The organism is Meiothermus sp., assembly GCF_025056915.1.
Taxonomy (GTDB): domain Bacteria; phylum Deinococcota; class Deinococci; order Deinococcales; family Thermaceae; genus Meiothermus.
The window spans coordinates 1-41,230 of sequence record NZ_JANWVH010000016.1 but is presented as its reverse complement, the minus strand read 5'-3'; the positions used below and the strand labels follow the sequence as shown (position 1 = coordinate 41,230).

The 41,230-nt window shown below is 62.8% G+C and carries 50 protein-coding genes and 2 pseudogenes; 40 read left to right on the top strand and 12 right to left on the bottom strand.

What is annotated here, in order from left to right; genetic code table 11:
* The 7 genes and pseudogenes from NZN28_RS04545 to NZN28_RS04515 form a co-directional block, all read left to right on the top strand.
* Positions 1 to 648, top strand: a pseudogene (locus NZN28_RS04545) (magnesium chelatase); the annotation flags it as partial.
* A 22-nt stretch (positions 649 to 670) separates the two neighbouring features.
* Positions 671 to 1,888: a hypothetical protein gene (locus NZN28_RS04540; RefSeq protein WP_295395585.1), complete on the top strand. Its 1,218-nt coding sequence runs from the start codon at positions 671 to 673 to the stop codon at positions 1,886 to 1,888.
* Positions 1,889 to 2,300: 412 nt separating this feature from the next.
* Positions 2,301 to 2,459, top strand: coding sequence for a hypothetical protein (locus NZN28_RS04535; protein ID WP_295395583.1), 159 nt, complete (start codon positions 2,301 to 2,303; stop codon positions 2,457 to 2,459).
* A 458-nt stretch (positions 2,460 to 2,917) separates the two neighbouring features.
* Positions 2,918 to 3,178: a hypothetical protein gene (locus NZN28_RS04530; protein ID WP_295395581.1), complete on the top strand. Its 261-nt coding sequence runs from the start codon at positions 2,918 to 2,920 to the stop codon at positions 3,176 to 3,178.
* Positions 3,179 to 3,230: 52 nt separating this feature from the next.
* Positions 3,231 to 3,431 (top strand): hypothetical protein, encoded by a 201-nt coding sequence (locus tag NZN28_RS04525; protein ID WP_295395580.1) that lies wholly within the window; start codon positions 3,231 to 3,233, stop codon positions 3,429 to 3,431.
* Between the two features lie 155 nt (positions 3,432 to 3,586).
* Positions 3,587 to 3,832 carry a hypothetical protein gene (locus tag NZN28_RS04520; protein WP_295395579.1) on the top strand — a complete coding sequence of 82 codons (246 nt, stop codon included), beginning with the start codon at positions 3,587 to 3,589 and terminating at the stop codon, positions 3,830 to 3,832.
* 157 nt (positions 3,833 to 3,989) lie between these two features.
* Positions 3,990 to 5,477 (top strand): hypothetical protein, encoded by a 1,488-nt coding sequence (locus NZN28_RS04515; RefSeq protein WP_295395578.1) that lies wholly within the window; start codon positions 3,990 to 3,992, stop codon positions 5,475 to 5,477.
* Between the two features lie 39 nt (positions 5,478 to 5,516).
* Here the strand turns inward: NZN28_RS04515 and NZN28_RS04510 are convergent, their stop codons facing one another.
* From NZN28_RS04510 to paaA, 5 genes and pseudogenes are all read right to left on the bottom strand, one after another.
* Complete coding sequence (locus NZN28_RS04510; protein ID WP_295395577.1) at positions 5,517 to 6,101, bottom strand: hypothetical protein; 585 nt, start codon at positions 6,099 to 6,101, stop codon at positions 5,517 to 5,519.
* A gap of 97 nt (positions 6,102 to 6,198) precedes the next feature.
* Positions 6,199 to 6,693, bottom strand: a pseudogene (paaD, locus tag NZN28_RS04505) (1,2-phenylacetyl-CoA epoxidase subunit PaaD); the annotation flags it as partial.
* Between the two features lies 1 nt (position 6,694).
* Positions 6,695 to 7,453: a 1,2-phenylacetyl-CoA epoxidase subunit PaaC gene (gene paaC, locus NZN28_RS04500; RefSeq protein WP_295395576.1), complete on the bottom strand. Its 759-nt coding sequence runs from the start codon at positions 7,451 to 7,453 to the stop codon at positions 6,695 to 6,697.
* Positions 7,443 to 8,012, bottom strand: coding sequence for a phenylacetic acid degradation protein (locus tag NZN28_RS04495; protein WP_295395575.1), 570 nt, complete (start codon positions 8,010 to 8,012; stop codon positions 7,443 to 7,445). The genes paaC and NZN28_RS04495 overlap by 11 nt, the downstream gene beginning before the upstream one ends.
* Positions 8,013 to 8,045: 33 nt before the next feature.
* Positions 8,046 to 9,017, bottom strand: coding sequence for a 1,2-phenylacetyl-CoA epoxidase subunit PaaA (gene paaA / locus NZN28_RS04490; protein ID WP_295395574.1), 972 nt, complete (start codon positions 9,015 to 9,017; stop codon positions 8,046 to 8,048).
* 103 nt (positions 9,018 to 9,120) lie between these two features.
* On the opposite strand from paaA, the gene NZN28_RS04485 reads away from it, so the two are divergent.
* From NZN28_RS04485 to NZN28_RS04460, 6 genes are all read left to right on the top strand, one after another.
* The gene (locus NZN28_RS04485; RefSeq protein ID WP_295395573.1) at positions 9,121 to 9,288 is read left to right on the top strand and encodes a hypothetical protein; all 168 of its coding nucleotides are present in this window, start codon (positions 9,121 to 9,123) and stop codon (positions 9,286 to 9,288) included.
* A gap of 18 nt (positions 9,289 to 9,306) precedes the next feature.
* Positions 9,307 to 9,645, top strand: coding sequence for a Uma2 family endonuclease (locus tag NZN28_RS04480; RefSeq protein ID WP_295395572.1), 339 nt, complete (start codon positions 9,307 to 9,309; stop codon positions 9,643 to 9,645).
* A gap of 362 nt (positions 9,646 to 10,007) precedes the next feature.
* Entirely contained in the window at positions 10,008 to 10,532 is a 525-nt protein-coding gene (locus tag NZN28_RS04475; protein WP_295395571.1) for a DUF402 domain-containing protein, read from the top strand.
* Between the two features lie 51 nt (positions 10,533 to 10,583).
* On the top strand, positions 10,584 to 11,735 hold the full coding sequence (locus tag NZN28_RS04470) for a pyridoxal phosphate-dependent aminotransferase (protein WP_295395570.1): 1,152 nt from the start codon (positions 10,584 to 10,586) through the stop codon (positions 11,733 to 11,735).
* A gap of 629 nt (positions 11,736 to 12,364) precedes the next feature.
* Entirely contained in the window at positions 12,365 to 12,598 is a 234-nt protein-coding gene (locus NZN28_RS04465; RefSeq protein WP_295395569.1) for a hypothetical protein, read from the top strand.
* A gap of 112 nt (positions 12,599 to 12,710) precedes the next feature.
* Positions 12,711 to 13,757 (top strand): hypothetical protein, encoded by a 1,047-nt coding sequence (locus tag NZN28_RS04460; protein ID WP_295395568.1) that lies wholly within the window; start codon positions 12,711 to 12,713, stop codon positions 13,755 to 13,757.
* A gap of 272 nt (positions 13,758 to 14,029) precedes the next feature.
* On the opposite strand, the gene NZN28_RS04455 is transcribed toward NZN28_RS04460, so the two are convergent.
* The gene (locus tag NZN28_RS04455) at positions 14,030 to 15,031 is read right to left on the bottom strand and encodes an ATP-binding protein (RefSeq protein WP_295395567.1); all 1,002 of its coding nucleotides are present in this window, start codon (positions 15,029 to 15,031) and stop codon (positions 14,030 to 14,032) included.
* A gap of 101 nt (positions 15,032 to 15,132) precedes the next feature.
* Between NZN28_RS04455 and NZN28_RS04450 the strand changes: the two genes are divergently transcribed.
* Complete coding sequence (locus NZN28_RS04450) at positions 15,133 to 15,906, top strand: tRNA (adenine-N1)-methyltransferase (protein WP_295395566.1); 774 nt, start codon at positions 15,133 to 15,135, stop codon at positions 15,904 to 15,906.
* Between the two features lie 278 nt (positions 15,907 to 16,184).
* Here NZN28_RS04450 and NZN28_RS04445 read toward each other — a convergent pair whose 3' ends face one another.
* Positions 16,185 to 17,108 (bottom strand): LysR family transcriptional regulator, encoded by a 924-nt coding sequence (locus NZN28_RS04445; RefSeq protein ID WP_295395565.1) that lies wholly within the window; start codon positions 17,106 to 17,108, stop codon positions 16,185 to 16,187.
* A 121-nt stretch (positions 17,109 to 17,229) separates the two neighbouring features.
* Between NZN28_RS04445 and NZN28_RS04440 the strand changes: the two genes are divergently transcribed.
* The 8 genes from NZN28_RS04440 (at position 17,230) to NZN28_RS04405 (ending at position 23,140) form a co-directional block, all read left to right on the top strand.
* A complete protein-coding gene (locus tag NZN28_RS04440) occupies positions 17,230 to 18,507 on the top strand; it encodes an FAD/NAD(P)-binding oxidoreductase (RefSeq protein ID WP_295395564.1) in 1,278 nt (425 codons plus the stop codon).
* 65 nt (positions 18,508 to 18,572) lie between these two features.
* Entirely contained in the window at positions 18,573 to 20,015 is a 1,443-nt protein-coding gene (locus NZN28_RS04435) for an MBL fold metallo-hydrolase (protein ID WP_295395591.1), read from the top strand.
* Positions 20,016 to 20,078: 63 nt separating this feature from the next.
* Complete coding sequence (locus NZN28_RS04430; RefSeq protein WP_295395563.1) at positions 20,079 to 20,387, top strand: rhodanese-like domain-containing protein; 309 nt, start codon at positions 20,079 to 20,081, stop codon at positions 20,385 to 20,387.
* Positions 20,388 to 20,415: 28 nt separating this feature from the next.
* Positions 20,416 to 21,078 (top strand): rhodanese-like domain-containing protein, encoded by a 663-nt coding sequence (locus tag NZN28_RS04425; RefSeq protein ID WP_295395562.1) that lies wholly within the window; start codon positions 20,416 to 20,418, stop codon positions 21,076 to 21,078.
* Positions 21,075 to 21,416 carry a rhodanese-like domain-containing protein gene (locus NZN28_RS04420; RefSeq protein WP_295395561.1) on the top strand — a complete coding sequence of 114 codons (342 nt, stop codon included), beginning with the start codon at positions 21,075 to 21,077 and terminating at the stop codon, positions 21,414 to 21,416. Before NZN28_RS04425 ends, NZN28_RS04420 begins: the two co-directional genes overlap by 4 nt.
* A complete protein-coding gene (locus tag NZN28_RS04415) occupies positions 21,416 to 21,760 on the top strand; it encodes a rhodanese-like domain-containing protein (protein ID WP_295395560.1) in 345 nt (114 codons plus the stop codon). The genes NZN28_RS04420 and NZN28_RS04415 overlap by 1 nt, the downstream gene beginning before the upstream one ends.
* Complete coding sequence (locus tag NZN28_RS04410; RefSeq protein ID WP_295395559.1) at positions 21,751 to 22,515, top strand: sulfite exporter TauE/SafE family protein; 765 nt, start codon at positions 21,751 to 21,753, stop codon at positions 22,513 to 22,515. The genes NZN28_RS04415 and NZN28_RS04410 overlap by 10 nt, the downstream gene beginning before the upstream one ends.
* Positions 22,516 to 22,687: 172 nt before the next feature.
* Positions 22,688 to 23,140 (top strand): CZB domain-containing protein, encoded by a 453-nt coding sequence (locus tag NZN28_RS04405; protein ID WP_295395558.1) that lies wholly within the window; start codon positions 22,688 to 22,690, stop codon positions 23,138 to 23,140.
* Positions 23,141 to 23,647: 507 nt separating this feature from the next.
* Here NZN28_RS04405 and NZN28_RS04400 read toward each other — a convergent pair.
* Positions 23,648 to 24,127, bottom strand: coding sequence for a TlpA disulfide reductase family protein (locus tag NZN28_RS04400; protein WP_295395557.1), 480 nt, complete (start codon positions 24,125 to 24,127; stop codon positions 23,648 to 23,650).
* A gap of 426 nt (positions 24,128 to 24,553) precedes the next feature.
* Between NZN28_RS04400 and NZN28_RS04395 the strand changes: the two genes are divergently transcribed.
* The 16 genes from NZN28_RS04395 (at position 24,554) to NZN28_RS04320 (ending at position 36,657) form a co-directional block, all read left to right on the top strand.
* Positions 24,554 to 24,982 carry a thioredoxin fold domain-containing protein gene (locus NZN28_RS04395; RefSeq protein ID WP_295395589.1) on the top strand — a complete coding sequence of 143 codons (429 nt, stop codon included), beginning with the start codon at positions 24,554 to 24,556 and terminating at the stop codon, positions 24,980 to 24,982.
* Positions 24,975 to 25,436 carry a thiosulfate oxidation carrier protein SoxY gene (soxY, locus tag NZN28_RS04390; protein WP_295395556.1) on the top strand — a complete coding sequence of 154 codons (462 nt, stop codon included), beginning with the start codon at positions 24,975 to 24,977 and terminating at the stop codon, positions 25,434 to 25,436. The genes NZN28_RS04395 and soxY overlap by 8 nt, the downstream gene beginning before the upstream one ends.
* Positions 25,437 to 25,447: 11 nt before the next feature.
* Positions 25,448 to 25,774, top strand: a complete 327-nt coding sequence (soxZ, locus tag NZN28_RS04385) for a thiosulfate oxidation carrier complex protein SoxZ (RefSeq protein WP_295395555.1) — start codon at positions 25,448 to 25,450, stop codon at positions 25,772 to 25,774.
* Positions 25,775 to 25,783: 9 nt separating this feature from the next.
* Positions 25,784 to 26,575, top strand: a complete 792-nt coding sequence (gene soxA, locus NZN28_RS04380) for a sulfur oxidation c-type cytochrome SoxA (protein WP_295395554.1) — start codon at positions 25,784 to 25,786, stop codon at positions 26,573 to 26,575.
* 9 nt (positions 26,576 to 26,584) lie between these two features.
* Positions 26,585 to 27,163: a sulfur oxidation c-type cytochrome SoxX gene (gene soxX, locus NZN28_RS04375; RefSeq protein WP_295395553.1), complete on the top strand. Its 579-nt coding sequence runs from the start codon at positions 26,585 to 26,587 to the stop codon at positions 27,161 to 27,163.
* A gap of 57 nt (positions 27,164 to 27,220) precedes the next feature.
* The gene (soxB, locus tag NZN28_RS04370; protein WP_295395552.1) at positions 27,221 to 28,927 is read left to right on the top strand and encodes a thiosulfohydrolase SoxB; all 1,707 of its coding nucleotides are present in this window, start codon (positions 27,221 to 27,223) and stop codon (positions 28,925 to 28,927) included.
* A gap of 18 nt (positions 28,928 to 28,945) precedes the next feature.
* The gene (soxX, locus tag NZN28_RS04365; protein ID WP_295395551.1) at positions 28,946 to 29,509 is read left to right on the top strand and encodes a sulfur oxidation c-type cytochrome SoxX; all 564 of its coding nucleotides are present in this window, start codon (positions 28,946 to 28,948) and stop codon (positions 29,507 to 29,509) included.
* A gap of 4 nt (positions 29,510 to 29,513) precedes the next feature.
* A complete protein-coding gene (gene soxA, locus NZN28_RS04360; RefSeq protein WP_295395550.1) occupies positions 29,514 to 30,311 on the top strand; it encodes a sulfur oxidation c-type cytochrome SoxA in 798 nt (265 codons plus the stop codon).
* 11 nt (positions 30,312 to 30,322) lie between these two features.
* Positions 30,323 to 30,754 carry a rhodanese-like domain-containing protein gene (locus tag NZN28_RS04355; RefSeq protein WP_295395549.1) on the top strand — a complete coding sequence of 144 codons (432 nt, stop codon included), beginning with the start codon at positions 30,323 to 30,325 and terminating at the stop codon, positions 30,752 to 30,754.
* 9 nt (positions 30,755 to 30,763) lie between these two features.
* Positions 30,764 to 31,624, top strand: coding sequence for a translation initiation factor 2 (locus NZN28_RS04350; protein WP_295395548.1), 861 nt, complete (start codon positions 30,764 to 30,766; stop codon positions 31,622 to 31,624).
* A gap of 115 nt (positions 31,625 to 31,739) precedes the next feature.
* On the top strand, positions 31,740 to 33,020 hold the full coding sequence (locus NZN28_RS04345) for an FAD-dependent oxidoreductase (RefSeq protein ID WP_295395547.1): 1,281 nt from the start codon (positions 31,740 to 31,742) through the stop codon (positions 33,018 to 33,020).
* A 56-nt stretch (positions 33,021 to 33,076) separates the two neighbouring features.
* Positions 33,077 to 34,372: a sulfite dehydrogenase gene (gene soxC, locus NZN28_RS04340; protein WP_295395546.1), complete on the top strand. Its 1,296-nt coding sequence runs from the start codon at positions 33,077 to 33,079 to the stop codon at positions 34,370 to 34,372.
* A complete protein-coding gene (locus NZN28_RS04335) occupies positions 34,372 to 34,935 on the top strand; it encodes a c-type cytochrome (RefSeq protein WP_295395545.1) in 564 nt (187 codons plus the stop codon). The genes soxC and NZN28_RS04335 overlap by 1 nt, the downstream gene beginning before the upstream one ends.
* A 7-nt stretch (positions 34,936 to 34,942) precedes the next feature.
* Positions 34,943 to 35,668 carry a Rieske 2Fe-2S domain-containing protein gene (locus NZN28_RS04330; RefSeq protein ID WP_295395544.1) on the top strand — a complete coding sequence of 242 codons (726 nt, stop codon included), beginning with the start codon at positions 34,943 to 34,945 and terminating at the stop codon, positions 35,666 to 35,668.
* A 10-nt stretch (positions 35,669 to 35,678) separates the two neighbouring features.
* Entirely contained in the window at positions 35,679 to 36,347 is a 669-nt protein-coding gene (locus NZN28_RS04325) for a cytochrome c biogenesis CcdA family protein (RefSeq protein ID WP_295395543.1), read from the top strand.
* Positions 36,348 to 36,360: 13 nt separating this feature from the next.
* Complete coding sequence (locus tag NZN28_RS04320) at positions 36,361 to 36,657, top strand: metal-sensitive transcriptional regulator (RefSeq protein ID WP_295395542.1); 297 nt, start codon at positions 36,361 to 36,363, stop codon at positions 36,655 to 36,657.
* A gap of 262 nt (positions 36,658 to 36,919) precedes the next feature.
* Here the strand turns inward: NZN28_RS04320 and NZN28_RS04315 are convergent, their stop codons facing one another.
* The 4 genes from NZN28_RS04315 to rpe form a co-directional block, all read right to left on the bottom strand.
* Positions 36,920 to 37,354, bottom strand: a complete 435-nt coding sequence (locus NZN28_RS04315) for a cytochrome c (RefSeq protein ID WP_295395587.1) — start codon at positions 37,352 to 37,354, stop codon at positions 36,920 to 36,922.
* 105 nt (positions 37,355 to 37,459) lie between these two features.
* Positions 37,460 to 37,783, bottom strand: a complete 324-nt coding sequence (locus tag NZN28_RS04310; protein WP_295395541.1) for a YqhA family protein — start codon at positions 37,781 to 37,783, stop codon at positions 37,460 to 37,462.
* Positions 37,784 to 37,928: 145 nt separating this feature from the next.
* Entirely contained in the window at positions 37,929 to 38,852 is a 924-nt protein-coding gene (gene fba, locus NZN28_RS04305; protein ID WP_295395540.1) for a class II fructose-1,6-bisphosphate aldolase, read from the bottom strand.
* Positions 38,833 to 39,507: a ribulose-phosphate 3-epimerase gene (rpe, locus tag NZN28_RS04300; RefSeq protein ID WP_295395539.1), complete on the bottom strand. Its 675-nt coding sequence runs from the start codon at positions 39,505 to 39,507 to the stop codon at positions 38,833 to 38,835. Before rpe ends, fba begins: the two co-directional genes overlap by 20 nt.
* Positions 39,508 to 39,850: 343 nt before the next feature.
* On the opposite strand from rpe, the gene NZN28_RS04295 reads away from it, so the two are divergent.
* Together NZN28_RS04295 and NZN28_RS04290 are read left to right on the top strand one after the other, a co-directional pair.
* Positions 39,851 to 40,744: a LysR family transcriptional regulator gene (locus NZN28_RS04295; protein ID WP_295395538.1), complete on the top strand. Its 894-nt coding sequence runs from the start codon at positions 39,851 to 39,853 to the stop codon at positions 40,742 to 40,744.
* A 184-nt stretch (positions 40,745 to 40,928) separates the two neighbouring features.
* On the top strand, positions 40,929 to 41,230 hold a 302-nt coding region (locus NZN28_RS04290; RefSeq protein ID WP_295395537.1), incomplete at its 3' end, for a hypothetical protein.

Sequence of the window (41,230 nt, the reverse complement as noted above, 5' to 3'; positions counted from 1 at the left end):
GGATTGGCCATCACCCGGCAGGAAGCCTGGGTGGCCCGCGAGGAGGGCATGTACGTGCCGGCCTATGTGGCCGAAGCCTCGGAGGCGGTGGCCTTTGTGGCGCGTGAGGACAAGCGGGTGGACAAGACCTCGGGGGTCTCGCAGCGCCTTTCGATCAGCCTGCTGGAGCTGGTGGCCTCCAACGCCGAACGGCGGGCCTTGCGCCACGGCGAGCGCCCGGTCGCCCGGCCCCTCGACCTGTATGCGGCCCTGCCGGCCATCACCGGCAAGATTGAGCTGGAATACGAGGGCGAACTCCAGGGGGCCGAGCGGGTGGCCCGCGACCTCTTGCTCAAGGCCTTTGGTCTGGCCTATGGCGAACGGGCTCGAGGCCTGCCGGTGGACGAAATCGTGCAGTACTTCGCCGACGGCAACCTCCTGACCCTGCCCGAGGGCAGCGCCAAAACGGTACTGAAGGAGATGGAAAAAGTGCCGGGCCTGCTGGCGGCTGCCCGAAAACTGGAACCCCAGACCAGCCCCGAGGCCCTGGTGGCCGCCGGGGAGTTTATCTTGGAGGGCCTGGCGGGCCGCCGCAAGATTGCCCGTGGCGAGGAGAGCTACAGCGCCCCCGTTGAGCGGGAGCGCGAACGGTGGGGCAGCGGGAACTAAGGCCCACGACCAAGGAGTACCCATGCGTGTCCGATACTCCAAATACGAGCCCGGCTTCGACGACCTGAGCGGAGCCGACCTGATGGACATGATTCAGGATTTCCTGATGGACTCGGGCTTTTCCGACCCCTACAACCGCTACCAGCCCGACCCCAGCCGCGCCCCCACCGCCGAAGACCTCTACGATGCCCTCCTGCAAGCCCTCTTAGAGCAAGACCGCATCCCCGAGGAGTGGTTGCGCGAGGCCCGCTTCGCCAACCGCAAGGAGGAAACCCGGCTCTACCGCGAAATCCAGAAGCTCATCCAGCGCTTGCAGGACGAGGGCTTCATCCGCCTTCCGGGCAACGACCCGTCCGAGACGGGGCAGGGTTTTCAGGGGGAATCGCAGGAGACCCGCCTTGAGCTCACCAACAAATCGGTGGACTTTCTGGGCCTCAAAAGCCTGCGCACCCTGCTGGGCTCGCTGGGGAAAAACGCCCCCGGCGCCCACCTTACCCGCCACTATGCCTCGGGGGTGGAGTCGAGCGGCGAGACCAAGCCCTACGAGTTTGGCGACCAGCCCAACATCAATATCGGCGAGACCCTCAAGCAGGTGGTGATGAAGGGGCTGGACAACCTCGAGGAACGCGACCTGACCATCGAGCTTTCCGAGTACACCGCGGCCATGAACACGGTGGTGCTGCTGGACTGCTCCCACTCCATGATTCTCTATGGCGAGGACCGCTTCACCCCGGCCAAGCGGGTGGCCCTGGGCCTGGCCCACCTGATTCGCACCCAGTACCCCGGCGACCAGGTGCGCTTTGGGGTATTCCACGACAGCGCTGAGGAAGTGCCGCTGGGCAGGCTGCCCACCGTGCAGGTCGGGCCCTACCACACCAACACCGCCGAGGGGCTTAAGCTGGCCCGCAAGATGCTCCGCAAGATGAGCGGCGAGATGAAGCAAATCATCATGATTACCGACGGCAAGCCCTCCGCCCTCACCCTGCCCTCGGGCCAGATTTACAAAAACGCCTGGGGCCTTGACCCGGTCATCTTGGCCGAGACCCTCAAAGAAGCCACCCTGGCCCGCAAGGAAGGCATTCCCATCCATACCTTCATGCTGGCCCGGGAACCCGAACTCCTGGCTTTCGTCAAGAAGCTGACCCAAATTACCCGGGGCAAGGCCTACCTGACCACCCCGGGAAACATCGGGCGGTATGTGCTGATGGACTTTTTGAACCGGAAGGTGAGCAAGAACTAGGGTTCTAGTCGCTCTTCGCAGACTTGGCCGTGGAAACGAGGACGCATCGGGGCCAAGACGCCTGTGCCGCACCCAGGTACGGGTGCTTGGGTTTCGAGCTACCAGACGGCCACTGCTCTGTTCAGGGCAAAGTTTTCTGCAAACCGAATGGCTCATGATGTGTGATGAGCGCTCTAAAGGGCAAAATCTGACGCTTCTTATCGAACCTGGTTGACCTGTCCTTGCAAGAAACGACCCGAGCGCTGGGACGACTGGCCCACGCACGACCGCGCCCGCTTGCTCGAGCACAATCTAGACTCCCTGCCTCTTCCTGCAACGCCCAGTGCGAGACCACCCAGGCCCTGGTCGCTTTTGGCCTGGTTGGGCGGGGTGGAAAGTGTGGCAAGCTGGCAAACGGTGATACCATTGGGGTATGAAGCGTGGCGCCAGAGGTGACCAAAGACAAAATACCTGGCCGGATGATTTTGCCGTTATTGAGCCAACTAAACCCGGTAAACCTGTTTTACCGAAACCGATCAAGCTCAAACCCGGCAAATCCACGCTCGAGTATGTTCAAGAGCAACGCCGGTGAGCTGGTAATTTTTGACACCGGCGCACTGATGTGGTAAAGCCACCAAACCCGAAATACCATGAAGGCGTGGGGAGCATTGTTTTCAAATCCAGAAAAGCCAAAGCGGTATATGACATCATTCGCTCGCTACCACCCCTTACCGACGCGCAGGCCAAAGAAATGGTGGACGCCATCGAGCGTGTTACCGGTCGCCGTCACCCTCTCCGTTTGGTGAAGCGCGAAAATGCAGATTCCCAAAAAAACCCTTCTTGACACCAACTTTTTCATCTCCCTCCGGCGAGAAGGGCCGGAGGCTTTGCGTTTCTTAAGCCGTTGGCGAGACTATGGCTGGTAGACAGGCCTTCCGATCCTCATTTTGGGCAGGTCGGGCTTAGGCAAACGCATCCTGGCCCGCGAAATCATCCGCCGCGTGGAGGGCCGCTACCGGCATCTGATCATCGTCAACCGCAAGCGCGAGTTTGCCGAACTGGCCGAGGGGCGACTCAGCCATCTTCATCGCCCAGATGCTCCAGGGGACCACCGGGGGCATCGAGCCCGGCGTGCGCCGCCAGGCCAGCCACCTGATTACCTTCCGCGTGAGCGAGCCGCGTGAGGTGCAGGCCCTGGCCCGGCCCGAAGGGGGCCTCCCACCCGAGTACGGCTTCAAAGACCTGGAACGGGACTTTGCCGGGGTGGTCAAACGGGCCCAGCAGGGCCGGGTGTTCGTGCGGCTGGATTAGCCATCTGGCTTGGCCTTGATTTTCTGCCAGCAGCCTTTCAGCCTGAGCGCAGATGGTTCCGAGGTATCCCACCCAGTACGGGCTACATACCAGCATTGACCTCATTTGCCCCAGCGGGGGAGACAACGACCTGGGCCAACCTCTGCACGCCCTCACCGACGGGCAGGTGGAGGCGGTGCTGAAAAACGCGGGGCCTTCCCGGGGCAATCTGGCGGTGATCGGGCACCCTGGGCTAGGTGTTTGGAGCCGCTAAGCCCACCATCAGGTATGGGCGCAGCGCTGACTGATGGCAATCGCTGGTCAGGCGATTGGCACGGTGGGCAAAGGCTTTGGCGAAGGCTGGGCGGCCCAACTGCACCTGGACATTGCCTAATCCTTTCTCTGCCTTTTTCGACTACACTACCCTTTGTGAAATCGGCCCGAACCTGGGGAATTGCCGCCTATCTGGCGCTCCTCCTCGAGCGCATCTCGCAGGCTGTGCAGTTTCGGCCCCGGCCCGCCTTCAACCCCGCGCAAATCCGCCGCTACGAGGGTGCGACACGGGAGTTACGCCTGGATATGCCCTATTACCCCGCTCAAACCGCCTGCGGCTATGTGCTGATTCCCAAAGATGGCTACTTTCAGCAGACCGAAGAGGTTCTGGAGCGGCTTTAGACCGCACACTTGAGTCGTGGTATGTCGGATGACGCCATCCAGGCTGCAAACAAGACTGCTAGAGCGACGCCAATGCCCAGTTGCGGGCAAAGCCTCGTACCCGTGCATCGTGTACTGAACCCTACCTGTCCTGAGCCTCATCCGCTACCCTGAGCCTATGCACCGGGTGTGGGCGGCGAGGCGGGCCTGGCGGATGCGGCTCTGGCTGGCGGCTGGGCTGGCGCTTTTGTTGCTTCCGCTGGCCTGGCTGGTGCATCCGGCCTGGGCGCTGCTATCGCTCGCAGGGCTGCTATACCCCACGCGCTGGGAAGAGCCAAAAGCCCTGGCCGACCTGGACCGACGCTACGGCCTGGCCTACCGCAGCGCGCTCGAGGCCCCCGCCAACCACCCCTGGCGAGGCCAGCTGCAAACCGAGGCCGAGGCCAGCCTGCGCGAGGCCCGACTTCCGGCCTTGCCCTGGGTTTTTATACCCCTCTATCTGGCCCTGGTCAGCGTGGCGTGGGTCTTGCCCCCGCTGCGTTTGCCCTTTGTGCCGTCGCCGGTGGAGGCCCCGACCCCCTCCAGCCCCGCCTCACCGCAGACGACCAACCCGGCACAACCCAGCCCCAGCCCTCAAACCAATCAACCCCTGTCCCCGGAAGAAGCGCCGCAAAGCCAGCAAGGCCCGGAAGCCGCCAATCCTTCGGAAAGGCCTGTAGACCCGCGCAGCCCGGAAACGCAGGGACGCGCAGGCGAGGCAGCGGGTCGGGAAGAGACCCAGGGCGCAGCCCGCTCCGCTTCAACCGGCCAAAGCCCTCAAGGCCGAGAAGAGCCTGTATCCAATCAAAACGGCCAGGGTTCCGCTCCATCGCAAAACACACTGGCGGGCCAGCCCCAATCCAATCAGACCGGCCAGTCTGGTCAAAACCCGCCCACATCCCAACCCGGACAAGCGCAGCCTGCCCAACCTGGGCAAGCACAGCCAGCCCAGCCCGGGCAAACAGCCCCCTCCCAATCGGGCCGCTCGGCTTCGGAACAAACCCCGCAGGGGCAATCCGGCTTGGGTTCTCAAGGTTCGGAGCCCGGTTCGTCGGGACAGCCCCCCCAACCTGGACAAGCACAGCCTGGCCAACCTGGACAAGCACAGCCTACGCAGCCTGGACAAGCACAGCCCCCCCAACCCGGACAAGCGGCGTCGCCCCAGTCAGGCCGTTCGGCTTCCGAACAAACCCCGCAGGGGCAGCCCGCGTCTGGTTCCCAGGGCTCGTCAGGACGGCCCTCTCAACCCCGACAACTGCAAGCACCCCAACCTGGCGCCGCGCAGCCAGGCCAGCAACCCGCCCAGGGCCAGGCTCCCCGAGAGAACCCAGGGCCGAATGCCCAGGGCCAGCCAGGGGGCGGTGAACAGGGGGGCGCCGGAACCCAGGGCGCACAGGCCCGCCCTCCCCAGCGCCCTCCGGCCAACCCGCAGCGCCCGGCAGGTGAGGCCCCGCTCAGCCGGGGTGAAAACCGGCAGGGCAGGCCCATGCCCCTGCCCAGCCCCTGGCCTTCGGGCCAGCCCCCACAAAATGTGCAGCGCCAGGCTGAAAAGTACCTCGAGTCCGAACCCCTGCCCCCCGAGGTGCGCGACCTGATGCGGCGCTATTTCGAGTTGCCCCAGCGCTAAAAAACCCACCCCTTGCGGAGTGGGCTCCGGTTTAACCAGCTAGAACTTGAGCACGCCCTGCCCACCGCCCCAGGTGATGGTCATGGTGCAGCCCGCCAGGTCGGGGTTGCTGGTGGTGTTAACCGTGCCCGAGAGGCTCGCGGTGTTTTGCCCGCCGTTTTGCAGGATGTCGAGTAGGGTTTGAAGGTTGGAGAAGCTCAGGGTGCCCCCCGTGAGGTTGCTCACGGTGTAGCTACTGCCGGACTGGGTGAGGGTGAACTGGACGTTGTTGGCCGAGGCGGTGGCCGACCGTGGCCCGGAAGACGGGTTGTCCGAAACGGTGGCGGTTACGCTCATGGAGACGCTCACCGTCTGGGGTGGGGTGCTGGGGCAACCGCTAAAGGAGACGTTCTGGACGGCCAGGTTGTAGTTGAAGCCGGTGGGGGTTACGGGGAGGTTAAGGGTGGCGTCGTTGAAGGTCGCGTTGACGCTGAGGTTGCCGGTGGCCTGGCTGTTGGGGCCAAGGGATACCTGGGTTTGCTGGCCTGCGAGCCCGAAGGGGTTATCGATGGGTGGGCTGCTAATCAGTCCACAACCCACAAAAGCCAGAGCCAGAACACTGCCGAGAAGTGCTAGACGTTTCATAAATTCCTCCTGCCCGCTTTTTGAAGCATTTGAATTGTATACCAAGCATTGGAGGAACGTAGTTATTTTTGACCTAAAAAGGGTTTGCTGGCGTTGCTCAGACCGTTTTGAAGCTTTCGAAGGGTTCTTTGCAGTCGTTGCAGACGTGGATGGCCTTGCACAGGGTGGGGCCAAAGGTGTTTTTGACCGAGGTGTTAAAGGAGCCGCAGCGCGGGCAGCGGGTGGGGGCGGCCTCGAGCTCGATCAAAGCACCCCGTTCGCGGGTGGGCCTGGGGGGTGCAATCCCGTACTGGCGCAGGCGTTCCTTGGCTTCGGGGGTAATCCAGTCGGTGCTCCAGGGCGGCGAGAGCACGGTTTTCACCTCGACCTCGGCAAAGCCCAGCGAGCGGGCGGTTTCTTCCAGCTGCGCCCGAATCAGGTGCAGGGCCGGGCAGCCCGAGAAGGTGGGGGTCATGGAGATGATGGCCTTGGGGCCCTCGAGCCGCACGTCCCGCACGATGCCCATCTCGACCACGTTAATCACCGGAATCTCGGGGTCGGGAATCCGGGCCAACGCTTGCCAGACTTCCTCAGTGCTGGGCAGGGTGGTCATATCACCAGACCTTGGCCTCGGCGTCCCAGCGGGCGGTGGACTGCATCTCGGCCAGGATGCTCCACAGGTGCTCGGTGTGGCCGGCGCGGGAGGTGGGCTGGTAGCCGGGGTTGATGGGCAGTTTGAGGCCGGAGTTTTGCAGGTGGCGGGTGGCAAGCTCGAGCCACCGCGCCTTGATGGGCGCGAGGTCGGGCACGATGCCCTCGGCCACCAGAAGCTCCTCGCCAGGGATGGGCACAAAAAGCTGCTGGGCGTAGCCCCACTGCATATCCAGGGCCTGCTGCAAGCGCCGGTTGGACTCCTCGGTGCCCAGGCCCAGCCGCTCCACCCAGGCGTAGGTGTGCTGGAGGTGGAAGCGCTCCTCGCGCATGATTTTTTGAACCGCTTCGGCCAGCGGTTGGTAGGTGCTGTGCTGGGCGGCCTCGAGCCACAGGGTCTCGTAGAGGTCAAAGAGAAACTGCCGCAGCATGGTGAAGGCCCAGTCCCCCTTGGGCAGCTCGACCAGCTCGCAGTTGCGGTACTCGTAGGCGTCGCGGAAAAAGGCCAGCCGGTCGGGGTCGGAGCCGTCCAGCGCCTGGCGCAGGCCATACCAGAGGGTAGCGTGGCCCAGCTCATCCTGCACGATGTTGGCCAGGGCAATGTCCTCTTCCAGAATGGGGCCGTGGCCCGTCCACTCGCTGTTGCGGTGGGCCAGGATCACCTCGTCGTCGGCCAGCGCGGTGAGTTTGGCAATCAGGGCTTCGCGTACTTCAGGCCTCATCTTCCACCCCCCGCCCCACCTTGTGCTTGCTCACGTGAGCACCAATGGTGGCGTAGTATTGCTGCTGCTTGTAGGTTTTGTCTTTGGCCGGGGCAAACCAGCTCTCAATGGTTTGTGGGCTGGGGTCGCTTTTGAAAACCCGGGCCGCCGGCACCAGCCACCAGGCCAGGGCTTCGGCATCGGTAAAGGTGGCCTGGGCTTTGCGCAGGGCTTCCTCAGGGGTGGTGGCCTCCACCTCGCCCACATAGTCCACAAAGGTCATGGAGCGCTTGTGGCTGGTTTTGCGGAAGGCCAGGTACTTCGCCGGGTGCTGAAGGCCCCGCGCCTCATGGCTTTCGGCTTTCAGCTGGCCCTCGGCGATTTCCTCTTTGGTCCAGGAGAATATGTCATCTGCCCGCGCCACCCACATGCTCACTGCCTGGGGCCGGCGGGCAAAGATGTTGCGGGCTGTGAGCAAGGCGTGTTGGGGGTCGGCGGCGTGTACCGAGCCCACCGCCTGGTGGGGTTTGCTCGGGGTGTCTTGCTTGAAGACTTCCCAGCGGGGCCATTGGGTGTCCATACTGCTCCTCCAGAGTATCGGCCAGGTTGCTGGCTACACGGCCACCGCAGTTTTCTGCTGTTTGGCGGCGTAGGCTTCCAGCGCCTCGCGCACCCAGGCCCCTTCGGCGTGGGCGCGGCGGCGGGCTTCCAGGCGTTCTTTGTTCATGGGGCCGTTGCCCCCCACCACCTGCCAGAACTCATCCCAGTTGATGGGGCCATGCAGCCAGTTGCCCGTTTGCTCGTCGTAGCGCAGGTCGGGGTCGGGCAGCGTAAGGCCCGCCTCCAGGATTTCCGGAGCGTGTTCGTTGATGAACTCCTGGCGCACCTGGTCGTTGGTTTTGGTTTTGATGCCCCAGCGGACCAGCACCTCGGTGTTGGGGCTGTCTTTGTCGTGGGGGCCCATCATCATCAGGGCCGGCCACCACCAGCGGTTGATGGCGTCCTGGGCCATCTGTCGCTGCTTGGGGGTGCCCTTGGCGTAGAGCAGCACCATCTCCTTGCCCTGCTTGTGGTGGAAGGTCTCCTCGGCGCAGATGCGCACCATGGCCCGGCTGTAGGGGCCGTAGGAGCAGGCTGCCAGCATGGTCTGGTTCTTGATGGCGGCCCCATCCACCAGCCAGCCGATGGTGCCGATGTCGGCCCAGGTCAGGGTGGGGTAGTTGAAGATGGAGGAGTACTTGGCCTTGCCCGAGAGCAGGGCGTCCAGCATGGCCTCACGGCTCACGCCCAGGGTCTCGGCGGCGTGGTAGAGGTACTGGCCGTGTCCGGCCTCGTCCTGCACCTTGGCCACCAGGATCATCTTGCGCTTGAGGGTGGGGGCGCGGGTAATCCAGGCCCCCTCCGGGAGCATGCCCACCACCTCGGAGTGGGCGTGCTGGGAGATCATCCGGATGAGCTGGCGGCGGTACTCCTCGGGCATCCAGTCGCCGGGCTCAATTTTCTCGCCGCGCTTGATGCGGGCCTCGAACTCGGCCAGGCGCTCGGTGTAGTCGGGATCGCTGGGTACTCCGTACTTGACTGGCATCTCTCCTCCCAAAACCAAACTAACGCTCGTTAGTTTTTTGTTAGTTTAGCTCGAGTCAATCAAAATTTCAAAGTGGCCGGGCCAGGCTTGCTATACTCAGGCCATGGTGAAGCACCGTTTCACCGTCGAGGACTACCACAAAGCCTATGCCGCGGGGGCTTTGGGGCAGGGGCGGGTGGAGCTGATCAATGGTGAGGTCTACATGGTGTCCCCGATGGGCCACAAACACCGCCGCTACATGGGTGCCCTGAACTACGAGATTGTCACCTAGCTGAAGGATAAGACCTACATGTTCTGCCAGGTTCCAATCCAGCTCGACGACAGGTCGGAGCCTGAGCCAGACTTTATCCTCACAGTGCCCCCTGCATCGCGCTACGACGACCGCCCACCCGGCCCCGCCGACATCCTGCTGGTCATTGAGGTGAGCGACTCCACGCTAGTCTTCGACCGCACCGTGAAGCTTCCCCTGTACATTCGATCGGGCATTCCCGAAATCTGGATTGTGAATCTGCTGGAAGAAAAGCTAGAAGTCTACCGTGCCCCGGACTACCAACCCGTCTACTTCGAGAAGGGTACGGCGGTTGCACCGCTGGCCTTTGGGGAGGATAGGCTCGAGTGGTGGGTATGAACTCGAGCCCGTAGCTCCAAATATCTGTGCTTACTGGTCTGGCAACGAAATCTTTGCACCTCTGTCCAGACACCTGTTCTGTCCAGGACAAAGCTTTCTTACTAGTCGAAGGGCTCTAAATATGTGAAGAGCGCTCTAAACCAGCAAAACCCGTGCCCTGCCGCAGGGGTGGCCTGGAAACCCGCAACCCAAGCACCTGTGAACCGGGCCCGGCGCAGGCTCGAGTGCGTAACATGTGTCTGAGCCCAGGCGCCTCTTCGTTTTCATGGGCGAGCACATCGGTCAAGGGCGCGATGCAAGGACCAGACCCCCTGGATGCATGCTGGTTTTTGAGGAAAGATCAGGCTTGGAGAGGGTCGGTTATGGAGCATTACCGGGTAGGCCAGACAGTGCGCGTGGAATTCTGGAAGTATCCCGCCGAGGCGCTGCACTACTGGTGGGAGGCCCAGGTCTGCGAGCTGCGCGAGGAGGGGGTGCTGGTCTATATGCCACAGGGGTTTGCCTTTCACCACGTCAGCAAGAACCGGGTGCTGCGGGTAGATCACCAGGCCTATGTGGCTTTTTTTGTGGGGCGCTGGTACTCCGGGGGGCCCGACCTGGACGCCGAGGGAAGGGTGCTGGAATACTACTGGAACATCCAGACCCCCCCGCGCTTTGAGCCGGGCCGCATCTGGCAGTACGACCTCGAGATCGACCTCAAGTGCCGGGCCGACCACCACTGCCAGACCTTCGACCTCGAGGAGTTTGCCGCCAAGGCGCCGCTGTATCCTGCCGAGTGGGTGGAACAAGCGACCCGTGCGGTTGAGCAGGTGCGGCGCCACATGCGAAGGCAACAGTGGCCGGTGCGACCGAAGGGGCCGGGGAAGCCCTGGCTCGAGCGGGTGTAGCGGGGCTGTGGCACTTGACCCTCGCCCGCCAACCCTGGACAATCTACTGGTATGCGTGGCCTGTCCAAGCGTGTCAAAACCATGAAGCCCTCCTCCACGGTGGCAGTTAATGCCAAAGCCCTCGAGCTGCGTCGTCAGGGGGTAGACCTGATTGCCATGACCGCTGGCGAGCCCGATTTCGATACCCCCCAGTTCGTCAAGGATGCAGCGGCCCGGGCCATGGCTGCGGGCAAAACCAAATACGCCCCGCCGGCAGGCATCCCCGAGCTGCGCGAGGCCATCAGCACCAAGTTCAAGCGCGAAAACGGCCTCGAGATTCCCCCCGACCAGACTGTGGTCACGGTTGGGGGCAAGCAGGCCCTCTTCAACCTGTTTCAGGCCATCCTCGACCCGGGCGACGAGGTGATTGTGATTGGGCCGTACTGGGTCAGCTATCCCGAGATGGCCCGCTTTGCCGAGGGGGTGCCGGTGGAGGTCAACACCGGCCCCGAGTCGGGCTTCATCCCCGACCCTGCCGAGGTCGAACACAAAATTAGCCCCCGTACCAAGGCCATAGTGCTCAACTCGCCCGGCAACCCCACCGGGGCGGTCTACCCCAAAGAGGTTTTGGTGGCCATCGCCGAGCTGGCCAACAAGCACGACCTTTATATCGTGTCCGACGAAATTTACGAGCACCTCATCTACGAGGGCGAACACTTCTCGCCGGCCCACGTGGCCCCCGACCGCACCATCACCGTCAACGGCGCGGCCAAAGCCTACGCCATGACCGGCTGGCGCATCGGCTACGCCGGCGGCCCCAAAGACGTTATCAAGGGCATTATTGACGTTTCCAGCCAGTCCACCACCAGCCCCGACACCATCGCCCAGTGGGCCATGGTCGAAGCCCTGAACAACGTGCAGGAGGCACAAAAGTTCATCGGCATGGCCCGCGAAGCCTATCGGGCCCGGAGAAACATCATTGTGGATGGGCTGAACGCCCTGGGCCTGCCCACCCCCCGGGTCAATGGGGCTTTTTACGTGCTCTCCGATGTGTCTAAAATAGACCCCGACGAGAACCAGGCCGCCCTCAAGCTGCTCAATGAAGCCCGGGTCGCGGTGGTGCCCGGCACCGACTTTGCCGCCCCCCACCACGTGCGCTTCAGCTACGCCACCAGCGAGGCCAACATCCGCCAGGCCCTCGAGCGCATTGCCTCCATCCTCTAAATCCCCCTTTTTGCTCGAACACTTTGCCAAGGGTAGGAAGGGTGAAGTGGGAAGCAGGGGTTTGGGGGTAGGTTTTGAGGGTTCAGGACGGATGACTGCGTCGCATACAAGCCCGTACAACCCCACCTGCACGGTGAGCGAATCAAGTCATAATCTGGACTCGCTCTGTCCCTCCCCTACCTTGTAGAGGAGGCCAGGTGGGGTGGCTGACCTGGCCCCTCATGCAATCATGTGAATTGAGGGCCTTGGCATAAACCCTGTCCAACCCGCCCTACGCGGCAGGGAGGGGGTTGAGGGCGATCACTCTTCTGTGAGCGTGTATGGGTATCGTTACGACTGTGCACTGATGCAACCCCCAAAGTTGCTTGTACGGCTGGGCATAAAACCCCCTGGCCCTGCGTATTCTCCCCTTCGTTGTCGAGGGGAGCAATCGCTTGCAGGGGAAATCCATGTTGTTTGGAACCAGGATGGTCTTGATGGGGCATGGGCGGGCCAGGGGATGAGACCGGAACGTAACGCTTTTGTAACGCCGTCCCTGTTACGCTGGTTTGACGGTGCTCACCATGGGTGCCGAAAAGCCTTCCCAGGTTCTTTGCGCGCGAGAGAACCCGAGGAGAAATGGAGGGTGTATGACCGAGGAGACCTTGCAAGCGCTCATCGAGAAACACACCCCTCACCTGATGACCCTGCCCAACGTGGTCGGGGTGGGCCGGGGGGAAGAGCAGGGCCGTGCGGTGGTGGTGGTGCTGGTCCGTCAAAAGCTACCGCTGGCAGCCTTGCAGCCGCACGAGCGGGTGCCCAGGAACCTCGAGGGGGTGCCGGTGCGCGTGCGGGAAGTGGGATCGGTGCAGGCGCAGGAGTAAGGTTTTCCTTCGGTCGGTGCAGTGTCGAGGCCACTCGGTTCAAAGCCACTTCAAACATTCTTCATTACGTCGGCATTCGCAGAGGACTATTTCTGATTTGCAGGGGGACAGTATGCCTATTAACGAAACCAAGGCCCTGCTTTCGGCCAGCGCCCAGGCCGAAGCAGAAAAGGCCAAGCAAGCAGTGCAGGACAGCTTTTTAGCGCCGGAGGCCATGCGCCTGAATGTGCGGGGCCTGGGTGTGGGGGTCAAGTGGAAGAACGGCGAGCCCACCGGCGAGCCGGCCCTGGTGGTCCTGGTCAGCCAGAAACTGGAGCGCAGCCAGCTCAACCGGGCCGACCTGATTCCGGCCAAGCTGGGGGATATGCAGACCGATGTCCTGGCCATTGGCGAGGTTTTCGCCGGCAATGCCGAGGAACCGGGGGTACAGACCCTCACCCGGCGCATCCGGCCCGCTGAGGGCGGCTACAGCGTGGGGCATTTCAGAATCACCGCCGGTACGATGGCTACTGCCGTCTACGACCTTTTGCCGGGTGCGACCGTCAGCCCTCCGGCGCACGGGCTGGGCATCCCACCGCGTTATTACATCCTTAGCAACAACCACGTGCTGGCTAACTCCAATGACGCCAGCCTGGGCGACCCCATCCTCCAGCCGGGGGTGTTTGATGGAGGCACCCTGCCCGCCGACCTGATCGCCAGGCTCAGCCGCTTTGTGCCCATCACCTTCGAGCCTCCGGTGCCCCGGGCTCAGCACCGCAACCTGGTGGATGCGGCCATTGCGGAGGGCCAGTTCCACGACCTCGATCGGGAGATTTACTGGAACGGCTACGTGCAGGGCTGGCAGCCCCGTTCCAAAACCCAGGTGGGGCAGCGGGTCAAGAAAACCGGGCGCACCACCAATATGACCACCGGGCGCATTACCGTTTTGGGGGCGACCATTGATGTGAACTTCGGGGGTGGACGGGTGGCCCGCTTCATTGACCAGATTGTCACCACCAACCTTTCGGCCCCCGGTGACTCCGGTTCGCTGGTGCTGAGTGAGCGGGGCAATCTGGCCCTGGGACTCTTGTTTGCCGGTTCCTCTGTCGCCACCATCGTCAATCACTTCGAGCACGTGCGCTCGTTGCTGCGGATTGAAGTAGCCGAGGGCATCGGTTGAGCTTTTGCCCCAGCCCCTCTCCCATCGGGAGGGGGGCTTTTATCGCGCTCTTCACAGACGTGGCCGCCCACGAAAACGAGAAGGGACAGAGAGACGTGCCTCACCTCGGTGAGGCACGCTTGTCTGCGTTGCGTCTGGGCCGAGACGCATGTTTTCGAGTTTCCAGGCGGCCACTGTTCTGTTCAGAACCAGGCATTCTCCAACTCGAATGGCTATAAGTATGCGAAGCGCGCTCTAGCGAGGGCAGCACATACCCTTCAAGGCTTCCATGTTTATCTGATGCCACTCATAACCAAAATACGCAACCGGCATCCCTGGCCCGGCGTGGCCAAGTTTTCCAGCCGCCCCCCGTGCACCTCGGCCACCCGCCGGGCCACATAAAGCCCGAGCCCCGCACTGCCTGCCCGCACCCCCCGCAGGCGCTGGCTGCGGAAAGGTTGGGAGAGGGTTTCCAGGCTATCAGGCAGGCCGGGCCCATCGTCTTCGACCTCGAGCCAGCCATCCCCCGCCCTGAGCACCACCCGGCTTCTAGCGTGGCGCAGGGCATTCTCGGTCAGGTTGGCCACGGCCCGCTCCAGCAAGAGCCGCTCGGCGCGGGCCTGCCCGGCCCCTTCTATCTCCAGGTGCAGGCCCCGCTTTTGGGCTTGTTGGGCGTAGCGCAGGCGAAAGTCCTCCAGAATCGAGCGCAGGTTGAGGTTTTCCGGCTGGATGCGCTGGGCCTCGAGGCGGCTGGCGGTGAGCAGGTTCTCCACCAGCAAATAACTACGGTTCAGCTCTTCTTGCAAGTTGCGCAGCATTTCCTTGCGCTTTTCCGGCCCGATTTTATCGGCTTCTTCCAGATATTCCAGCGCCCGCAGGCTGGCCAGCAGGGGGGTCTTGAGGTCGTGGGTCAGGGCTGCATAGGTGGCCTCGCGGGCTTCCAGCAACTCCCGCAAGTGATCCAACACCTCTTCAAAGCCCTCGCGCAGCTGCCTTATCTCGGCAGGGGGCCGCTGTTGGGGCGAGGGTAGCGAAAACTCGGCCAAGGTGCGGCCCGCCCCACGCAGGTAGTACAGGCTGCGGGTCAGCTCATCCACCGGACGCAGGAGGGCACTGGCCAGAACATAGCCCACCCCGGCTGCAATCAGGGCCAACACCAGCACCCAACCCAACAAAAAAAGCGCAGTTTCCAGGGGTTGCCCAGGGGCCGAGACCCAGAAGGTAATCACAATGACCAGATTAGGAATAAAGGCCAACAGACCAATAACCCAGGCCAGCTGGTGCTTCAGCGCCATGAACCAAGTTTACCGAATACAAAATATGCCCTTCGCTGCAAAAATACTTCTCACGGTTCACGTTTTTGACAAACCTCCACCCCCTTACTAGGCTAGGCTTCATGACCTACGGCGACTGGGTGCTCTTGCAAGACCGGCGGGGTCGCACCTACCTGTTTCGCTTGCAGGAGGGGGGCCGGTTCAACTATCACCGGGGCTCCCTGGATCACGAGGCCATCGTGCAGGCGGGCCCCGGCGCCCGCATCGCCACCCCCCAGGGCGAACCGTTCACCATCCACCGCCCCACCCTTGAAGACTACGTGCTGCACATGCCCCGCGAGGCCACCCCCACCTACCCCAAGGATGCTGCCGCCCTCTGTTTTCTGCTCGACCTGGCCCCTGGCATGTGGGTGCTGGAGGCCGGGTCGGGCTCCGGGGGCCTGACCCTATACCTGGCGCGGGCGGTCGGGCCTACGGGCCAGGTGTGGAGCTTTGAAGCCCGCCCCAGGCACCAGGCCCGGGCCCGGCGCAACCTGAGTGAGTTTGAAGACTGGGGCAATGTGACCTGGCTCGAGGCCGACCTGGCCCAGGCCCCGCTACCCCCTGCCGCCTTCGACGGGGTGGCGCTCGACCTGATGGAGCCCTGGACAGTGCTGTCCAGCGTGACGCCGGCCCTCAAGCCCGACCGCTTTCTGGCCTGCTACCTGCCCAACCTGACCCAGGTGGTCACCCTGCTGGAGTACCTTCAGGCCCACCGCCTGCCCTATCGGGTGGAGCGCACCCTGGAAGTGCTGCACCGCGAGTGGGACGTGCGCCCCCCCATTGCCCACCCCAGGTTTCAGCAGGTGGGGCATACGGCGTTTTTGGTGCAACTGAGGCGGATTGGAGGAGGCTGATACCAACTTCAGGCGCACAAGCAACCTTCATGTGAGAGTAGGTGGCAGGGGCCGGTAATGGTTAGCAGTTCACCGGCCCCTGCGAGCCACTCTAAAACCCTGCAAGGTACCTCAAGGTTTTGGCGGTTTGCGACGAATTATCGCGCTCTTCACAGACGTGGCCGTCCATCCAGGCGGCCACTGTTCTGTCTTAGACAAAGCTTTCTTATAGTCGAATGGCTCTAAATATGTGAAGAGTGCTCTAATGTGAAGCTGATCTGGGTGGCCTTGTTTATAACCTACCGGCCTTGGCTAGCTGAGGTGGGCTCACCCAGGTAGCGCCACAACAGGCCCAGCATCTCGCGGGTGGCCGCGTCCAGCGAGGCCTCGGGGTAGGCCACCCAGTGCACGCCCAGCGAGAAGCCGCTGTCCTCGACCAGGAGCACCCGCAAAAGCCCCGCCCTGACTTCGGGCTCCACGAACGAGCGGCTGGATAAGCCCACCCCCAGCCCGGCAGCAACGGCGGCCTTGACCCCGTACAGGCTGCCGCACTCGAGCACCCGCTCAGGCACGATGCCGTGGCGCTCCAAAAACTGCTCCAGCCGCAGGCGCAGCCGCGAGTTGCGCTGGGGTACCAGCAGCGTGGCGCCCTCGAGCTGCCCCAGCGCCACCCCGCCCATCCCGGCCCAGGGATGGGTGGGGGCCACAATCAGCACCATCTCGTCGCTGGTCAAGCGGCGGGCGCTGAGGGGCTCCGGCAAGGCATCGGTGCCGCCCAGCACCAATGCCGCGTCCAGATCGCGCTGGTAAACCTGTTCGATGAGTTCCAGGGTCGTGCCGTTGGCCAGGTGCAGCTCACAGCGACCCTCTTCCAAAGCTGCCCAGCGCAGCAGGCTGGCCTGATAGCGGGGAATCAGGCTCCAGGCCAGGCCCACCTCGAGCTGCGGAATGCGCTTGTGCCGCCGCTCCTCGATAAACCGGGTGGCGTGGGCCAGGCTGCGGTTCACCGCGCAGGCGTAGGGCAGCAGGGCCTTGCCGGCCTCGGTGAGGGTGATGCCCTGGGGGGTGCGCTCGTAGAGGGGCTGGCGCACGGCCTCCTCGAGGGCCTTCAGGGTCTTGCTCACCGCAGGCTGGCTCAGGTGCAGCACCTCGGCAGCGCGGCTCAGACTCCTGAGCTCGGCCACCACGCAAAAGACCACCAGGTACCTAGGGTTCAGGCGCATAGCTGATAGGGACCATCATACCCCGATGTGATGAAAAATATAACCAAAAGCTATTTGCTCTAACCAAAAGTTATACCTACCCTGGTCTGGCGATGCCAAGTTCCAAGGGAGGTTGGTTTTCATGATTGTAAGGGAGGAGAAAGCCCTGGGGGTACGGGGCCAGTTCAAGGAACGGCTCCACCACAAAATTCTGATCGTGGGCGGGGGTACCGCGGGCCTGACCGTGGCCGCACAGCTCAGCCATAAGGGGGTGGAGGATGTAGCGGTGCTCGAGCCCTCCGAAAAGCACTACTACCAGGCGGTCTGGACCCTGGTCGGCGCGGGTGCTTACCACCCCGAAGCCTCGGTACGCCCGCAGGAGAAGCTGATTCCCCGGGGTGTGCGCTGGATTCAGGACTACGCCCAGGAAATAGACCCCGAACGACAGGTGGTTCGCACCCTGAATGGCCGCGAGATCGGCTACGACTTCCTGGTGGTGGCCGCGGGCATCCAGCTCGACTGGCACAGAATTGAGGGGCTGGAGGAAACCCTGGGAAAAAACGGCGTCAGCAGCAACTACCGCTTCGACCTAGCACCCAAAACCTGGGCCTTCATTCAGCAGCTCAAGGGCGGGGTGGCCCTCTTTACCGCCCCCAGCACGCCCATCAAGTGCGGCGGGGCCCCACAAAAAATCATGTATCTGACCGCCGACTACACCCGTCGCAAGGGCATAGCCAAAGACACCCAGATTGTCTTCGGCTCGGCGGGAACCACCATCTTTGGGGTGCCCGAGGTCAAGGCTGTACTGGACAGGGTGGTGGAGCGCTACGGTATCCAAACCCAGTTTCACCACGAGCTGGTGGCGGTAGACGGCGAAAAGCGAGAGGCCACCTTCGAGTTCACCCCAAATCACCCCGAGGTCAAGGCCAACCCCGGCGCGCAAAGGCCCAGGGTAACCCTCCCCTTCGACTTTTTGCACGTGGTTCCCCCGCAAAGCGCCCCGGACTTCCTCAAACAAAGCCCCCTGGCCGACCCCAGCACGCCTCTGGGCTGGGTGCAGGTGGACAAGCACACCCTGCAGCACGTGCGTTTTCCCAACGTGTTCAGCCTGGGCGACGCCAGCAGCCTGCCCACCTCCAAGACCGGTGCGGCCATCCGCAAGCAGGCCCCGGTGTTGGTAGCGAACCTGCTCTCGGTCATGAAGGGTCAGGCGCCTCAGAAGCAGTACCACGGCTACACCTCCTGCCCGCTGGTGACGGCCTACGGTAAGATGTTTTTAGCCGAGTTCCTCTACGACAACGTCTGGCACCCTACCGTGCCCCTCATCAACACCCAGAAGGAGCGCTACGATATGTGGCTCTTGAAAAAGCATGGGCTGCCTTTCCTGTACTGGAACCTGATGCTGAAGGGGCGGGCTTAATATCCAGGGGGGGTATTTGACAAAATACCCCCTGGGGATATATGCTGCCCTCTGGAGGTTTGCAGATGCTCTTCAAGCAGATTTACGAAGAAGGCTTGGCCCAGGGCAGTTACTTCATCGGCTGCCAGTCCGCCGGCGCCGCCATTGTGGTTGACCCCCGGCGCGATATCCAGGTCTACCTCGACGAGGCTCAGAAAAACGGCATGAAAATTGTGGCCATCACCGAGACCCACATCCACGCCGACTACCTCTCGGGGGCCCGCGAGCTGGCCCGGGCCACCGGGGCCAAACTGTACCTGAGCGACGAGGGCGACGAGAACTGGAAATACAAGGGCCTCGAGGGCTTCGACTACCAGCTCGTGCGGGACGGCGACCAGATCAAGCTGGGCAACATCACCCTCACCGTGCTGCACACCCCCGGCCACACCCCCGAGCACATCAGCTTCCTGGTGCAAGACGGCGCCGCCGCCAGCGAGCCGGGCTTCATCCTGACCGGCGACTTTGTGTTCGTGGGCGACATTGGCCGCCCCGACCTCCTGGAAGAGGCAGCGGGCATTATGGGCACCGCCGAGCCCGGCGCGCGGCGCATGTTCAAGAGCCTCAAGGAAAAGTTCCTCACCCTGCCCGACTACGTGCAGGTCTGGCCCGGCCACGGGGCCGGAAGCGCTTGCGGCAAGGGCCTGGGGGCGGTGGCCAGCACCACCGTGGGCTACGAGCGGCGCTTCGCCTGGTGGGCCGACTACCTGCGCAACAATGACGAGGAAGGCTTCGTCAAGGCCCTGCTCTCCGGCCAGCCCGAGGCCCCCTACTACTTTGCCCAGATGAAGCGCATGAACCGCGACGGGATGCCCATCCTGGGCGACCTCAGGGAGCCGCACCTCTTCACGCCGGAGCAGTTCCAGCAAAAGCTGGCCGAGGGGGTCTTGCTGGTAGATACCCGCGACAAGCTGGCCTTTGCCGGGGGGCACCTCGAGGGGGCCATCAACATCCCGGCAGGCAAGAGCTTCTCGACCTGGGCCGGCTGGCTGCTGCCCTACGACCGTGACTTCATCCTGCTGGCCAGCCCCGAGCGGGTGCCCGAGCTGGTCAAGCAGCTCATCCGTATTGGGCTGGATCGGGTGGTGGGCTATATCCCCAGCCTGGACGGCTATGTGCGGGGGGAGCTAAAGACCGTGCCGCAGATCACCGCTGCCGAGGCCAAGGCCCGCTGGGAAAAGGGCGAGGTGGCCATCCTGGACGTGCGCGGGGCCGACGAGTACCTGGCCGGCCACATCCCCGGCGCTCTCAATATCCATGCCGGACGGGTGATGAACCACCTGAACCGCATTCCCAAGGACAAACCGGTGGTGGTGCACTGCCTGGGCGGCGACCGCTCCTCCACGGCCATCAGCGCCCTGCTTTCGGCAGGCTTTACCAACCTGATCAACCTTACCGGGGGCATCCGGGCCTGGCAGCAGGAAGGCTTTCCAGTGGAGAAAGGCCCGGCCCGCGAGCTGGTGGGGGCCTGAACCCTGAACCACGCCCAAGGCCCCTGGCCTCGCCAGGGGCTCCCCCACGAAACCTGAACGCCTATGAACCTGAACGTCAAAACCGCCTACCTGACCCTAGAGCGCTACCAAGTGGTGGATATCCGCGAGCCCGAGGAGTGGGCCGAGGGCGTCTTGCCGGGGGCTTTGCGCCTGCCCTTGTCTAAGCTGGCCAGCCTGGCCCCGCTGTACCTCGAGCGCGAACAACCCGTTTTGCTCTACTGCCGTAGCGGCAACCGCTCACAGGAAGGGCTCAAAACCCTGCAAAGCCTGGGCCACCCCAAGGTCTGGCAGCTCGAGGGCGGCCTCAAAGCCTGGTGTGAGGCCGGTATCCCCTGTGCCAGCCCGGTGTAAAAGCGGCCCATTTTTTAGGGAGGAACCCATGCTAACCGTACCGTACAAAGACATCAGCCCCCAGGAAGCCCGCAAGCTGCAAGCGGAGAACGTCCTCTTCGTGGATGTGCGTGAACCCGAGGAGTATGCCCAGGTGCGCATCGAGGGAGCCAAGCCCATCCCGCTCTCGGAGTTTGCCGGACGCTTCGGAGAGATTCCGAAGGACAAGCCTGTGGTGCTCTACTGCCGCAGCGGCAACCGCAGCGCCCAGGCGGCGGGCTGGCTCTCGGCCAAGGGGTACAGCAACCTGCTGAACCTGGACGGGGGCATTATGGCCTGGTACCAGATGGGCCTGCCCCTGGACACCCAGCCCCTCGGGGCCACCTACCACGACACCGCCTTCACCGAGCTGACCCCCCACGAAGCCCAGCAATGGATTCAGGAGGGGGCCTACGTGGTGGATGTGCGCGAACCCTACGAGTACGCCATGGGCCACGTGCCGGGGGCGGTGAACATCCCGCTGGGCCGCTTCGTGGCGGAGTCCAAAAACCTGCCCAAAGACCGCAAGCTGGTGCTGGTCTGCGCCTCGGGCAACCGCTCCTCGCAGGCCTCGGAGTTCCTGGTAGGCCAGGGCTTCGAGGGCGCCAAGGTGGGGAACCTCGAGGGCGGCACCTACGGCTGGATGGCCGCGGGATTCGAGGTGGCGCGTTGATCGGATGGCTCAAAAGCCTGCTGGGGGGTGGGGCCAGGGTGGGGCAGCTCAGCCCCCTCGAGGCCTACGAAAAGGCCAAGGCCGGGGCCATCATCCTGGACGTGCGCACCCCGCTGGAGCGTCAGGAAGCCAAGATTCCCGGCTCACAGGCCCTGCCACTGGACCGGTTGGCGGAGGAGTGGGAAAAGCTGCCCAAAAACAAGGAAATCATCTGCCAGTGCCGAAGCGGCAGCCGCAGTGCCCAGGCCGCCCGCTTCCTGGCCGAAAAGGGCTACACCGTCTACAACCTGGCGGGGGGCCTTTTGGCCTGGCAGCGGCAGAAGCTCCCGGTGAAATAATGTTTGAGGTTTTTCCCAACGAGCTTTCCCTCTGGCAAAAAAAGGGCGCCCTGCTCCTGGATGTGCGCTCGGAGGCAGAGTACGCCAGCGGCCACATTCCGGGGGCCCGCAACATTCCGCTGGAACGGCTTTTGGAAGAGCTCGACACCCTGCAAAGTCCCATCATCACCCTCTGTGCCACCGGAAACCGGGCCGGTCTGGCCGCCGAGGTTCTCGAGTATGAGGGGTTCGAGGCCGGCAAGCTGGTCGGCGGGGTTCAGGGCTATGCGGCCTTAGGGTACAGGCTCGAGCGTTCAAAGAACCTCGAGCCCCCCTTCAGGCCCGAGGAGGCCCCATGTACCTAGCCTGGATTGGAGCTATTCTGATTGGCCTGGCCCTGGGGATGCTCGGGTCGGGGGGCTCCATCCTGACGGTGCCCATTCTGGTCTATCTGGTGGGCGAGCCCGACAAGCTGGCTATTGCCGAGTCGCTGGCCATCGTGGGTTTGATTGCCCTGGTGGGGGCCATACCCTATGCCCTCAAGGGCCTGATTGACTGGCGCAATGTGCTGTTCTTCGGCCTGCCGGGCATGGCGGGCACCTACCTGGGGGCCTATTTTTCCAAATGGGTGCCGGGGGTCTGGCAGCTGGGGCTGTTTGCGGTGGTGATGCTCCTGGCTGCTTATATGATGTTCCGCCCGCCCAAGCTCGAGGCCAAACCGCAAAAGCGCTCCTACTTCAAAATCATCCTCGATGGTCTGGTGGTGGGCATCCTGACCGGTCTGGTGGGGGTGGGCGGGGGCTTTTTGATTGTGCCGGCCCTGGTGCTTCTGGGGGGGCTCTCCATGCACCTGGCGGTGGGCACCAGCCTGCTGGTGGTGGCCATGAAGTCGGCCAGCGGCTTTTACAAATACCTTCACCTGCTGCCCGAACAGGGCTACAGCGTGCACTGGGACATCGTGCTGTTGTTTGCCGCGCTTGGCATCGTGGGCAGCCTGTTTGGCGGGCGCATGGCGGCGTCCATCCCCCAACTGACCCTGCGGCGCGGCTTTGCCGGGTTTCTGGTGTTGATGGGGGTCTTCATTCTGTGGCAGAACCTGCCCAGGGTTTTGCACGGGTAGCTCGAGCCCAAACCACCCGACCCGCCAGACGTTCCCCGTCTGTCTTTGGGGCAGCCATAGACCTCAAGCGGCTTGAACCAAATCTGCATACCCCCATTGATAACGCAATTAACGCGATAATGAAGGCGACATTCCACAACTTTTGCACAAGCCATTTTCTATCCTGTCCATTATGAATCTATTCGATTGGCTTCGCAGTTGGAGCCGCAAGCAACCGCCCGAAGCACCCAAGCTAGAGGAAGCCGAACAGCACTTTATGGGCCTCGATGTACAGGCCGTAATCAACGCCCACCTGGCCTGGCGTAAACGCCTCGAGGACTGCATACTGGACCGCTCCAATGAGGAGCTGGACATTGGCCTTGTGATGCAAGACAACCAGTGCGCTCTGGGTCAGTGGCTCTACGGAAAGGCTGCCCGCAGCACGCTTGCCCTGCACCCTGAGTTTGGCACCCTGCGCGAAACCCACCGGGTCTTCCATCTATATGCTGCACGTATCGTGCAAACCCTCCGGATGCGTGGTGTGGAGGCTGCCCAGGTCATGCTCGAGAGCGAGTTTGATCGTCTGTCCAAAGACATCGTCTACAACCTCGCCGCTTTGATGCATAAAGAGCGCACACTCCACTAGAGCGCTCCTCACATATGTAGAGCCATTCGACTTATACGAAAGCTTTTTCCTGGACAGAAGAGTGGCCGCCTATCTAGGCGGCCACATCTGTGAAGGGCGCGATAACGTCGGATTCGCAGGGTTCTATCGAACTCTTCACAGACAGGGCTGCCCTTCCAGGCGGCCCCTGTTGTGTTCAGGGATAAGCTTTCTCAAACTCGAAAGGCCCACAAGAAGAGCGCTTTGTTTTTCAAGGTACCCCCTGGCCTCAAAAAAAGTAATAACACCTACCAGGAACTCCTCGGTCGAGCTGGTTGGTGAACGTTGATTAGCAGCGCCATCAGATGTGGCAAAAGCCTGATCATCACATATCCTCAAAAAAGATGCGCCGTTCAGGCGCCGTGCTGGTGCTCTACAATCTGTCCGCGAATACCTTTTCAGCCCAACCCAGGGTATTTGGGCATGGGTCATAATCCGAAAAAATCTGAGCAAAAACCACTTGATGGCGGTCGTATCGGAGCGCCCAGGCTACTCATAGCCGGCCAGAGCAAGGTCGTCCTTCAGGGCATCTACCTCTACCTTGCCTGCATACAGGTTGACGATTTTTCCTTCACCATCGAGCACAAACGTCCAGGGCTGTCCCAATACCCTGAAGCGGTTGGCGACCGCAACCGGGTTATCGCCCCCTGGCAGGGCCAGCAAGGGCAGAAAGCCAGGGTAGCTCTTCATGTAGTCGCGTACAACCTGGTCGGTATCCCTGGGCTCCCGGCTGATCACCACAAAGGGTACCTTGTACTCCTGCGCCAGGCGATGCAGCTTGGGGAACTCGGCCTTGCAAACAGGGCACCAGCTGGCCCAGAAAGTAATCACTACCGGCTTTCCCTTGAAACTGCTCAGGGTGTAAACCTTGCCGGAAGCATCGCGCAGCCGAAAGTCTGGAGCCACCTGGCCCGGCGACGCCGCCAGGGCGACTGCGAACAGGATGAGGGTTGCAAACCAGTGGTTCATGCCACCTCCGCGTACTGTGGATACCTATAAAGGGTATGTTACTTTCATTAAAGAGCCATCGTCTCAAAAACACAAGAGGCGGCAGCACACAACCCTGCTGGGCAGTGCTAACCTTCAACCCAGCCAAACAGCCACCAGGACAGGCGAAAGCGCGGGGTCTTCGACCAGGCCGGATTTGGCTTTATCGCGACCGGTGCCCTGCGTTCCCAGCATCTTCTTTGGGTGACCCAACCCAAATCTAACCGCAGGTGATAGAGTTTATATCCAAAAGGAATAGCTAGAGGGAGAGTGGAAGCAAGCCGTTCGGCAACAAAAAAATGGCGTTTTTCGAGTTGAGAGGTCTGTTAGATGGGCGGTTGACTTGAATACCCCAGGGTAGTATAAAAATAGGAGCTAATACAAACTGAAGTAGATTTTATGGTTCGCATGTTCTTCCTAACTCTGGTCTCGAGCTTGATGACGGTCAACGCCCAGGGGGTGGATTTTGACCGGTGGTATCCCTATGCCCAGGCCAGCCAGTATGCCCAGTCGTATGGGCGCATCCTGATGGTCTATTTTTGGGGTGAGACCTGCCCATACTGCGACCAGATGAACACCCATGTCTTTTCCGATGCGGCGGTCTCGAGAGCCCTCGAGCGTCGCTTTGTGGTGGCCAGCGTGGACAGCCAGAGCCCCGAGGGCCGCGCCCTCAGTGCCCAGTTGCGAGCTTTTGGCACCCCCAGTATGGTTTTCTTCGTACCCCAGGGGGGTACGTGGAAAGAAGTGGGGCGGCTGTTTGGCAGCCGTACCCGAGCGCAGTTTCTGAAAGAGCTTCAGCAAATCTGTGCGAAAGCAGGAGGTGAAGGTTGTGGATAGAAGAAAGTTTTTGAAAGCCTCGGCAGGGGCCGTGGCCGGTGCGGTGCTGGCTTCCCAGCTCACCTCGGGGCTGGCTCAGGGGGCCCTCGAGGGCGAAGACCTGGCCAACCTGGAGAAGGGCTTGCAGCAGGTGCTGGGCAAGGGTTTCAAGGACATGACCGTCTCGCAGCAGGTTAAGCTGACCGCGCCCACCATCGCCGAGTCGGGCGCCAATGTGCCGGTCGAGATTGAGGCCAGCCTGCCCGCCGAGCAGGTCAAGGCCATTCACTGCTTCAGCGACAAAAACGCCAACCCGCTGCTCTTCACGGTGATTCTCAACGGGGTGCTGCCCTACTATGCCACCCGCGTGCGGGTTGCTGAAACCGCCCCCGTTCGGGCCATTGTCGAGACCAAAGACGGCAAGTTCCTGATGGCTTCGCAGTCGGTGCGCGTCACCGTGGGTGGCTGCGGTTAAGGAGGTGTGTCATGCCCATTAACATTCTGGTTCGTTTTACCCCGGCCAAACCCAAAGCCGGTGAGGAAGTGCGTGTGCAGATCGTCGCCCAGCACCCCATGGAGCCCGGCACCCGTCGGGATGCCAGCGGCAAGGTGATTCCCGCCGATCACATCACCGAGCTCAACGTCCTGATGGACAACCAGCTCATTGCCCAGGTCAAGCCTGGCCCCGGCACCAGCGCCAACCCGCTCTTCGCCTTCAAGATGAAGGCCAGCAAGGCGGGGCAGATCAAGGTGACCTGCAAGGATCTTACAGGCCAAACCGGCGAGAGAACCGCAGACCTCACCCTGGCCTAGGGGGTTCGGATGGGTCGCTTCTGGCGTTTGGTAGGGGCGGCAGTTCTGGCCCTCTTCAGCCTGTTGGCGCTGGCCCAGGAAGAGGAGGATCCGGTCAAAGAGGCAGAGAAGCAAAAGAAGCAGCTCTTAGAGCAAAGCGGGGGCGTTCTGCCCAGCGACCTTTTTGTGGCCCAGGGAGAGCAACTGTTCAAGACCAAGCGCGGCCCCAAGAACGCCTCCCTCGAGGCCTGCGACTTTGGCCGGGGGCCGGGGAAGCTGGAGGGGGTGGTCGGGCGGCTGCCCCGCTACTTCTTCGACACCCGCAAGGTAGAAGACCTCGACTCGCGCATCCGCACCTGCATGGTTCGGCTCCAGGGCTTCCAGCCCCAGGAAATCCGGCGCAGCGAGGTGGTGGCCATTGCCTTTTACCTGGCCTCGCTGTCCAACGAGCAGCCGGTCACGGTGCGCCCCCTGATGCCCCAGGAGAAAAAGCTCTATGAGCTGGGGGAGCAGCTTTTCTACCTGCGGGCTGGCCCGCGGGATATGGGTTGCGCGACCTGCCACGTGACCTATGTGGGCAAGCGGGCAGGGGTTCTCCCCTACTCCGACATCCTCAAAGATAAGCGTGCGGCCAGCCACTGGCCGGCCTTCCGCTACTCCAACGACCAGGCCTGGACCATGGCCGACCGCATCCGGGCTTGCTACGCCAACCTGGGCATGCCCGCCCCTGACCTCTACTCCGAACCCATCATCGCCCTGACGCTGTTCATGAACACCCAGGCTCGAGGGGCGCGGATGGACCTGCCCGGTTTCATTCGCTAGGGAGGTGTTGTGCGGCGACTCTATCTACCGACCTTGCTGCTCATGCTTTTGGGCCTGGCCAGTGGTCAAACCGGTCAATCCTACATCAACGCCGAGCTCCAGCGGCTGATCCAGGCCGGAGGCCAGAGCTACGCCAATACCCTGCTCCGCCAGGCCCCCGACCAGGCGCTTTGCTCCATTCACCGCAACAAGCTACCCGCCGAGGTGCTCGGCCCCTTCATCGAAGAGCAGCGCAAGAGCATCAAGTACCCCGCCGACGGCAAGCTGATGGGGGACTGGAAGCAGGGCGAACCCATCTTCAACACCCTGGCCCGCGGCAACTGCTTCTCCTGCCATGTGGGCTCCCCCCTCAACATTGGAGGAAACGTGGGACCCAGCCTGGAAAAGTACGGCCAGCGGGGCACCTCGGAAGCCATGCAGAAATACACCTACGAGGTGATCTACAACACCTGGGCCTACTTTCCCTGCACGGTGATGTACCGTTTCGGGCACGGCGGCCTGCTCAAGCCGGAGGAGATTGCCCACGTGGTGGCCTACCTGCTTGACCCCGCCTCGGACTTCAACACCAAGCCGGCTCTGAAGCGCTAAATCTTTGGAGTTCATCGCGTTCCCTGGCAGGCACCCGAGCCTGGGATTGGAGGTGTGATGACCCGACGTGAACTGGTACAACTTCTGCTGGCCCTGGGCATGACCTCCCCCAAGGCCTTTGCCCAGGCCATGGAACGGCCCGAGCGGCTGTACGACCTGCCGCCCTTCGGCAACGTGACCCTGCTCTTCAACACCGACCTGCACGCTCAGCTAAGGCCCCACTACTTCATGGAACCGCCCAACCTGCTGGCGGCCAGGGCCCTGGAGGGCAAGCCCGGCTACCTGACCGGCGAGGCTTTTCTGCGTTACTACGGCCTGCGGCGGGGTAGCCTCGAGGCCTACGCCTTCTCCTCGGTAGATTTTGCGGCCCTGGCCCAGCGGTTTGGGCCGATGGGGGGTGGGGCTTATATCGGCGCTCTTATCAAGCAGCAAAAAGCCCAGGCAGGCGAAAACCGCACCCTGGTGCTGGATGGCGGCGACACCTGGACCAACTCCGGCATCTCGCTGCGCACCAGGGGGCAGGTGGTGGTGGACTGGATGAACCGGGTGGGTTTCGACCACATGGTCTTCCACTGGGAGTACACCCTGGGCCGCGAACGCGTAGAGGAATTGGTCAAGCAGCTCAAAGCCCAGGTCATCAGCTTCAACATCGTGGACGACCTCTTTGGCGACCCCATCTACCCGCCCTATGCCATCCACCAGATTGGGGGCTACAGCCTGGGCATTATCGGCTCCACCTTCCCTTATGTAAAGGTTTCCCACCCGGAGGAGTTCTCCGAGGGGCTTTCCTTTGGGGTGCGGGAAAACGAGCTACAAAAATATGTGGACGAACTGAGGGGCAAGGGCGTGGACGCGGTGGTGATGCTCTCGCACAACGGCGTGCCGCTGGACCTGGCCCTGGCGGCCCGCATCCAGGGAATTGACCTGATTCTCACCGGCCACACCCACGACTTCACCCCGGCCCCCATTCGGGTGGGCAATACCTGGCTGGTGGCCGGAGGCTCGTCGGGCAAGGCCGTAGTGCGGGTGGACTTGCAGATGAAAAAAGGCGGCATTGCCGACCTGCGGGCCCGCACCCTGCCCGTAGCGACTAGCCTGATCAAGCCCGACCCGGCCCTGGAAGCTTTCATCCGCGAGGCCTACGCCCCGCACCTGGCGTATCTGGATCAGGTGCTCGGCACCGCCGAAACCCTGCTGTACAAGCGCGACTCCACCTACTCCACCCTCGACGAGCTGGCCTGCCGGGCAGTGCAGGCCGCCTACCCCGAGGTGGAAGTGGCCTTCAGCACCGGCACCCGCTGGGGTACGGCCATCCTGCCCGGCCAGCCCATCACCATGGACAAGGTGCTGGCCTATACCGGCTACACCTACCCCGAAGTGTATGTGTTCCGGCTCAAGGGCGACCGCTTGCAGGCGGTGCTCGAGGACGTGGCCGCCAACACCTTCAACCCCGACCCCTTCTACCAGCAGGGTGGGGATATGAGCCGGGTCTTCGGGCTCTCCTACGACCTGGCCGTCAACGCCCCCACCGGCCAGCGCATCCGCAATGTGGCCATCCGGGGCCGCCGCCTCGACCCCAACCGCGAGTACACCCTGGCCTCGTTTGGCGGGCGCTTGCAGCGCAGCGGCACTCTGGTGGAAAAATACACCCCCCGGCCCATCTACGACCTGATTGCCGAGTATCTGAAGCAGGTCAAGACCGTGAACATTCCCCCGCGCCCCAGCATGCGGGTACTGGATCAACGCTATGTGCTACCCGGATAGAAAGAAGGAGGACTATAGGTGAAAAAAAGATATTGGGTTGGAATACTGGCCACGCTGTTGGCGGGGTTCACCCTGTCCCAGCAGGGGCCCTTCCAGCAGCGGGTTCAGCAGGCCATCAATAGCGGGGGCAGCAAGTTTGCTCAAACCATGAAGCAAGACCCCGACCAGGCGCTCTGCTCGCAGTACCGCGACAAACTCCCCCCTGAGCAAGTGGGGGCCTTCCTCGAACGCCAGCGGGCCCTGATCAAATACCCTGCCAATGGCAAGCTGATGGGCGACTGGAAGCAGGGCGAGGCCCTGTTTACCAACCCCCGCAAAGGCAACTGCTACGCCTGCCACACCGGCGACCCCAAGGAGGCCGGGGCCGGGCGGATGGGGCCGGGCCTGGTGGGCTACGGGGCTCGTGGCACCAGCGAGGCGGTGGTCAAGTACACCTACGACAAGATTTACAACGCCTGGGCCACCATGCCCTGCTCGCTGATGTACCGGGCAGGCCACCACGGCATCCTCACCCCCGAAGAGACCGCCCACGTGACCGCTTTCCTGCTCGACCCGGCCTCGCCGGTCAACGCCAAGAGGTGATGCCATGCGCGACCGCAGCCTGTGGATTGGATTTTTGCTGGCGCTGGGGTTGGGCCTCGGTATTGCCCTCACCCAGCAGCAGGAGGTAGACCCCTACAAGGAAGCCGAGCGGCAGCGGGAGCTGTTCCGCCAGACCGCCGGCATTCTGCCCGGCGAGCTTTACGCCGCCCAGGGGGAGGAGCTGTTCGCCCAGAAGCGGGGGCCTAAAAACGTGAGCCTCGAGGCCTGTGACTTTGGCCTGGGGCCGGGGAAGCTGGAGGGCGCCCTGACCCAGCTTCCGCGCTACTTTGCCGACACCCGGCGGGTGGAAGACCTCGAGACCCGCATCGTAAGCTGCATGGTGAACCTCCAGGGCTTCCGCCCCCAGGACATCAAACGCGACGATGTGAAGGCCCTGACCGCCTACGTGGCCTCCAAGTCCACCGAGATGCCCATCAACGTGGTGCCCAAAACCTCCCAGGAGATTGCCATGTACAACCTGGGCCGGGAACTCTGGTACCACCGGGCCGGTGACCGCGACATGAACTGCGCCATCTGCCACGACAGCTATGCCGGGGGCAAGGTGCGGCTCTCCCCGGTGCGCAGCCCCCGCCAGGGCCTTTCCAACGAGTGGCCCGCCTATCGCTTCGAGGCCGATAAGCTCTACACCCTGCAAGACCGCATCGCCTTCTGCTACGAATCGGTGGGCATCCACCCCCCGGAGTTCTACTCTGAACCCTACATTGCCCTTTCCATCTATATGCTGGCCGAAGCCACCAAGGGCAAGAACAAGTTCACCGAGCTGCCGGGCTTCACCCGCTAGAGGAGCACTGTATGCGCAGCGTTTGGGTTCTGCTTGCACTGCTCCTGAGCCCTGGCCTGGCCCAGGAGATGACCCCCGGGGCCCTTTTGCAGATGGGCAGTTTCCTCAAGAAAATCAACCCCGCCAGCTACTTGCTCTATGCCGCCGAGGCCAAAGACTATGTGGAGGTCTTTGAGCCTTTTATCCTGGATGTTCGCACCAACGAGGAGCGCGCTCGAGGGTTCATCCCCGGCTCGGTCCAAATCCACGTGAGCCAGGTTCCCGACCGCCTGGGCGAGTTGCCCAAGGCCAAAGACAAGCCCATCCTGGTCTATTGCGGAACCGGGCACGTAAGCGCGGTGGTTGCGGCCTATCTGCGGGCCTTAGGCTACCGCGAGGTCAAAAACCTGAGTGGGGGTTTCAAGAGCTGGCTCGAGCTGAACCTGCCGGTTGCCAAGCCCTAAAGGAGCGTTATGCGAAACAAGTGGTTGCTTATTGTTGGCTTCATCTTATCTCTGAGCGCGCTGGGGCAGTCGCTGGAAACCACCCTGCGCGGGGTGAGCGTGGCCGATGCCCAGGCCCGCGTGGAGGCCGCCGTGAACGCCCAGGGCCTCAAGGTGGCCCGCACCCTCAACCTCGGCGGGCAGGTCAAGAACTTCAAGGCCGATTTCCCCGACTACCTGCTGATGGTGCTGGAGCCCGAAGCGGGCGTGCTGGCCGCGGTACAGGAAAACGTCATGACCGCCATTATCCTGCCGCCCACCATCTATGTGCACGCGGCCCGGCCCGGCGGCGTCACGGTAGGCACCTTCGACCCAGACCTGATGTTTGGCATGCTGGGGGTCAAAAACACCAAAAGCCGCCTGTTGGGGGCTAAGCTCAAAGCGGTGATTGCCAGCCTGGGCCTGCCCCGCAAGGTGGCCCCGGCCATGATGCCCGACCCCAGCTCCGGCATGATGCCCGCCCTCCTGTACAAGGTGGAGGGGGCCAGCGTGGAAGAAACCACCCTGCTTATCGAGGGCGAGCTGGCCAACAACGGCCTGAACGTGCTGCCCTCGGTCAAGATGGGCAGCCTGGTCGGCATCCAGCCCTGCAAAAGCGAGTGGGCCTATCAGATGTTCAAAACCCAGCCCGCCGGCGGGTTTGCCGCCCCCTGCCGCTTTTTCGTAGCCCCAATGCCGGATGGGGTGCTGGTTGGTGCCATCGAGCCCATGCTGATGGGCATTATGCCAGGGGTGGCCCAGAGCCAACCCACCATAGGCATGCTGCAAGAAGCCCACCAGGTCATGAGCCAGATTATCGAGTCGGTGGGCGGGAAGCCCTGGCGCCCCTGACCTCCCTGGTATGCACATAGCTACTGTGTTTTCGTATCCGTTCTGATAAGCTTACAAAACCCAAGCCAACGCTTTTCGTAACCCCAAAACCGCTTGGGCTTTGAAGGGAGGCCACATGAAGAAAGTCTCACGTCGCAAGTTTCTAAAAGCCAGCGCCGCCGTAGGCGCTGCGGCGGCCAGCAGCGGCTTCGCCCAGGAGTTTTTTTCGCGGCCCTCGAGCGTGCTGGGGCCTGCCCGGGGCAACCGGGTGGTGATTATCGGTGGGGGCTGGGGCGGCATCAGCACCGCCCGCCACCTGCGCCGCAAAAACCCCAACATCGAGGTGGTGCTCATCGAGAAGAACCCGGCCTTTATGTCCTGCCCCATGAGCAACCTCTACCTGGGCGGGGTGAAGGACCTGGACTTCCTGGTGTTCGACTACACCAACGTGGTCAAGGCTGGGGTCACCTTCGTCAACGAGCGGGCCATCGAGGTCAACCGGGCCGGGCGCTACGTGCGCACCACCAGCGGCATCATCTTCTACAACTACCTGGTGGTCTCGCCGGGCATTGACTACATGTACGAGGCCATCCAGGGCTACAGCGAGGTCAAGCAGTTCCTGCCGGTGGGCTTCAAGCCCTTCGAGCACATCGCCCTCAAGCGCCAGCTCGACAACTTCGAGGGCGGCGACCTGGTGCTGGCCATTCCCCGCCCGCCCTACCGCTGCCCGCCCGGCCCCTACGAGCGGGCGGCCATGCTGGCCTACTACCTCAAGACCAACCAGATCAAGGGCAAGGTCATCGTGCTGGATGCCAACCCCGGCCCCATCTCCAAGGCCCCCGGCTTCACGGCGGCCTTCAACGACCTCTACAAGGACTACATCCAGTACATCCCCCAGGCCGAAGTCACCGCCATTGACTACGCCAAGAAAACCGTCAAGACCAGCCTGGGCGAGTTCCAGTTCGACCTGGCCAACATCATCCCGCCCATGAAGGCCGGCGAGATTGTGCGCACCGCGGGCTTGGGCGACCGCTGGGCCAACGTGCAGCTCCCCACCTTCCTCTCCGAGCGCGACGACCGGGTTTATGTGATTGGCGACGTGATGGGCAACGTGCCCTACCCCAAGAGCGGCCAGGTGGCCTACAACGACGGCAAGATCGTGGCCGAGCATATCGCCCAGCGCATCGCCGGCAAAAAGCTGGCCGAGATTCCCAACCCGCTTCCCGACAACATCTGCTACAGCTTTGTGAACTCCGAGGAGTCCATCTGGGTCTCGCACAAGCACAACTGGGACGCTGCGGCCCGGCAGGTGCGGCAGCAGTCCACGGTAGACAACCAGCGTTCCAAGCAGAATGGGGGGCTGGCCCTCGAGTGGGCCCGGGGCCTGTGGGGCGATATGTTCGGGCCTGAAACCTAACAGACCAAGCGGGGGTGGGGCCTGGGCCTCACCCCCACACAGGAGCTTTGTAAGGCATGAATCGCAGAAAACTCCTCCAGTTATTGAGCAAGGGTGTGGCTGCCGGGGCTTTTGTGAAGCTCTCGCCGGGGCTGGCCCAGGGCAAGATTCCGCAGGGTGCAACCGAGACCATGAAGGTGCTGGGGGCCACCCTGCGCGAGTACGGCGAACGCAGCGAGTTCGAGAAGGACGTGATTCGCTACATCTCCCCCAACCTGCGCAGCCGCCACACCGGGGCCGACTTCAGCCCGTTGGAGAAGCTCGAGGGCATCATCACCCCCAGCTCGCTGCACTTCGAGCGGCACCACGGCGGGGTGCCCAACGTCAACCCCGCCGACTACCGGCTGGTCATTCACGGCATGGTCGAGCGGCCCCTGATGTTCACCCTGCAAGACCTCAAGCGCTTTCCCTCGGTCACCCGCACCTACTTCATCGAGTGCGCGGGCAACGGGCAGAACGGCTACCGCAACCCCCCCGACATGACCCTGACTGCCACCCGCAGCCGGGGCCTGGTCTCGAACTCCTCCTGGACGGGGGTGCCGCTCTCCATCCTGCTCAAGGAAGCCGGCCTCAAAGAAGGCGCCCGCTGGCTGATTCCCGAAGGCCAGGACGCCGCCGCCTACACCCGCAGCCTGCCGCTGGAGAAGGCCCTGGACGACGTGCTGGTGGCCTACGCCCAGAACGGCGAGGCCATCCGGCCCGAGCAGGGCTACCCGGTGCGGCTGGTGGTGCCGGGCTGGGAGGGCAGCATCCAGGTCAAATGGCTGCGGCGCATCCAGGTGACCGATACGCCGGTGATGAGCAAGGACGAAACCTCGGAGTACACCGACGTGATGGCCGACGGCAAGATTCATGCCTTTACCTGGGTGATGGACCCCGAGTCCATCATCACCTACCCCTCGGGCTTGCAACAGATTCAGCGGGGCTTCCACGAGATTCGGGGCCTGGCCTGGAGCGGGCACGGACGCATTCGCCGGGTGGAAATTTCGCTGGATGGCGGCAAGACCTGGAAACGGGCCAACCTCGAGCCCGCCCCCGACGCCCTCTCGGTGGTGCGCTTCAAGTACAACTGGGTCTGGGACGGCAAGGAAACGGTCATCATGAGCCGGGCCTGGGACGAAAAGGGCAACACCCAGCCCACCCAGGAGGAGTTTTTTGCCAAATGGGCCCGCAACAACCGCTACCACTACAACGCCATCCAGGCCTGGCGGATTGGGGCCGACGGCAAGGTGGTCAACGGCGACAAAACCCTGGCCGGAGCGCCCGAGCGGCTCGGCGCGGTGGGGCGGGGCGGCTGTGGAGGTGAGTCCTGATGCGGCGCAAGTGGTTTTACCTGGCCCTTTCGGCCCTGGCCCTCTCGGCCCTGGTGCTGGCCCAGGGGCGCTACCAGATCGGCACCCCCCTCAACGAAAAAGAGGTTCAGGAGTGGAACATCCGGCCCTCCATCCTGGCCAATGGGGTGGGCCTGCCCCCCGGCCAGGGCACCGTGGACGAGGGCGCCAAGGTCTACGCCGTCCACTGCGCCGGCTGCCACGGCTCCACCGGCGAGGGTGGGGCCTTTACCCGGCTGGTCTCCGAGCCCTTCCCCATCACCAAAGACACCGACTCGGTGGACTTCGCCATCGGGAACTACTGGCCCTACGCCACCACCCTCTTCGACTACACCCGCCGGGCCATGCCCTTCGCCACCCCGGGCATCCTCAGCAACGACGAGGTCTATGCGGTGGTGGCCTATATCCTCTACCAAAACGGCGTGATTGACGGCAACGAGCCCATGAACGCCCAGACCCTGCCCAAGGTGCAGATGCCCGCTCGAGCGCTGCTGGAACTTGACCCCAGCACCCAGAAGCGCTTCCCCTGGATTAAGCTCCCCTGAGGTTCGCATGGATCGCCGTGACTTTCTCGATTTATTGGCCAAAGGCACCTCGCTCGGGCTGCTGCTCAAGCTATCCCCCCTGGGGATGCTCGAGTTCGTTCGAGCCCAAAGCAACGTCAATACCTTTCAAAAGGCCCTGCTGGTTGACAAGGCCGGCAACCCCTTCAAGCTTAGCAGCCTGAAGCCCCACGAGCCGTATGTGTTTGCCTATCCGTTTGCGGCCACACCCAATATCCTGGTCAATGTGGAGGCCGAGCTTGCCCCGGTAGAAGTCAAGATGCCCGACGGCAAGAACTACCGCTGGACGGGGGGGGTGGGCAAGGGCAAAAATATTGTGGCCTATACCAGCATCTGCCCCCATGCCTACAGCTACGCGGCGCCCAACCTGGGGGCCATGGGCTACTACAAGCCCGAGGGCAACCGGGGCCCCCGCATGGTCTGCTGCGCCCACCTTTCGGCCTTCGACCTGAGCAAAGGCGGGGAGGTCAAGGGTGGCCCGGCCCCCCACGCTCTGGCGGCGGTTGCCCTGGAATACGACGCCGCCAAGGACGAGGCCTACGCGGTCGGCTTCCTGGGCAACCCCCAGTTCGACGCCTTTTTCCGCGCCCAGAACCAGGCCCTGCGCGACCTGTTCCGCACCACCGCCCGGGCCCGCGAGGAAGTGGCCAAAGCCACCGTGATTCCCTATACCGAGCACACCAAAGCCCCCACCACCTGTCCGGTGCTGGGCTAAAGCCAACCATATGACCCTGAGCCTCCCCATCGCCTTTCTGGCAGGAATTCTCTCCTTCCTATCGCCCTGCGTGCTCCCGCTGGTGCCCACCTATTTGCTTTACCTGGGCGGGCAGCAAGGCCGTCCCCTGCGCAACGCCGTCTTTTTCGTGCTGGGCTTCTCGGCCATCTTCTTTCTGCTGGGCCTGCCCTTCACCCTGCTGGGGGGTTTGCTTTTTGAGCACCGCGACCTGCTGGGGCGCATTGGGGGCGGGGTGCTGATTCTGCTGGGGCTCTACATGCTGGGTCTCAAGCCCAAATGGGGCGTGAACTTGCGCTATGAGGGCGCCACCGACCGCCCCTGGGGAGCTTTCGTGCTGGGCATCGTGCTGGGGCTGGGCTGGACGCCCTGCATAGGGCCCATTCTGGGCGGAATCCTGACCCTTACCGCCACCGGTGGGGGGGTGCATCTGCTGGTGGCGTACATCCTGGGGCTGGCCGTGCCGTTCTTGCTGGTGGCCTTTTTTGCAGACCGGGCTCGAGCCCTTCTCAAACGCGCGGCCCGCCTATCGCACGCCGTTGAGATCACCGCCGGACTGGTGCTGATTGCCGTCGGCATTCTGCTGCTGACCGGCACCTACACCCAGCTCAACAGCTTCTTCCTGAAAATCACCCCCGAGTGGCTGCAAGAGCGGCTATGAGCGGAGGATGCAAATGAACGCGGGCAAACCCAAGCTAGACGGCACCTTTACCGACCCCGAGACCCTGGAGGGCATCATTCGCCGTTTCAAGCGCATCGAGGGTCAGGTACGGGGATTGCAGCGTATGGCCGAGGAAGGCCGCTCGTTCAGCGAACTGTTGGATCAGATTCAGGCCACCCGCAAAGCCCTGGACTCGGTCGCCAGCGTGGTGCTGGAAGAGTATCTGAATGCCTGGGAGACCCAGGCCGCTTCGGGCAATGTGGAGCTAAGCAAAGGCCAGATTGCCATGATTCTGCGAAAGGTCATCTGAGAACCTCGCCCACCAAGACCCGGCACGACCGCTCTGGCTGTGCCGGGTCAAGCTTGTACCCTCTTTGCCTTTGTGCTTTGCCAGCCGAAGGCGCGGTGAGGCAGAGGTTTGGGGGCCGGGTTCGACCCACCCCCCTCCCTGACCTTGTTTCTCCTTGAACGAAGCCTCACCCAGCGCCAATCTGCCCGTCCAGGCCCCTCGAGCCCGGGACCCAAAGCAAAAAAACCCGGACGCATCGTCCGGGCGTGGTTCGGGGCTGGGTTTACTTGAGGCCCAGCTTGTTGCGGGCTTCCAGCACCTGGGCTGCGGTCAGGTTCTTACCGCGCTGGGCCTTGACCTCGGCAGCGGTGAAGGCTTGCTGACCGGCGGGGAACTTGTTGCCCCACTGGGTGGAGATGTGGTTGAGCAGGGCGGCAATGTCTTCGTCCTTGAGCTGGGCATAGGCCGGCATGACCCCCTGGTACTTGGCGCCTTTCACGGTGATCTGGCCTTGCAAGCCGTACAGGAGGGTCTGGATCAGGAACTCACGCCCCCCCTTGGCCTCCAGAATTTCAGGCACGTGGCCTGCAAGCGGGGGGAAGACGCCCGGTACGCCTGCGCCGGTGGGCTGGTGGCAGCCCTGGCACTGGGCGTAGAGGGGGCTGGCCTGGGCCACCGCGGTTTGAGCGCTGAACAAATACGCTCCGAGGCCCAACAAGAGCAAAGCCGAAGAGAAAACCAGGGAAATGGTAGACTTGGTCAAGTTTTTTCACCTCCACGCTATAGTATGGCGCCAAAAAATCGGTTTGCAAGCCACTATAAGTTATTTCAAGAATAACCAGAGGTTATTGGCGGGTTTTTCCCTGGCCTGCACCAGCCAGAGGGCAAGCGCGCCCGTACAGAAGAAGTCCAGAGCCGCTTTGGGCGAAAACGCAGAGGCTTTTTCAAAGAACTTCACCGCCAGAATCATCAGCATGACCTGACCCAGTTTGGTCTTGAGGTACTTGAGGCTGCACAGCCTGAGTACGTTAGAGCGCTCTTCACATATTATGCGCCATTCGAGTTCGAGAAAGCCTAGTTCTGAACAGAACAGTGGCCGCCCGGCTACTCGAAAACATGCGTCTCGGCCCAGACGCAACGCAGACACTTGTCCCTTCTCGTTTTCGTGGGCGGCCACGTCTGTGAAGAGCGCGATATTTGTCAGGCCCCCCACTAGACGGCATTGAACGTGTGGGCCGTTTGCGCTAACTCCCGTGCGCAAGATGGCTGCGAAACCCGGCTTCGGAGGAGGCTCAGGCCCGCCCCACCGTGCCCATCAGTTCGAACTTTTCCTTGATGACCTGCTTGAGGTACTCGCGGCCCTTGCCCAGTAGCTTGCGTGGGTCGAACTCCCGGGCATTGCCCACCACTACCTCGCGGATACCCGCCGTAAAGGCCAGCCGCAAGTCGGTGTCAATGTTGATCTTGGCGATGCCGTTGGGTATGGCTTTGCGCACGTCCTCATCGTGGATGCCGGTGGGGTCGCCGAGGTCGGCCCCGGTTACGCTCATCTTGTCCTTGAGCCACTGGGGCACCCCCGAGGAGCCGTGCAGCACCAGGGGGATGGAGACTTTTGCTGCGATCTGCTCGAGCCGGGCATGGTCAATGTAAGGCCGCCCTTTGCCCTTGTAGGCCCCGTGCGAGGTGCCAATGGCAATGGCCAGATAGTCAATGCCGGTGGCCTCTACAAAGCGGGCCGCCTCCTCGGGGTCGGTCAGGAAGGCATCTTTGGCGTCCACTACAATGTTGTCTTCGATACCCTGCAAACGGCCTAGCTCGGCCTCAACGCTCACCCCCACCGCGTGCGCGGCCTCCACGCACTTCTGGGTTTCGTGCACGTTTTCCTCGAAGGGGTGGTGTGAGGCGTCAATCATCACGCTGGTAAAGCCGGCCCTCAGCGCCTGGAGCACCATCTTGTAGTCGGCCCCGTGGTCGAGGTGCAGCACCACCGGCACGCTTACCCGGCTGGCCATGTCGCGCACCAGGTTGGAGAGGTTTTCCAGCCCGGCGTACTTGCGGGCCCCGTCCGAAACCTGGATGAAGACGGGCGCTCGCAGTACCTCGGCGGTCTCGAGGATGGCCTGGGTAATCTCCAGGTTGTTGGTGTTGAAGCTGGGCACGGCATAGCCTTCGCGCCGGGCCTTGTCCAGAACATCTTTACCGAGGGCCAGCGGCATACACCTCTCCTAGCAGTCTCTTCATATTTTCCGAAACAGGCTGGCTGTTGAATAAGGCACTCCCGGCCACCACCACGTCGGCCCCGGCCCGGTAGACCTCGGCGATGTTCTCGGGCTTTATCCCTCCGTCCACCTCGATCAGGCAGCCCGGGTTGAGCTGGTCGCGCCAACCCCGCAACCGCCGGATGCGCTCGGTGCTGGCCGGGATGTATTTCTGCCCCCCAAAACCAGGGTTCACGCTCATCAGGAGGGCCAGGTCAAGCTCGGGCAGCAGCGGCAGCAGGGCCTCCAGCGGCGTGGCGGGGTTGATGGCCAGTCCGGCCTTTTTGCCCAGTTCCTTCACCTGCTGCACCGCCCGGTGGGCATGCGGGGTGGCCTCGGCGTGCACGGTGATCCAGTCCGCCCCGGCCTGGGCAAAGTCCCTCAGGTAGCGCTCGGGCTCCACAATCATCAGGTGAACGTCCAGGGGGAGCGGCGTGACCTTGCGGATGGCCTCCACCACCAGCGGGCCAAAGGTCAGGTTGGGCACAAAGCGCCCGTCCATCACGTCGAGGTGAATCCAGTGCACCCCCGCCGCCTCGGCCTCCCGAATCTGCTCGCCCAGGCGGGCAAAGTCGGCGGTCAGGATGGAGGGGGCTACTCGCAGCTCAGGCATAGGCCAGGGCTCCTTTTTGGATCGCTTGCTCACGCATATGTACCAGATAATACGCGATGGCGCGGGACTTAAAAGAAAATCTGATATTGACTCCCTTGAGCAGCCCACTCCCCCACAGGCGAGTCTGAAGTTTTCAACAGTTTATCGGCCCCAGAGCGTGCTGAAATCCATATTCAGAGCCAAAGCTTATAAGCTTGGGTTTATATTCGCACAACCACGACCGAGGACAATCGTTTCAGAAGCATTTGCACACCCCTATCATGCGCGACCTCGTCAGCAAAAGCCTGGATACGTGTTTGATAGATTGAAAGCTACTTTCGGATGGTTTTTATAATATGTGCTTATGATTGAACGTCGCCCCTTCCCCAACCCCCAGGCCCTGCGGGTGTTTTTGTGCGTGGTACAGGAGGGCAGCGTGGGCCGCGCAGCCCTGAGCTTGGGCATTACCCAACCCGGCGTGAGCCAGCACCTGCGGGCGTTGGAGGCCCAGATTGGCCGCCCTCTCTTCCACCGCCAGGGCCGCCGGTTGGTGCTGAGCAAAACCGGCCAGGATCTGCTGCCCGAGGCCCGGCGGGCCGTGCAGGCGCTGGAAGAGTTCGTGCAGGCTGCGCAGGCTCTGGAGCGCCTCGAGCGCGGGCGGGTGGAGATTGGTGCCTCGACCACCATGGCGGTATACGTGCTGCCCCGTTACCTGACCGAGTTCAAGCGGCTGTACCCTGAGATTCGCCTGAAGCTGGAAAGCGGCAGCTCCGAGCACCTGACCCAGCGGCTTTTGCGGGGCGAGGTGGAGCTGGCGGTGGTGGAGGCCGTGGAGCACCTCGAGGGCTTCGAGCGCAAGCTCTTCTACGAGGACGAGCTGGTGGTGATTGTGCCCCCGGAGCACCCCTGGGCCAAAAAGGAGGAAATTGACCCCGAGCGGCTGGCCGAGGTGCCGCTGATTGTGCGGGAGCCGGGGGCCATGACCTACCGGGTGTTTGGCTCGGCCCTGGAGCAGGCCGGGCTGGAAATTAACCCGGTCTTCTACACCGACAACCACGAGGTGACCAAGCGGCTGGTGCTCGAGGGGGCCGGGGTGGGGATTGTGTCGAACGTGGTGGTGCGGCCCAATGTGAAGGTGGGCAACCTGCGGGCTTTGCGCATCCGGGGCATGGAGCTGCGGCGGCTCTTCTGGCTCATCTACCCCAGCGAGGCCGGCAACCCGGCTGCCGAGGCCCTGCGGGCGATGCTGTCCGAGTAGCGTTTATGCCATACAACCCCCAGCGACACCACCGGCGCAGCATCCTGGAACGCATATGGCAGAACCCGCAGCGCTGGGCCGGGGATCGGGAAAACTGGCTGCGGTAGGGGTGGGTTGAACCCGGTTCCCAGGTTCAGGTTGGGCAGCAGATTGGCATCGGTTGGCTTAAAATGCGTGGTCAAACATGCCGCGCATCTTCGACAACATTCACCTCGAGCTTCTCCCTGCGCTCCGGGAAACCCTCCAGGTATCGCACCAGGCCGATTTTTGCGTGGGCTACTTCAACCTGCGGGGCTGGTCGCAGCTCGACGATCTGGTGGGCGAGGGCCTACGGTGTCGGCTGCTGGTGGGCATGTCGGTGCCCCCCGAAGAGGAACTGCGGCAGGCCCTGCGCCGCTCTGGGGAGTCCGAGCTGCTGGACCAGCAAACCGCCATCCGCCTGAAACGCCGGGTGGCCGAGCACTTCCGCGTGCAGCTTACCTATGG

What these genes read in the sequence shown, in the direction of transcription:
- NZN28_RS04540 (WP_295395585.1), top strand. Translation starts at nt 671, where the DNA reads ATGCGTGTCCGATACTCCAAATACGAGCCCGGCTTCGACGACCTGAGC.
- NZN28_RS04535 (WP_295395583.1), top strand. Translation starts at nt 2,301, where the DNA reads ATGAAGCGTGGCGCCAGAGGTGACCAAAGACAAAATACCTGGCCGGAT.
- NZN28_RS04525 (WP_295395580.1), top strand. Translation starts at nt 3,231, where the DNA reads ATGGTTCCGAGGTATCCCACCCAGTACGGGCTACATACCAGCATTGAC.
- NZN28_RS04515 (WP_295395578.1), top strand. Translation starts at nt 3,990, where the DNA reads ATGCACCGGGTGTGGGCGGCGAGGCGGGCCTGGCGGATGCGGCTCTGG.
- NZN28_RS04510 (WP_295395577.1), bottom strand. Translation starts at nt 6,101, where the DNA reads ATGAAACGTCTAGCACTTCTCGGCAGTGTTCTGGCTCTGGCTTTTGTG.
- paaC (WP_295395576.1), bottom strand. Translation starts at nt 7,453, where the DNA reads ATGAGGCCTGAAGTACGCGAAGCCCTGATTGCCAAACTCACCGCGCTG.
- NZN28_RS04495 (WP_295395575.1), bottom strand. Translation starts at nt 8,012, where the DNA reads ATGGACACCCAATGGCCCCGCTGGGAAGTCTTCAAGCAAGACACCCCG.
- paaA (WP_295395574.1), bottom strand. Translation starts at nt 9,017, where the DNA reads ATGCCAGTCAAGTACGGAGTACCCAGCGATCCCGACTACACCGAGCGC.
- NZN28_RS04485 (WP_295395573.1), top strand. Translation starts at nt 9,121, where the DNA reads ATGGTGAAGCACCGTTTCACCGTCGAGGACTACCACAAAGCCTATGCC.
- NZN28_RS04480 (WP_295395572.1), top strand. Translation starts at nt 9,307, where the DNA reads ATGTTCTGCCAGGTTCCAATCCAGCTCGACGACAGGTCGGAGCCTGAG.
- NZN28_RS04475 (WP_295395571.1), top strand. Translation starts at nt 10,008, where the DNA reads ATGGAGCATTACCGGGTAGGCCAGACAGTGCGCGTGGAATTCTGGAAG.
- NZN28_RS04470 (WP_295395570.1), top strand. Translation starts at nt 10,584, where the DNA reads ATGCGTGGCCTGTCCAAGCGTGTCAAAACCATGAAGCCCTCCTCCACG.
- NZN28_RS04465 (WP_295395569.1), top strand. Translation starts at nt 12,365, where the DNA reads ATGACCGAGGAGACCTTGCAAGCGCTCATCGAGAAACACACCCCTCAC.
- NZN28_RS04460 (WP_295395568.1), top strand. Translation starts at nt 12,711, where the DNA reads ATGCCTATTAACGAAACCAAGGCCCTGCTTTCGGCCAGCGCCCAGGCC.
- NZN28_RS04455 (WP_295395567.1), bottom strand. Translation starts at nt 15,031, where the DNA reads ATGGCGCTGAAGCACCAGCTGGCCTGGGTTATTGGTCTGTTGGCCTTT.
- NZN28_RS04450 (WP_295395566.1), top strand. Translation starts at nt 15,133, where the DNA reads ATGACCTACGGCGACTGGGTGCTCTTGCAAGACCGGCGGGGTCGCACC.
- NZN28_RS04445 (WP_295395565.1), bottom strand. Translation starts at nt 17,108, where the DNA reads ATGCGCCTGAACCCTAGGTACCTGGTGGTCTTTTGCGTGGTGGCCGAG.
- NZN28_RS04440 (WP_295395564.1), top strand. Translation starts at nt 17,230, where the DNA reads ATGATTGTAAGGGAGGAGAAAGCCCTGGGGGTACGGGGCCAGTTCAAG.
- NZN28_RS04435 (WP_295395591.1), top strand. Translation starts at nt 18,573, where the DNA reads ATGCTCTTCAAGCAGATTTACGAAGAAGGCTTGGCCCAGGGCAGTTAC.
- NZN28_RS04430 (WP_295395563.1), top strand. Translation starts at nt 20,079, where the DNA reads ATGAACCTGAACGTCAAAACCGCCTACCTGACCCTAGAGCGCTACCAA.
- NZN28_RS04425 (WP_295395562.1), top strand. Translation starts at nt 20,416, where the DNA reads ATGCTAACCGTACCGTACAAAGACATCAGCCCCCAGGAAGCCCGCAAG.
- NZN28_RS04415 (WP_295395560.1), top strand. Translation starts at nt 21,416, where the DNA reads ATGTTTGAGGTTTTTCCCAACGAGCTTTCCCTCTGGCAAAAAAAGGGC.
- NZN28_RS04410 (WP_295395559.1), top strand. Translation starts at nt 21,751, where the DNA reads ATGTACCTAGCCTGGATTGGAGCTATTCTGATTGGCCTGGCCCTGGGG.
- NZN28_RS04405 (WP_295395558.1), top strand. Translation starts at nt 22,688, where the DNA reads ATGAATCTATTCGATTGGCTTCGCAGTTGGAGCCGCAAGCAACCGCCC.
- NZN28_RS04400 (WP_295395557.1), bottom strand. Translation starts at nt 24,127, where the DNA reads ATGAACCACTGGTTTGCAACCCTCATCCTGTTCGCAGTCGCCCTGGCG.
- NZN28_RS04395 (WP_295395589.1), top strand. Translation starts at nt 24,554, where the DNA reads ATGTTCTTCCTAACTCTGGTCTCGAGCTTGATGACGGTCAACGCCCAG.
- soxZ (WP_295395555.1), top strand. Translation starts at nt 25,448, where the DNA reads ATGCCCATTAACATTCTGGTTCGTTTTACCCCGGCCAAACCCAAAGCC.
- soxA (WP_295395554.1), top strand. Translation starts at nt 25,784, where the DNA reads ATGGGTCGCTTCTGGCGTTTGGTAGGGGCGGCAGTTCTGGCCCTCTTC.
- soxB (WP_295395552.1), top strand. Translation starts at nt 27,221, where the DNA reads ATGACCCGACGTGAACTGGTACAACTTCTGCTGGCCCTGGGCATGACC.
- soxA (WP_295395550.1), top strand. Translation starts at nt 29,514, where the DNA reads ATGCGCGACCGCAGCCTGTGGATTGGATTTTTGCTGGCGCTGGGGTTG.
- NZN28_RS04355 (WP_295395549.1), top strand. Translation starts at nt 30,323, where the DNA reads ATGCGCAGCGTTTGGGTTCTGCTTGCACTGCTCCTGAGCCCTGGCCTG.
- NZN28_RS04350 (WP_295395548.1), top strand. Translation starts at nt 30,764, where the DNA reads ATGCGAAACAAGTGGTTGCTTATTGTTGGCTTCATCTTATCTCTGAGC.
- NZN28_RS04345 (WP_295395547.1), top strand. Translation starts at nt 31,740, where the DNA reads ATGAAGAAAGTCTCACGTCGCAAGTTTCTAAAAGCCAGCGCCGCCGTA.
- soxC (WP_295395546.1), top strand. Translation starts at nt 33,077, where the DNA reads ATGAATCGCAGAAAACTCCTCCAGTTATTGAGCAAGGGTGTGGCTGCC.
- NZN28_RS04335 (WP_295395545.1), top strand. Translation starts at nt 34,372, where the DNA reads ATGCGGCGCAAGTGGTTTTACCTGGCCCTTTCGGCCCTGGCCCTCTCG.
- NZN28_RS04330 (WP_295395544.1), top strand. Translation starts at nt 34,943, where the DNA reads ATGGATCGCCGTGACTTTCTCGATTTATTGGCCAAAGGCACCTCGCTC.
- NZN28_RS04325 (WP_295395543.1), top strand. Translation starts at nt 35,679, where the DNA reads ATGACCCTGAGCCTCCCCATCGCCTTTCTGGCAGGAATTCTCTCCTTC.
- NZN28_RS04320 (WP_295395542.1), top strand. Translation starts at nt 36,361, where the DNA reads ATGAACGCGGGCAAACCCAAGCTAGACGGCACCTTTACCGACCCCGAG.
- fba (WP_295395540.1), bottom strand. Translation starts at nt 38,852, where the DNA reads ATGCCGCTGGCCCTCGGTAAAGATGTTCTGGACAAGGCCCGGCGCGAA.
- rpe (WP_295395539.1), bottom strand. Translation starts at nt 39,507, where the DNA reads ATGCCTGAGCTGCGAGTAGCCCCCTCCATCCTGACCGCCGACTTTGCC.
- NZN28_RS04295 (WP_295395538.1), top strand. Translation starts at nt 39,851, where the DNA reads ATGATTGAACGTCGCCCCTTCCCCAACCCCCAGGCCCTGCGGGTGTTT.